A 44240-nucleotide genomic window follows, 5' to 3' on the forward strand; every position below is an offset into this window, starting at 1 on the left:
GTGGGGAGCCTTCGGCCCCACGACCACGGCAAGTTTAGGGATCTTCCTTCACCCCCAAAGAAACCACTCCACCCCATCGAGCACTGGGCGAGCGTAGGTGCGGCCTGGCAGGGCTGGCGGGTTCGCTGCGGCTCGTTCCGCACCATCGAGCACCTGGCAGGGTTGGGTTCGGCTTGGTCGGGGGCGGGGTTCGCTGCTTTACCCATCGAGCACCTGGCAGGGCCGGGTGCGGCTGGCCGGGGGGTGGGTTCGCTGCTTGGTCTACCCCACCGAGCACCTGGCCGGGTTCGTGCGGCCTGGAAGAAGGGCGAGAATGTGCTCCTAGACCCATCAAGCACTTGGCCGGGGCAGGCGAGGTCACCGGCCGGGCGCGTCGAGGGTTATGCCAGGGCGTAGGTGGGGACCAGTTGCTCGAAGAATGTTGGCTCGCCGAAGCGTTGGTACCACTCGTGGCGGTAGGCGTCGGGGAAGGTGGCGTGGGCTACGGCGTCTCCGGTGATTTGGCTGGCGTGGGTGACGATGGCGGCTAGTTTCGCGGCTAGTTCGGCGTAGGTGGCTCGGATCGAGAGGGTGATTTCGGAGGGGAATAGGCCGAAGGGGGAGGAGGTTGACCTTGCGGCCGCGTGGATCAGGTGGGCGTTTTCGCCTAGTCTTGTCAGGTGGGTTCTGTCTACTGTGGACTCGTAGCTGGTGATGCGGGCTAGGCGGGCGGCTTGGCGGCCGATTTTGTGGACGGCGATGTGGTCGGGGTGGCGGTAGATGCCGCGCCAGTCGTAGTGGAGGATCATTTCGGCGTTTTCCTCTGCCGCCAGGTCTGCTACGCGGCGGGCGGTGGCGCCGATGGGGGCTTTGAGCAACGCTTGGGGGTGGCGGTTTTGGGGCCAGCCGGGGAGGCCGGAGTCTCGGTGTCCTAAGAGGACCAGGCGGGACACGCCTAGGATGTCGGCGGCGCGTTCTAGTTCTAGGAGGCGGCGGGCGGCTAGGGTTTCGTGGTGTTGCAAGGGGATTAGGGCTTCGCCTAGGTCGCCGTCTGTGGCGCAGACTAGGACTACCCGGGCACCCGCGTCGGCGAAGCGGCGCATGGTGATGCCGGTGAAGATGGCCTCGTCGTCGGGGTGGGCGTGTAGGACCAGGGCTGTGCGGCCGGTGAGGTCGGGTAGTTGTGCGGGTCTCATGGGGGCCTCCGGGTGCCTTTCAAGTGCGCGGTCACCACTGCACGGGTAGGGACTCTGGGCCGCGCAGCAGCCTGCCTTGCTTCCACGGGACCTCGGACGCGGGAACCGCCAGCGCCAGCCGGGGGAAGCGGTCGAGAAGTGCGTTGAGGGCGACGGCTAGTTCCATCCGCGCGAGTTGGGCGCCCAGGCAGTAGTGCGGGCCGTGGCCGAAAGCCAGGTGTGGGTTGTCCGCTCGGTGGATGTCGATGCGGTCCGGGTCGGTGAAGACGCGGTGGTCGCGGTTCGCGTTCACGCCTGCGGCAAAGACCGCCTCGCCCGCGCGGACGACGCCGCCGCTGAGTTCCACGTCTTCCTTGGCTATGCGCGCGTTGCCGATGCCGTTGCCCATGGGCACGAACCGCAGCAGTTCCTCGATCGCCGAGGGCAGCAGGGTGCGGTCGGCGCGCAGGGCCGTGATGATGTGCGGGTTCGTGAGCAGGACGTACACGAAGTTCCCGATCTGGTTCGCCGTGGTCTCGTGGCCGGAAATCAGCAGGGTCACGCCGAAGGACACCAGTTCCTGCTCGGAAAGCTTCTCGCCCTCGTCGCGGGCGGCCACCAGATGGCCCAAGAGGTCGTCGTAGGTGTTCTCGCGGTGGTCGGTGACCAGGCGTGCCAAGTAACCGCGCAGTGCGGACTCGCACCGCTGCGCCTCGTCCGGGTCGTAAGCGGTGGTCGCCATGACGGCGTCCGTCCAGTGCCGGAACTTGCCCTGGTCGTGGTACGGGACGCCGAGCAGTTCGCAGATCACGGTGATGGTCAGCGGCAGGCTCAGCCCGTCCATCAGGTCCGCGGGCGGGCCGTCGCGCTCGACCCGGTCGAGCAGGACCTCGACTATCCGCTCGATCCTGGGGCGCAGCCTGCCGATGCGGCGCGCGGTGAACGCCTTCGACACCAGCTTGCGCAGTCGGGTGTGCTCGGGCGGGTCCATGCCGAGGATGGAGTCACCGCGCCGTGGAAGCGGTGTGGTGCGCGGAATCCCGGTGCCGACATGGGCCCGGGTGAAGCGGGGATCGGAGTTGACCAGCTTCACGTCCGCGTAGCGGGTGACCAGCCAGCCCTCGCCCTCGTACGGTAACCGCACTCTGGCCAGCGGCTCCGACTCTCTCAGCTGCGCGAAAACCGGATCCACCGCCAGACCGGTGATTTCGCCGAACGGGTACACGAGAACGCGCCTCGTCTCCGCCATGTCTGTTGGACCCCTTTCCCAGACAGCAGCTCCATACCGACGGTAGGCAGCGACCGGCCCGGCCTCTGCGCAGTACTGAGCAGACCGCGGCGCGGCACGGGGAGAAGGTGGCGCACAGCACACGCGGCAGAAGGGGACTGTGGCAATGACCGACATCATCGAGAGGCCCGCGACCGTGGAGCAGGCCGCTCCCACGCCGGAGTCGTTCAACACGTCGAACTCCGGGTTCGTCATCCACCGCTCCGGCCAGCTGCGCTACGAGCACCGGCGCGAAGGCCGCGAGTTCGCCCTGGAACTGGCCTCGTTCCTCAACAAGCCGCTCGCGGGCAAGGCGACCATCGTCGTGTTCGAGGAGCTGTTCGGGCAGCAGGACCGGGTGCACTGGGTGCAGCACTTCAAGAACCCCAACGACTACCGGGTCATCCTGGAGCTGGTCGACCACGACAAGACGTTCAAGGACATCACCGAACGCGACCGCCTCGCCGAGGATGGCGGCGGCAACTGGGAGCGGATGTTCATCGAGGGCACCTTCAGCGAGCGCGTCATCGTGCCGCAGCACGGCGTCGGCGACCACGACGAGGACGACGAGGACCCGTCCTACTTCGCCGACCCGGCGTCCCACCAGACCAGCGTCCCGGCGGCCGAGCTGCTGCACAGCGGAAACGCGGGCGTGACCATCATGCGCACGGCGCACTGCAAGTACGAGTTCCGCGAGGAAGCCCGGCAGTTCGCCTACGAGTGGGCCGCGCACATCAACACCACCCTGCGCGGCTCGGCGTCGGTGTTCCTGTTCGAGGAGACTTTCGGGCGCCAGGACCGTATCCACTGGACCCTGCACCTCAAGACCCTGGACGACTACCGCAAGCTCGTCGCGCTGGGCCGCGAAGACGAGGAATACCGGCGGATTCTCCGCGAGCGACGGGTGGCCCTGGCCAAGGGTGGCGGCTCGTGGGAGAAGACGTTCGTCGACGGCACCATTCACGACCTGGTGCTGACTCCGCTCAAGTCCGGGCGCACCACCGGGTTCTGACGTGACCGCCGCCCTGACCGTCGAGCGGAAGTCCGGCGTCCACCAGGTCACCCTGGGCCGCGCGGGCATCAGCGGCGCGCTGCTCGCCGAGCTGGCCGCCGTCATCGACCACGCCGAAGCCGACCCGGAGTGCCGTGTCGTGCGGCTCCAGGGCGTGGACGGCGTGTTCTGCTCCGGGCTCGACTTCGACGCCGCGACCGGGCACCTCGGCGAAGGCGGCGGACTGGCGGACGCTGGCGGAGAGGCTTTTCTCGGCCTGCTCCGCCGGTTCACGCTCAGCTCCCGGGTCATCGTGTCCACTGTGGATGGCTGGACGTCGGGCGGCGGTGTCGGCCTGGTCGCGGCGAGCGACTTCGTCTTCGCCACCCCGCGCAGCCAGTTCAGCCTGCCGGAAGCGCTGTGGGGACTGCTGCCCTGCTGCGTGCTGCCGTTCCTGATCCGGCGCGTCGGGTTTCAGAAGGCGTACACCATGACCCTGTCGACCCAGTCTGTGACCGCCGAGGCCGCCGAGCGGTTCCACTTGGTCGACCAGCTGACCGAGCGGCCGGACACCGCCGTGCGGGCGCTGCTGGGCAGGCTGCGGCGGCTCGACACCTCGACGGTGGCCGACCTCAAGCGCTACTGCCGCGCCCAATGGTCCACATCGGACGCCACCGAGGACCGGGCGCTGCGCGAGTTCGCGCGCCTGATGGCGGACGAGTCCGTCGCCCGGCGCATCGCCGAGTTCACGACCCACCAGAAGTTCCCCTGGGAGGCGTAGCACCATGGTCGCGTTGGTTTTCCCCGGTCAGGGTTCGCAGCGCAAAGGCATGGGCGCCGGACTCTTCGACCGCTACCCCGAGCTGACCAGGCAGGCCGATGCGATCCTCGGGTACTCGATCGCCCAGTTGTGCCTGGAAGACCCGGACAACCGGCTGCGGCGGACCCAGTACGCCCAGCCCGCCCTGTTCGTGGTCAACGCGCTGACCTACCTCGCCCGCGCCCGCGACCTGCCCGCGCCGAAGTACCTGGCGGGCCACAGTCTCGGCGAGTACGACGCGCTGTTCGCCGCGGGTTGCTTCGACTTCGCCACCGGCGTCGACCTGGTGCGCAGGCGCGGCGAGCTGATGGCCAGGGCCAACGGCGGCGGCATGGCCGCGGTGGTCGGGATCGACGCCGACCGGGTGGCCGAACTGCTCGGTGGCGGGGCGGACACCGGCGTCGACATCGCCAACCTCAACAGCCGCACGCAAGTTGTGCTGTCCGGGCCGCCAGAGGGCATCCGGGCCGCCACGATCCTCATCGAGCGCGACAAGGCGGCGCGGTGCGTGCCGCTGAAGGTCAGCGCCGCGTTCCACTCCCGCTACATGGCCGAAGCCGCCGCCGAGTTCGCAGAAGTGCTGGGGAAGGTCGCCTTCGCCGACCCGAGCGTGCCGGTGATCGCCAACGTCACGGCCCGGCCCTACCGGCCCGGCGAGGTCGGCGCCCTGCTGGCGGAGCAGATCCGCAAACCGGTGCGGTGGGCGGAATCCATGCGGTACCTGATCGACCACGGGGTCGAAGAGGTCGAGGAACTGGGGCCAGGACGGGTGTTGGCAGGCCTGTGGAAGTCGGCGGTCACCGACCCGGTGCCCGCCGCGGCCGAAGCGATCGAGCCGGTCGAGCCGGTCGTGTTGGAACCGGTCGCGCCGCGCACGAGCGGGCTGCGGGCCGAGGACCTGGGGTCGGCGGAGTTCCGGCGGGACTACGGCATCCGCTACGCCTACCTCGCCGGGGCCATGTTCCGCGGGATCGCCTCGACCGACCTGGTGATCCGGATGGGCAAGGCCGGGCTGATGGGGTTCTTCGGCGCTGGCGGGCTGAGCCTCGCCGCGGTCGAGGACGCCATCACCACGATCAAGGCCGCCCTCGGTCCAGACGGCCGGTACGGGATGAACCTGCTGCACTCGCTGGACGATCCCGGGTTCGAGGAATCCGTGGTCGAGCTGTATCTGCGGCACGGGGTCCGGTTCACCGAGGCGGCGGGGTTCACCCAGATCACGCCCGCGATCGTGCGCTTCCGGTACCACGGCTCCCGAATCGACGCCGCGGGCACGTGCCACGCGCCGCACCGGGTGCTGGCGAAGGTGTCCCGGCCCGAGGTGGCCGCGGCGTTCATGGCGCCCGCGCCCGCCGCGATCGTGGAACGGCTGCGGCAGCAGGGAAAGCTGACCGACGAGGAAGCCACGGTCGCCCGGACGCTGCCGGTCAGCGAGGACGTCTGCGTCGAGGCCGACTCCGGTGGGCACACCGATGGCGGTGCCGCCCTCACCCTCCTGCCGTCGATGCTCCGGCTGCGGGACCGGATGATGGCCGAGCACCGCTATCCCCGGCGCATCCGGATCGGGGCCGCGGGCGGGATCGGCTCACCGGAGTCGGTGGCGGCGGTGCTGGTGCTGGGGGCGGACTTCGTGATGACGGGGTCGATCAACCAGTGCTCACCCGAGAGCGGGACGTCGGACGTCGTGAAGGACATTCTGTCCACGTTGGACGTCCAAGACACCGCGTACGCGCCAGCCGGGGACATGTTCGAGATCGGCGCCCAGGTCCAGGTGGTGCGGAAGGGCACGCTGTTCGCCGCCCGAGGGAACAAGCTTTACCAGCTTTACCGGCGATACGACTCGTGGGACGAGATCGACGAGCGCACCCGGGCCAGTATCGAGGAAACGTACTTCAAGCGGTCGTTCGCCGACGTGTGGGCCGAGACCAAGGCGTACCACCTAGGCCGGGGACGGCAGAAGGAGATCGCCAAGGCCGAGCGGAGCGGCAAACAGCGGATGGCGCTGGCGTTCCAGTGGTACTTCGCGCGGTCGGTGCGCTGGGCCATGGAAGGCGTGCCGGACCAGCGGGTCAACTACCAGATTCAGTGCGGGCCCGCGATCGGCGCGTTCAACCGGGTCGTGGAAGGCACCGACCTGCAGGACTGGCGGGCACGGCATGTGGATCTGATCGCGGAACGGTTGATGCGGGGGGCGGCTGAGGTGCTCGCCGGTTTCTGCCAGAACAGGAGCGTGTGATGACAGCGGCGAGGCAGACTTCCCTTGCGGTGGAGGCCCTTCTGCACTCCGCGAACTGCGGCGTGGTGGTGGAGCGGACAGCCCAGTTGCGCAACCAGCACCGGAAAGCGGGGCGACGGGCGGCGCTGGAGCTGGCCGAGCAGATCAACGTGAAGTGCCAGGGCGCGGCGACGGTCCTGGTCTACGAAGAGGCGTTCGGGCGGCGGGACCGACTGCACTGGCTGCTGCACCTGCGGTCGCTGGGCGACTACGCGGCGGTCGAGTCGGCCTTCGATGACGCGGGAACCGACCCGATGTACGTCGACGGCTCGGTTTCCGAGACGCTGCTGATCCCGCAGCACTGGGGCATGTACGGCACGGACGAGGCTCTGCCGGACGGTGCCGGTGTCGACACGGCCAAACCGGACCTGGTGGTGCCCCCCGCGGCCGGGCAGACCGCTGTGCCCGCGGACCAGTTGGTGCACTCGGCCAACGCTGGCGTGATCATCCACCGGTCGGCGGTGACGAAGTACGCGTTTCGGGCCGAGGCCCGGATGTTCGCCCGACAGATCACCGAGGACATCAACACGCACCTGCCCGCCGTGGCCTCGTCGTTCCTGTACGAGGAAGCGTTCGGCGGGGCGGATTACGTGCACTGGCTGATCCACATGGAGTCGCTGTCGGCCTACTACGACCTGATCGACATGCACCAGCGAATGGACGACGCCACCCGAGGCATCTACCTCAACGAGATCATCTCGCCGCAGAAAGGCGGCGGGACTTGGAATCGAATCTTTGTCGAGGGCAGCATGGTGGACGTGGCGTTCTCCCCGTTGTCGCCAGGCTGAACGGCGGAGCGGGAACTACGACGGGTGTACGGTGACGAGCGGGCCTTCCTGAACCCGCTCCACCCCGTCCTTCGAGCACACAATGTAGATGCGGTGCTCGCCCGGGTGTCGCACGGCGGGCGGCCACGGCAGGAACATCAGGCTGCCGCCTTCCCCCTTGACCAGGGGGCGGGCCGTTGTGTCCACCGCGCTGCTCCTGACCTTCGGCCACGCGTCCTTCGCCTCGGGAAACAACCCGCACAGCGCGGACGCGGAGTCCTGGGTGGCGACCTCCAGGGGTTCGCCGACCTTGAGCACCGGGTTGAGGGTCCAGATGTCATTGACCCAGAACCCCGGGGACGCCGCCGACGCCACCGCGCCGCTCCCCGTCATCGCCGCGATCGCCACGGTCGCCGCCGCTATGGCTCGACGCATCTCCACCACTTCCCTGAACCGGACATCTCGCCGATGGCGCCCAGCCTAGGGGCAGTGATCGGAAAGTCACCAACCTTGTGACGCGGCCGACAATCCGCTCTCCCAGGGGAACCGGCTGGGCTGACGATGGTCCGCGCGATCTACTTCAGCGACCGGCGCGACCAGCCCACAAGCTGGTCCTTCGTCGGCGCTCTGGCCGGGGCCGCGCGGGCGGGACAAGATGCTCGTGCGCATGGGCCTGGCCTGTCGACTCGCCGATAGAGCTGTCGTTTCAGGCCCGGAGGATCGCACGCACCTGCTGTTCGTGAGCGCCGACGAGAGCGCTCAGCCTGACCGTGCACGCGGGTGTCCCAGTCACTGCCGGGGCCTGCTCAAAGCTGAGCAGGCAGGGCGGGAGGGCGTCAGTAGCGTCGAGGTGCGGCAGGTGACTTGGGAAAAGCTTGTGTGGCCAAAGCATTTCCGGGTGTGCCGCGTGGGCGACGGACCTTCTCTTGGGGAGTGTGCAATGGCGCCAGGCGACGGCACTAGGGGCAGTCGGGCTGTGGCTCGGGACGGTGGGGTTCGGGAGCGGGTTCGGGCGGCTGTGGTGCGGGTGCTGGCCGAGCTGCTTCCGGCCGGTGTCGCGCCTGACCTCGGGGCCTCGTTGCGGGCCTATGGGTTGGACTCGATGGCGGCGGCGCGGTTGTGGTTGGCGTTGCAGACCGAGTTCTCCGTTGACATCCCTATCGACTGGGTGGGGCGGAGCGCGGACTTCGCCGAGCTGGTGGCGCGGGTGGCGGATCATCTCGGGTCTGGGGCTGTCGGCGGGGTATCGCGGGCTACCGGGGTTGTCGTCCGGGGTGATGGCGCCAGCGCGGGCGAGCCGTTCGGGTTGACGCCCATTCAGCAGGCTTATGTGTTGGGAAAGCAGGCCGAGCTGACCTCGGACGCGGTGGGGTGCCACCTCTACCGGGAGTTCGAGGTCGACGACCTGGACGTCGACCGGCTGCGGGATGGCTGGGCGCGGTTGGTGGCCCACCACGACATGCTGCGGGCGGTGCTCACCGCGGACGGGCGGCAGCGGGTCGCGGCGGAAAGTCCTGAGTGGACGCTGGTGGTCCACGATCTGGCTTCCGCCGCGGCGGCCGAGCAGGAGCGGCATGTCGCCGAGGTGCGGAAACGGCTGTCGCACAAGACTTACCCGGTTGGCGTGTCGCCGCTGTTCGACGTCGAAGTGACGCTCCGGGGGGACGGGGGCGGGCGGGTTCACCTCAGTCTGGACGCGGTGATCACCGATGGGCGCGGGCTGGCGTTGCTGCTCACGCAGTGGGCTGCGCTGTATCGGGACCCGGGACACGTGCTGCCCACGTCCTCGGTCAGCGTGCGCGACTGCCTGGGGGCGTTGACAGCGCAGGAGGACACCGCGGCGTACGCGGCCGATCTGGACTACTGGGTCGAACTGCTGCGTGACCTGCCGGACGGGCCCGCGCTCGGCGACACCCCGGGGCGCGACGATATGACGCGGCGGCCGATTCGGGACTCGCTCAGCGCTCGGGAGTGGGCGGCCATTCGGGAACTGGCGGGAGCCTGGGACGTCTCGCCCACGTCGCTGGTGCTGACGCTGTTCGCGGAAGTGTTGGCGCGGCACGGGGGACAGGCGCCGTTTTCCCTGGTGGTGACGACCAACAACCGCGTCCGGCTGCCGGGTGAGGTGGGGAACCTGGTGGGGCCGTTCACGGCCAGCGCGCTGTTCCTCGCCGACGACACGGCCGGGGTGCGGTTGGACGAGGCGGCGGCGCGGACGCACAAGCAGCTGTGGCAGGCGGTGCAGCACTCGTCGGTCTGCGGGGTGGCGGTGCAGCGCGAGTTGCGGGCGCGGCGGGCCGTGCGGCGGCAGGTGTCGTTGCCGGTGGTGTTCACCAGCATGCTCGACGCCATCCCGGATGGGACGGACGACGGGTTCGCCGCCCAGGTCGACTACGCGGTCAGCCAGACCTCGGGAGTGGCGCTGGACCACCAGATGTGGCAGCAAGACGGGGAACTGCACCTCCAGTGGGACGTCGCCGACGCGATGGTGGGCCCCGGGGTGGCCGACGCGGCGTTCGCGGCCCTGGTGAACAACCTGCGGGAGTTGGCGACCACGCCGCGGTTCGAGGTTCGGCAGCTCAACGAGTTGCAGCAGGCGTACTTCGTCGCCCGTGCGGGCGAGGCCACGGCGTGGGACGGGTGCCAGGTGCACACCAGTTTCCACCTCGACGGCGACCTCGACATCGCCCGGTTGGAAGCCGCCGCGCTGCGGGTGATCGGCGCCTACGATGTGTTGCGCAGCGCGGTGTCCGGCGACGGGCGCATCCGGGTGCGGCGGGACACGGCTTCGCGGTGGCGGGTTCCGGTGACCGAAGTGTCCGATGTGGACGAGCACGGCGCGGTGGACGCCGCCGCCCGGGACGCGATGGTGGGGGCGGCGTTCCCGCTGGCCCGGTGGCACCACTTCGAGGTGCGGGCCACGCGGTCGCGGGCGGGGGCCACGGTGCACGTCGCGGTCGACCTGCTGCTGGCCGACGCGGTGAGCATCCACCTCATCGCCCGCGAGCTGCTGCGGGTTTACCTCGACCCCACGGCCGAGCCGCGGCCGCAGGCGCCCTACGCGGAGCAGCGGGCGGCCCGCGAGCACGCGCGGCTCGCGTCGGATTTCCTGGACTGGCAACGGCATTGGCGCGAGCGGTTGGCCGACTTGCCGCCGGGGCCCGAGATCACCACCCAGCCGCGGGCGTCGGCCGGGCGGCGGCGCACCCGGCTCACCGGTGAGATCCGGGACTGGGCGGGATTCGCGCGGCGGTGCGAGCGGCACGGCGTCACCGCGGACGCGGTGTTGCTCGCGGTGCTGGGCAAGGCGCTGTCGGTCCGATTCAGCGACGAGTTCACCGTGTCGGTGGTGCGGTTCCCGGAGGCGCGGCAGCGGTTCCGGCCCGCGGAGCAGACCAGCCTGAGCTGGGTCCGCCGTGGGCCCGCCGAGCGGTCCGTGGTGGCCGCGGCGCAGGCGTATCAGGCCGAGTTGGACGCCGACGCCCGCGCGGACGCGGTCAGCGGGCTGACGGAGCTGCGCAAGATCGTCAACCGGGAGCGGCGCACCGGCACGTACGCGTTCCCGGTCGTGTACACGAGCCTGTTCCGGCACGAGCCGCTGCCCTCGGGCGCTCGGGCGGGCGAGTGGATGACCTACACCCCCGACGTGTCGCTGGACTGCATCGGCGAACTGGACGCCGACGGGTTCCGCTTCTGTTGGGACGTGGTGGAAGCGGACTTCCCCGACGGCGCGGTCGCGGCGATGTTCGCCGAGTTCACCCGGCTGGTGCGGGCGCTGGAGGACGACGACGCGGCCTGGACCGGGGGCAGCGGCGACGAGCGGCACAAGATCCTGGTGGAGTGGAACGACACGGCCCGCGACTTCCCCTGTGACGGGCCGATTCACCTGGCGTTCGAGCGGCACGCCGCGCGGACCCCGGACGCGGTCGCGCTGCGGTGGTCGGGCGGCGCGATGACCTACGGCGAGCTGAACCGGCAGGCGAACGCGATCGCCTGGCGGCTCAAGCGGCGCGGAGTCGGGCCGGAAACCGTGGTGGGTATCGGAATGCGCCGCGGCCCGGAGATGATCGCCGCCGTCCTGGGCATCCTCAAGGCGGACGGGCTCTACCTGCCCGTCGAACCCGGCCTGCCCGCCGAACGCGCCGCGGTGATGCTGGCCGAGGCGCGCTGCTCGATCGTGCTGACGACGACCGACACCGCGCGCTGGCCGGTGGCCGCGTCGATCGAGGTGATCGAGGTCGACGCGGACACCGAGGAGGACGCGGGATCGGCCGACACCAACCCGGTCCCCACGGCGAGTGTGGACAACCGCGCGTACATCATCTTCACCTCGGGCAGCACCGGGAAGCCCAAGGGCGTCGCGGTCACCCACCGGCCCGTGCACAACCTGCTGAACTGGTGCTACCGCACATTCCATTTTGGACCGACCGATGTGGGTTTGTGCGTGACCTCGCTTGGCTTTGACCTGTCGGTGTTCGACATCTTCGGCATGTTGGGCTGCGGCGCCAGCCTCTATATCGCCGACGCGGCGCAGCAGCGCGACCCGGAGCTGTTGCTGGAGCTGCTGCTCACCGAGCCGATCACGTTCTGGAACTCCGCGCCGACCACGCTCAACCAGCTCGCGCCGCTGCTGGCGGCCAAGCAGGGGCACCCGGGCACCCGCGACCTGCGGTTGGTGTTCCTCTCCGGTGACTACACGCCGCTGTCGCTGCCCGGCGAGCTGCGCCCGGTGTTCCCGAACGCCGAGATGATCAGCCTGGGCGGCGCGACCGAGGCCACGGTGTGGTCGAACTGGTTCCGCATCGGGGACATCGACCCGGCCTGGCGCAGCATCCCCTACGGCAAGCCGATCGACAACGCCCGCTACCACGTGCTGGACGAGAACCTGGAGCCGGTGCCGGTCGGCGTCGAGGGCGACCTCTACATCGGCGGCGTGGTCCTGTCGCTGGGATACGTGAACCGGCCGGACCTGACCGCCGAGCGGTTCATCGACGACCCGTTCCACCCGGGCGAGAAGCTGTACATGACCGGGGACCGAGCGAGCTACTTCCCGGACGGGAACCTGTGTTTCCTTGGCCGGGCGGACAACCAGGTCAAGATCCGCGGGTTCCGGGTGGAGCTGGGCGAGATCGAGCACCGGCTGCGCCAGCACGAGTCGGTGACCGAGGTCGTCGTCCTGGCCCGCGACGACGGCTCCGGGGACCGCAAGCTGGTGGCGTACGTGATCCCGGCTGGGGACACGCCGCCGTCGGTGCGGGAGCTGCGGGTGTACGCCGGGCAGACGCTGCCCGAGTACATGGTGCCCAACTTCGTCGGTTTCGTGGACACCTTTCCCGCGACAGCGAACGGGAAACTGGACCGGGACGCGCTGCCGTGGCCGGTGACCGACCGGCCCACACCGCCGAAGCAGCCGGTCGAGCCGTCGCACCAGCAGTTGGTCACCGAGATCGCCGCGATCTTCGCTGAACGGCTCGGACTGCCCACAGTGGACCCGGCGACCGACCTGTGGGACCAGGGCGCGACCTCGTTCACCATGGTCCAGGTCTCCAACGCCCTGCACGACCGCTATGGCACCCGGGTTCCGGTCTCGGCCCTGCTGAACGAGCCGACGGTCGCCTCGATCGCCCGCCAACTCGGCCCAGTGGAGGTGGTCGCGGCCGAACCGGAGCCCGAACCGGTCGACCTGTTCTCGCCGGAGCAGCAGAAGGCGTTCAAGAGCGCCAAACGCAACCGGCGGCGGGCGGCGCCCGGCGAGCGCGTGGTCCGGCTCGATGACGTCGCGGTGCCGCGCGAGCACTTCGCGTGGCGGGCGAGCCGCCGCGACTTCGGGGCTGGACCGCTGTCGCACGCGGCGTTCAGCCGGTTCCTGGGCCTGCTCAGGGAAACCTCGGTCGACGGCCGCACTCGCCTGCTCTACCCGTCGGCGGGCGACACCTACTCGGTGCAGGTTTATTTGCATGTGCGGCCGAACGCCGTCGAAGGCGTCGGGGAAGGCGTCTACTACTACGACCCCGCCGGACACGAACTGCGGCTCATCACCGCGACCCCGAAACTCGACCGGTCGCACCATTTCTTCTACAACCGGCCCGTCTTCGACGCGTCCGGGTTCGGCGTCTACCTGATCGGCCAGACGCACGGGATCGAGCCGCTGTACCAGGAGGAAAGCCTGCGGTACCTGACCCTGGAGGCCGGGTACCTCGGGCAGCTTCTGCTCATGGGGCAGGCGGCGGCCGGGGTCGGGTTGTGCCCGATCGGCGCGGTGTCGCTGACCGAGGACTTCGCGCTGGACGACGGACACGTGTTCCTGCACGGGTTCCTCGGCGGACCGGCCGAGCACGAGCCGAGCGGCAACGGGGTCCGGCCGCCGTTCGAGGCGCACTCGGGCGACCCGGGCGGCGAGCCGGACGACACCGGCGGGCGCGGCGACCGGCGCGACAGCGGGGAGGTGGCCGTCATCGGCATGGCGGGCCGGTTCCCGGGCGCGGCCAGCCTGGCCGAGTTTTGGCAGAACCTGCGTTCCGGCAAGCGTTCCACCGGCCCGGTGCCCGCCGGTCGCCGCGCCGCGCTGAGCCCCGGTGGCGAGACGGACCTCACCGGGGGATTCCTCGACGCGATCGACACCTTCGACGCGCTGCTGTTCCACACCTCCCCGGACGAGGCGAAAACCCTTGACCCCCAGACAAGGCTGCTGCTGCAAACCGTCTGGGAAGCGCTGGAGAACGCCGGGCACACCGCGGACTCGCTGAGCCGCCAGTCCGGCCGGGTCGGGGTGTTCATCGGCTCGATGTGGCAGGACTACCGACAGGTCGGCGCGGATGCGTGGCAGCGGGGGGCGGCGGCGACGGTGTCGGCGACCGCGTCGGATATCGCGAACCGCATCTCGTACTTCTTCGACTTCCGCGGCCCGAGCATCGCGGTCGACACCTCGTGCTCGTCGTCGCTGGCCGCCCTGCACCTGGCCGTGGAAAGCCTGCGGCGCGGCGAATGCGACGCGGCCGTGGTCGGCGCGGCGAACCTGCTGGCGCACCCGTACCACCTGCGGCTGCTCGATGACCTGGGGCTGGTCACCACCTCCGGCGGCCAGTCCGCCTTCGACAACACGGCGTCCGGGTGGGCGCCCGGCGAGGGCTGCGGGGTGATCGTGCTGCGGCCCGCCGCGGCCGCGGTCGCCGAGCACGACGTGGTGCACGGGATCATCGAGGGCACCTGGGTCGGGCACTCTGGCCGGTCCAGCCGGTTCGGCGCGCCGAACGCCGACGCCCTGGCCGAATCGATGGCGCGGGCGCTGACCGAGGCGGGCCGCGATCCGTCCGAAGTGGACTATGTGGAGTGCGCGGCGGCAGGCGCGAGCGTCGCCGACGCGGCTGAGCTGGAAGCGCTGGGCACGGTGTTCGCCGACGCGCCGCGGCCGGTGCCGGTCGGCACGGTGAAGCCGAACATCGGGCACCTGGAGGCGGCGTCCGGGGTGTCGCAGCTCATCAAGGTGCTGCTGCAACTGGAACACGGGCAGATCGCGCCGACCCTGGCCGCCGACGAGCGCAGCGCGCTCATCGCCTGGCACGACCTGCCGGTCACCCTGGTCGACGCGCCGCAGCCGCTGCGCGCGTCCGCCGAGGACGGCCGGGTCCGCGCGATGGTCAACGCCGTCGGCGCCACCGGCACCTACGGGCACGTCCTCGTGCGCGGCCCGGAACCGCGCGTGCCGCGGCCGGGGCCCGCGGGCCGGAAGTACCCGGTGCTGCTGTCCGCGGCGACCGCGCCCGCGCTGAAAGCGTCCGCCCGCAACCTGTACGAGCACTTGGCCGACCGGCACGCCTCCGGCCTCGCCCCCGCGGTCGCCGAGATCGCGTACACCCTGCAAACCGGCCGCGCGCACCTGCCGCACCGGCTCGCGCTGACCGCGGCGGACATTCCCGAGCTATTGGCCTGCCTGCGCGGCTATCTCGCGGGCCGCCCGGTGGAGGGCATGTTCACCGCCGAGGTCGACGCCGCGCTGGCCGCGGCCCGGGTCGAGCCCGCCGACAAGTACGACGCGGTGGCGAGCTGGATCGAGGGCTACCACGTGGAGTGGCACCGCTACTGGCTGCCGCCGTCGTCGCGGGTTTCCCTGCCCACGTACCCGTTCGCGGTCGAGCGGCACTGGTTGGCCGCGGGTTCGCCGCCCGAGCCGGAGCCGGTGGTCGCCGAACCGGTCGTGGCCGAGGCGCCCGCCGTGGCGCCGCTTCCCCGTGAGGCCAGCGAAGACACCGTGGCGTTCGTCAAGCGCGCCTACTCCGAGGCGTCCGGCATTCCCGTCGCCCGGCTGCACGCCCGGGTGCCGCTGGAGCACTACGGCCTGAACTCGCAGCTCATCGCCAAGGTGAACGCGTTGCTCCAGGCCGAGTTCCCGGACGTGCCGCGCACCCTGTTCTTCGAGCACGCCGACCTCGCCGGCGTCGCGGGCGCGCTGGAACACCTGGTCGAGGACGGCCCGGAGGAGGACGACGACGACCACAAGGGCGGCTCGGAGGGCGACTGGCCGTGGCAGGACGGCCCCGGCGACATCGCGGTGATCGGCATCGCGGGCCGCTACCCGCAGGCCGACGACCTGGACACGTTCTGGCGCAACCTGGTCGACGGCCGCGACTGCGTGACCCCGCTGCCCGCCGACCGCGCCCGACCCGGCTGGCCGACCCACTTGATGTGGGGCGGCTTCCTGTCCGATGTGGACACCTTCGACCCGCTGCTGTTCTCCATCACCCCGCGCGACGCCGAGCTGATGGACCCGCAGGAGCGGCTGTTCCTCCAGATAGCCTGGGAAACCCTCGAAGACGCGGGCTACACCCGCGCGCGGCTCGCCGAGCGGCACGACTCGAAGGTCGGCGTCTTCGCGGGCGTGATGTACAACGAGTACCCGTTCTTCGGCGTCGAGCGCACCCAGGCCGGGACGCCGACCGACGCGGGCTCCGCGGTCGCGGGCATCGCCAACCGGGTGTCGTACTTCCTCGACCTCACCGGCCCCAGCCTCGCCGTGGACACGATGTGCTCCTCGTCGCTGACCGCGCTGCACTTGGCCGTGGAAAGCCTGCGGCGCGGCGAATGCGCGGTCGTGCTGGCGGGCGGCGTGAACCTGTCGTTGCACCCCAACAAGTTCATCCAGCAGGACCGGCTCAAGATGAGTTCTACCGACCACCGGTGCCGCGCGTTCGGCAAGGGCGGCGACGGGTTCGTGCCCGCCGAGGGCGTCGGCGCGGTGCTGCTCAAACCGCTGGCCCAGGCCGTCGCGGACGGCGACCGGGTGCACGCGGTGATCAAGGGCACCGCGATCAACCACGGCGGCAAGACCAACGGCTACATGGTTCCCAACCCGGTCGCCCAGGGCGCGCTGGTGCTCGACGCGCTGCGCCGCGCCGGGGTCGACCCGGCGACCATCGGCTACCTGGAGGCGCACGGCACCGGCACCGAGCTCGGCGACCCGGTGGAGGTCAACGGGCTGACCCGCGCGTTCGCCGGGACGGCGTTGGCGCCCGGGGCGTGCGCGATCGGGTCGGTGAAGTCCAACATCGGCCACCCGGAGGCCGCGGCGGGGATCGCCGCGCTCACCAAGGTCATTCTGCAACTGCGGCACCGCACGTTGGTGCCGTCCCTGCACGCCGACGAGCTGAACCCCAACATCGACTGGGCTTCCTCGCCGTTCCGCGTGCAGACCCGGGCGCAGGCTTGGCCCGCGGCCCGCGGCGCGGACGGCACGCCGATGCCCCGGCGGGCGGGGGTGAGCTCGTTCGGCGCGGGCGGCGCGAACGCCCATGTGGTGGTCGAAGAGTTCATCGCCGCGCCGGAAACGTCCACCGTGGCTGGTCCGCAGCTGATCGTGCTTTCGGCCAGGGACGCCGAGGCGCTGCGGGGGGTGGCGGAGCGGCTGGCCGACTTCCTGCGCGGCTCGGACGCCCCGGCCGCACCGGTCGACTATGACGCGCTGCTGGGGCAGTTGCGGCGGATCGCCAACGGTGAAGTCCCGGCGGCGTTGCCCGGCAACGGTTCCACCTCGCCGCAGGACCTCGGCGCGTACCTGATCGCCACCTACGCGGGCGAGCGAACCGCGTCCGGCCTGCCCGCGCTGGCGGACATCGCGCACACGCTCCAAATCGGCCGGGAACCGCTGCGGGAGCGGCTGGCGGTGGTGGCCCGCGACCACGGGCACCTGCTCGCCGAACTCGACCGACACCTGGCCGGGCAGCCGTCGACCGTGGTGACCGGCCGCACTCCCGGCGCGACCGCGCCGCCCGGCGCGCTCGCCGCCGCTGCGACGACGCCGCCGGACGAGCACGAGCTGCGCGGGCTCGCCGAGCACTGGGTTGGCGGCGGGCGCGTCGACTGGGCCACCTTGCACGCGAGCCCGGCGCGGATCACCGGCCTGCCCTCGTACCCGTTCGACCGCAAGCGCTACTGGCTGCCCGAGCCCGTTGACGTGGCCGTTGACGTGGCCGTGCCGCTGCACGTTCCGGTGTGGACGGTCGCGGACTTCGGCGATCGCACGTTCACCGGGCAGGCCGTCGTCCTGCACACCGCCGCGACCGCTGCGTTGGCCCGCCACGTCGCCGACCTGCTCGGCGCCCGGCTTGTCCCGGAAGGGCAGCCGATTCCGGAGACCGACGGCGTCCTCGACCTGACCGACCTGGACGGGGCGGACCGCCCGTGGGCGCCGCGCTTGGCGGCGCTGCGGTCCCTGGTGAGCCGCGCCCGGGGGCGGGACCTGCGGATTCTCCAGGTGACCCGAGGGCTTCTCGGGCCAGCAGGGCCCGCGCCGAGCCTGGCAGGCGGTGTGGTGGCCGGGTTCGTGCGGATGCTCGGCGCGGAGTACCCACGGGTCGCAGCGGCCGTGCTGGACGTGGACGAGCCGTCCGCCGGGACGATCGCCGCCGAGTTCTCCGCGGAGAGCAAGGGCGACGTCGCGGTGCGGGGCGGGGTTCGGCTGGTGCCGCGTCTCGCGCCGGTGACGTCGGCGCATGCGCCCGGGACCATTGACCCGGCGCGGACGTACCTGGTCACCGGCGGCACGCGGGGAATCGGGGCGCTGGTGGTCCGGCATCTGGTCGCGCGCGGGGCACGCAAGATCGCGCTGACCGGGTTGCGGGACGTCGCCCCCGACATCGCGGACCTGGAGCAGGCGGGCGTCGAAGTGATCGTCCACACTGGACCGCTCAGTGATCGGGCCGCGCTTTCGCGGTTCCTCGACCGAGTCCGCGCGCTCGGCCCGATTGGCGGTGTCGTGCACTGCGCCGGTCGAGGCCCGGCGGGCAGGCCGTCGTTCGTGCACAAGGAGGACGACGACCTCGCCGCCGTCCTGGCCCCCAAGGTCGACGGCCTGCACACCCTGGCCGACCTGTGCGCGGGAGACCGGCCCGACTTCTTCGTGCTGTTCTCGTCGCTGTCCGCGGTGGCTCCCGGCCTGGCGTCCGGCGTGCTCGACTACTCGGCCGCCAACGCCTACCTGGACCTGTTCGCGGACTACCAGGTTCGCACTGGCCGACCGTATTTCCGCTCGGTGAACTGGCCGACCTGGCGCGCGGCGGGCATGGGCGCGGCGCAGCCGGACGGCTGCGCGCTCGTGGGCGTCGACTCCCTCACCGACGCGGAAGGCCTGGCGCTGCTGGACTTGGCGCTCGCGTCACCGCACACCCGGTTGGTGCCAGCCCGTCCGCTCGACGCGGGCGTCGACCTCACCGCGCTGCCCGCCCATGCCGCGCGCGCCACCCAGGCCGAGCCGGTGGTGGAGCGGGCCGCCGAGCCGCCGAGTTGGCTCTACGGGCTGTTCTCTGAGCTGCTGGGCATTCCGGTGGCCGAACTCGACCCGTCGGCGCTGTTCGAGGAACTGGGCGTCGAGTCGGTCATGCTGGCCGAACTCATGCAGCGGATCGAGGCGCACCTCGGCCGCAAGCTGGAGCCCGGCACCCTGCTGAGCCACCCCACCCTCAACGCCCTGTCCTCGGCCCTCGGCGCGGACGCGGCCCCGACCAGGCAGGCGCCGGTCACCCCCCAGCCGGGGCCTGCCATCCCCACCGGCCGCGAGATCGCGGTCATCGGCATGGCCTGCCGGTTCCCCGAAGCCCCGGACACCAATGCCTTCTGGGCGAACCTCACGGCCAAACGCTGCTCGGTGACCGAGGTTCCCGCGTCCCGCTGGGACAAGTCCGCGCTGTACCCGCACGCCTCGATCAGCAAGTGGGGCGGGTTTGTCGAGGGCATCGAGGACTTCGACGCCGACTACTTCGGCATGACCGAGGAAGAGGCGACCTGTCTCGACCCGGCGATCCGCCTGTTCCTGGAATCCACCGCCGCGGCCATGGCGGACGCGGGCTACCCGGAAAAGGAGCTGTGGGGCCGGGATGTGGGCGTGTTCGTCGGCGCCCGCATGTCGAACTACCGGGAGCGCACCGGAGCCCGCGGCGGCGCGGCGGGCATGGGCACGGACCAGAACTTCGTCGCCGCCCGCGTCGCGCACCAGTTCGACTTCCGCGGCCCGAACATGGTGGTGGACAGCGCGTGCTCGTCGTCGCTGGTCGGCATCCAACTCGCGTGTCGCAGCCTGCTCGACGGCGAATCCGAAGTCGCCGTCGCGGGCGGGGTGGACGTGCTCCTGGACGAGCAGCCGTATCTGGAGTTCAGCGCGGCCGGGGCGCTGTCCCCGGACGGCCGCTGCTTCACCTTCGATGAGCGCGCCAACGGGTTCGTCCCCGGCGAGGGTTGCGGCGTGGTGCTGCTCAAGACCCTGGAGCGCGCCATCGCCGACGGCGACCGGATTCACGCGGTGATCCGCGCGGTCGCGGTCAACAACGACGGCCACACCATGGGTTTGACCACGCCGAACCCGGCGGCCCAGGCCAACGTCGTGCGCAGCGCGTTGACGCGGAGCGGTTTGTCCGCCAGGGATATCGGTTTGGTCGAGGCGCACGGCACCGGAACCATGATCGGCGACCCGATCGAGGTGCGCGCGCTCACCGACGTGTATCGGGAGACCACGGCGGACAGCGGCTTCTGCGCGATCGGCAGTGTCAAGTCCAATGTCGGGCACCTGCTGTCCGCGGCGGGCATGGCGGGTCTGCTCAAGGTGGTGCTCGCGCTCAAGCACCGGCAGCTACCGCCGACGCTGTTCTGCGAGTCTCCCAACCCGCGCTTCGATTTCGCCGCGTCGCCGTTCACCCCGAACACGACGTTGCGGCCGTGGGAAACCGATGGCGTTCGCGCGGCCGGGGTGAGCGCGTTCGGGCTGGGCGGCACCAACGCCCACCTGATCGTCACCGAGCACACCGGCGCGCCGGGCCGGGACCCGTTGCCCGCGCCCGTGTTCCGCCGCAAGCGGCACTGGATCGACCGGACCACCGGGGTCGAAGCCGCGGCCGCGGCAATGAAGCCAGCCGCGGTGGAGAAGCCGCCCGTGGCCGTGCCGCCGGTGTTCGGCGCGTCGATTCTCGATCTGAAGTTCGCCCCCGCCCACTCGCGATCCGAGGGATAGCCATGTCGACAGGTTTCGCTCCGGTCGAGTGCCACCTGGTGCTCGCGCACTCCGACTTCGTCATGCAGAACCACCGGGTGCACGGGGTTTCGGTGATGCCGGGGGTCACGTTCCTCGACATCGTGTTCCGCATCCTAGCGGCGCGGGGCGTGGACACCAGCCGCGCGGTGGTGCGGGACGTGCTGTTCCACGAGGCGATGGTCACCACCGACGGCCACGACCGGGACGTGCGGGTGCGGATCGACGCGGCCGGGACGATCACCGCGGCCAGCCGGTGGCTGCGCGACGGGGAGCCGGTGTCGGAGTACCGGGACAACTTCCAGGCCGTGCTCACCTTCGCCGACGAGCCCGAGCCAGCCCCGGTCGACCTCGCCGCGCTGCGGGCGCGGGCGCGGGCGCTGGACATGGACGAGCTGTACGCCCGTGCCCGCGCCGAGGAAATCCGGCACGGCGACGCCATGCGCTGCTTCGGGTCGCTCCACATAGGACCGGACTACCTGGTGGCCGAGCTGAGTCTCGACGCCGCCACCGCGGCCACCGACGCGGCCTTCCACCTGCACCCGGCGAAGCTGGACTCGTCCACCCTGGCCGCCTTCGGACAGGCGCCGCCGAAAGACGACGACCCGTTCATCCCGGTCTACATCGGCGAGTTCCGCGCTCCCCGGCCCATCACCGGGCGCGTTTTCGCTGTGGTGCCGCAGATCGAGACCATCGCCGAGTCCGGCGACGTCATGCACAACGACTACACCATCGTCGACGAGCACGGCCGGTTCCTGGCGAGGTTCGGGAAGCTGACATGCAAGCGCATCCGTTTCCCGGGGCTCATCACCCGACTCTTGGACGATGTGACCGCCACCGGGCCCGCGGGCCTGGACGACGTCATCGCGCACCTACGCGGGATGGTCGCCCGTGCCCTCGGCGTGGAGCCCGGCGCGGTGGACACCAAGGCCGGGTTCTACAACCTGGGTCTGGACTCGACGGCCATGCTCGGCATGAGCCGTGAACTGGAGTCTTACGTCGGCGCCTCGCTGTATCCGACGCTGCTGTTCGAGTTCTCCGACATCGCCGCGCTGGCCAAGCACCTGCACGAGACTTACCAGCCCACCGGGGCAGCCGCCCACGTCGAAGCCCCGGCCGAGCGCCCCGCCGACCTCGCCGCGCGGGTCGTCACCCCGGCGTGGTCGCCCCAGCCGACCTCGCCGGGCGACGTGCCCACCGACGTCGTGCTCGTTGGCGGCACCCCGGCCCTGGCAGCGGAACTGGGCAAGCACGTCACCGTGCTCCCGGAAGGCTCCGCCGCCCGCCATTACGTCCTGATCGCCCCGGAGCCCACATCCGGGGCGATACCGGCGGCTTACTCAGCGTTCACGCGACTAGTAAAGTCCATAGTGGACTCAAGGCCGGAAGAAGAAGTGCGGCTGGTGTTCGCGCATCCCGGCGGCGCGGAGAACGCCGCTGTGGCCGCGTTGGCCCGCACGGTGACCGCGGAGACACCGATCGTGCGTGCCCGCGCGGTCGAGACCACCTCAGCCGACGCCGTTCTCGCTGAACTCGCCGACTCGACCGACGAGTCCGAGGTCCGCTACCGCGCCACCCGTGAGGTTGTCCGCTTCGCCCCGGCGCGCACCGTCCCCGGAAAGCCCAAGGACAAGGGAGTTTACGTCGTCACCGGGGGCGCGGGCGGGCTCGGCGCACTGGTCGCCGACCGGCTCGCCCGGGAGGCTCAGGCCCGGCTGCTGCTGATCGGCCGAAGCTCCCTCAGCGCGGACCTGGCCGCCCGGATCGCGGACTGGGAAGCCCTGGGCGCCCGGGTCCAGTACGTCCGCGCGGATGTGGCGAACGCGGCCGAGGTCAACGGCGCGGTGGCCACGGCCCGCGCCATGTTCGGCCGGATCGACGGCGTTTTCCACTGCGCGGGCGTGGTTCGCGACGGCCTGTACTTCCGCAAGGACGACGCCGACGTCGCCGCCGTGCTGGCCGCCAAGGTCGCGGGCACCCGGAACCTGATGGCGGCCACCGAGGACGCCGACCTGTTTGTCGTCTTCTCGTCGGTGTCGGCGACCCTGCCCAACATCGGCCAGAGCGACTACGCCTACGGCAACGCCTACGCCGAACACCTCGTCGGCGACCGGGGGCTGGTGGTGGGCTGGCCGTTCTGGGCCGAGGGCGGGATGCGGGTGGCTGACGAGGTCATCGCCCGTGCGGGCCGCGACACCGGGACCTGGCCACTGCCCGCCGACACCGGGCTCGACCTGCTGTGGGGAGCGTTCGGCGGCCGCGGCCGAATCGTCGTGTCCTACGGCGAACCCGCCCGCGTCGAAGCTCTGTTCCCGGCCTCGCCCCACCCCGAGGAAAACCCGCCGGTCGATGACATCGCGATCATCGGCATCGCGGGCCAGTACCCGCAGGCGCCGGACCTGACCACGTTCTGGCACAACCTCGCCGATGGCGTCGACAGCGTCACCGAGATCCCCGAGGACCGCTGGGCGCACGCCGAGTTCTTCCACCCCGACAAGGGAACTGAGGGCCGCACCTACGGCCGTTGGGGCGGGTTCCTCGACGGCGTGGACCTGTTCGACCCCGCTTTCTTCGGCATTTCCCGGCGCGAGGCCGAGCGGATGGACCCACAGGAGCGCCTGTTCCTCAAGACCGCTTGGCGGGCCGTGGAAAACGCGGGCTACCGGCCGGACGGGATCGACGGCGAGACGGTCGGCGTGTTCGTCGGCGTCATGTGGAACCACTACCAGCTCCTCGCCGACCCGGCGGACGGCGTGCACCCGACCGCGATGCACTGCACCGTGGCGAACCGCGTGTCGTACTGCCTCGACCTCGGCGGCCCGTCGATGGCCGTGGACACCGCGTGCTCGTCGTCGCTGACCGCCATCCACCTCGCCGTCGAGAGCCTGCGGCGCGGCCAGTCCACTATGGCCATCGCGGGCGGGGTGAACGTCTCGGTCCACCCGCAGAAGTACTTGCAGCTGGCCGCCGGGCAATTCCTCTCGACGGACGGCCGATGCCGTAGCTTTGGCGAGGGCGGCAGCGGCTATGTGCCCGGCGAGGGCGTGGGCGCGGTCGTGCTCAAGCCGCTGGCGAAAGCGCTTGCCGACGGCGACTTCGTGTTCGGCGTCATCAAGGGCACCGAGCTCAACCACACCGGCAAGGGCAGCGGCTACACCGTGCCCAACCCGGCCGCGCAGGCGGGCGTGATCCGCGCGGCCGTGGAGCGTTCGGGTGTTTCCCCGCACACAATCGGCTACCTTGAGGCACACGGCACCGGGACCTCGCTGGGCGATCCGATCGAGATCGAGGGCATCCGCCAGGCGTTCGGCGACCTGCCGCCGGGCAGCCGCGCCATCGGCTCGGTGAAGTCCAACATCGGCCATCTGGAGAGCGCGGCCGGAATCGCGGGCCTGACCAAGGTCGTCATGCAGATGCTGCACCGCGAACTCGTGCCGTCGCTGCACTCGGACACCCTCAACCCGCACATCGACTTCGCGTCGTCGCCGTTCGCCGTGCAGCGGACGCGGGCGCCGTGGCACCCGGTCCCGGGCGAGTCCGCGCTGCGAGCGGGCGTCAGCGCGTTCGGCGCGGGCGGCGCGAACGCCCATGTGGTGCTGGAAAGCGCGCCGCCGCCCGCGCCGCCCCAGCACACGCCGGGCCCGCACCTGTTCGTTCTCTCCGCGCGCGACAGCGCCGTGCTGCACACCTATGTCGAGTCCTTTGTGGACCTGTTCACCGTGATCGAGAAGCGCGACAGCGTGGGCGACCCGGCGCTGGTCGCCGCGCTGGTCACGCTGGTCGCCGACGTGCTCGGCGTGCCGGAGGACGCGGTCGCGGTCACCGAGTCCCTGGCCGATCTTGGCGTGGACACGGTCGGCCTGAACCGGGTCCACGCCCTGCTTGACGAGCGCGCGCCCGCCACCGCGGCCGAGCTGGCCCTGAACAGCACCATCGCCGAGCTGACCGCGCACGCCGGGGTGGCCACTCCCTCGGTGAGCCTCGCGGACATCGCCTACACCGTGCAGACCGGCCGCCCGATGCTCGCCGAGCGGGTCGCCGTGCTGGCCCGCGACAGCCGGGAGTTGCGGACCAAGCTGGAGACGTACCTGGCGGGCGAGCGCGCGCCCGGCCTGTGGACCGACCGGGCCGCGGGCGACGGGCCTGCGCGGGCGCGGCTGGTCGAGCTGTTCCGGGCGGGCGAGCTCGCGGAGTTGGCGCGGCTGTGGGTGACGGGCGCGGATGTGCCGTGGACCGACTGCTACCAGGGCGTTTCTCGGCGCAGGCTGCCGCTGCCGACGTACCCGTTCCGCGAGGAGCGCTACTGGATCGGCGAGTGGCAGCGGGCCACGGCGGCGCCGACGACGGGGACGGATCTGGCCGGAATCGCCGACGCCATCGAAGAAGCCGTGTGCGCTCGCCTCTACCTGCGCCGCGACGAACTGGACCGCGGGCAGAGCTTCAACGAGATGGGCCTGGAGTCGGTCGGCGCGGTCGAGATCGTGCGCGGGCTCGGCGAGCGGTTCGGGGTCGAGATCGACTCGGTGGCCGTGTACGACCACCCGACGATAGATGCGTTGGCCACCCACATTCTCGCCCTGGGCCCGACTTCCAAGCCCGCGCCCAAGGCCGAGGTGCGGGAGGCGGCCACGCGGGACGCGCCGATCGCGGTGATCGGCATGTCCGGGCGCTTCCCCGACGCGGAGAACCTGGACGAGTTCTGGGCCAACCTCGCCGAGGGCAGACACAGCTTCCGGGACGTGCCCAAGGACCGGTGGGACGTCGACGCCGTGTTCGACCCCAACCGGCTCGCCGAAGGCCGCACCTACAGCAGGACCGGCGCGATGCTGTCCGATGTGGACAAGTTCGACGCCGCGTTCTTCAACCTGTCGCCACTGGAAGCCGAGGCGATGGACCCGCAGCAGCGGCTGTTCCTGCAACAAGCGTGGGCGGGTCTGGAAGACGCGGGCTACGCGGTGGGCCGTGCCGAGAAGACCAGCTGCGGGGTGTTCGTCGGCTGCGCGCCCGGCGACTACAGCCTGCTTCTCGCCGAGGCGGGCCGCGCGGACAGCGGGCACGCCTTCCTGGGCACCACGAGTTCCATTCTGCCCGCCCGCATCGGCTACTTCCTCAACCTCGACGGCCCGACCATGGCCATCGACACCGCCTGCTCGTCGTCGCTGGTCGCGGTGCACTTGGCCGCGGACGCCATCCGGCGCGGCGAATGCGCGATGGCCGTCGCGGGCGGGGTCGCGCTCATGGTCACACCGCAGCTGCACGTGCGCGGCAGCAAAGTCGGGATGCTCTCGCCCAACGGCCGGTGCGTGCCGTTCGACGCCTCGGCCGACGGCACGGTCCTCGGCGAGGGCGTCGGTGTCGTCGTCCTCAAACGCCTTGACGCCGCGCTCGCCGACGGCGACCGGGTGCACGGCGTGCTGCTGGCCAGCGGGGTCAACGGCGACGGCAAGACCAACGGCATCACCGCGCCGAGCGCAGCGTCGCAGGCCGCGCTGGTCGCCGACGTCTACCGCCGCGCGGGCGTGAACCCGCGCGAGATCAGCTATGTCGAGGCGCACGGCACCGGAACCGCCCTGGGCGACCCGATCGAGGTCAAGGCGCTCACCGAGGTCCACCGTAGGCACACCGACGACGTGGGCTACTGCGCCATCGGCTCGGTGAAGGCCAACATCGGCCACACCACCATGGCCGCCGGGATCGCGGGCCTGCTCAAGGTGCTGCTGGCTCTGCGGCACGGCGAGCTGCCGCCCGCGCCCGTGTTCGACGCGCCCAACCCGAAGACCGACCTGGACAATAGCCCGTTCGCCGTGGTCCGTGAGCGTCGCGAATGGACTTCCCCGGGTCGGCTCCTCGCCACGGTCTCCAGCTTCGGGTTCAGCGGCACGAACGCGCACCTGCTGGTCGCCGAGCCGCCCCGGCCGCACCGGTCGCCGGAGGAGGGGGAGTACCTGATTCCGGTGTCCGCCCGCACGGAGTCCGCTCTGGCGGAGTTGCTGGCGCGGCTGCGGGACTCGCTGACCGACGACCTGTCCATCGCCGATGTGGCGTTCACCCTCGGCACGGGCCGCACGCACTTCCGGGTCCGCACGGCATTCGTCGCGACGAGTGTGGCCGACCTGCGCGCACAACTGGCGGGCGGCGCACGCGAACTGCCCGGTTGGGCTCAGTCCTATGTGGATGGAGAAGACCCGGTGTGGCCCGAGCGAGGCCACCGGGTTCCGTTGCCCACCTATCCGTTCGCCCGTGAGCGCCACTGGGTTGAGCGGCCGGAACGGGACCACCCATTCCTGGGCGAGCCGGTCGACGGCGTCTTCACCGCCACGCTCAGTCCCGCCGACTGGGTGGTCGGCGAGCACCGCATCGGCGGCCACAACGTGCTTCCCGGCGCGGCCGGGCTCGACCTGGCGACCGCCGCCGCGCTGCGCGGCGGAATCGACCGCGTGCGGCTCTCGGATGTGCGCTGGCTGCGCCTGTTCGAGGCCGACACCACCCGCACCCTGCGGCTGCGCCTCGACGGCGCGTCCTTCACCCTTTTTGGCGACGACCCCGCGGCGCCCAGCGCGCGGGGCACGATCAGCAGGCTCGACGCCGACGACGAAACCGTTGACATCGCGGCGATCCGGGCGCGGTGCGCGGGCAGCATTCCGGCGCACCGGCACTACGAGGACTTCACCGCGTCCGGGATCGACTACGGTCCGGCGTTCCGGGTGCTCACCGAGATCACGTTCGGCGCCGACGAGGCGCTGGGGACGCTGACCCTGCCGCCGGGCACCGATCTCGGCTTCGCGCTGCACCCGAACCTGCTCGACGGCGCGCAGCAGACCGTCGCCGCGTTGGAGGCGCAGAGCGACGCGCCGCTGATCCCGTTCTCGATCGACTCCGTGGAGGTGTCGCACCCGCGTGTGATTCCCGCGTACTCGCACGTGGTTCGCGCGGGCGGCGAGCACACGTACATGGTGCGGCTGATTTCCGCTGACGGTCGGGTGTGCGTCCGGTACCAAGGTTTCGCGTTGCGGGAGCAGCGAAACCCGGTGGAAGACGCCATCTACGTGCCCGTCTTCCGCGACGCGGACCCGGTCGCCGCTGCGCCGGAAGGCCGGGTCGCCGTGGTGCACACCGCGGAAGCAGGCGCGTTCGCGGCCCAACTGGGCGGCGCGGTCACCGTCGTCGTCCCGGACACCGGCGACCCCGACTTCAGCCCGCTCGACGGGCCACTGGACACGGTTTACTTCGTCGCCCGCGTCGGGCAGCCGGGCGTCGCCCCCGAGCGCGACCGCAGCACGCTCGCGTTGTTCCGGCTGGTGAAGCGGTTCCTGGACAACGGCCGGGGCAAGGACAGGCTCACCATCAAGATCGTCCTCGGTGGCGCGCTCTGCGCCACCCCGGACGAGCCGATCCGCCCGCACGCCGCCGGTCTGCTCGGCCTGGTCCGCGCTGTCGCCGCCGAATGCCCCAAGTGGATAGTTGGATGCGTCGACGTGGGGATGGTCCCGGTCGCGGGGAGCCGGGTGCTGGCCGAGCCGGGGACGCCGGACGTCGTGCTGCTGCGCGGCGACCGCAGGCTGACCCGGGTGTTCGAGCCGACCCGGCTCGCGCCACCGGTTGGCGCCACACCGTTTGTCGACGGCGGGGTGTACCTGCTGGTCGGCGGCGCGGGCGGGATCGGGTTCGCGCTGAGCAGGCTGCTCGCCCGGATCGCCCGCGCGAAGCTGGTGTGGGTCGGCCGGAGCCCGCTCGGCCCAGACCACCAGCGCAAGATCGATGAGATCGCGGCGTTGGGCGGCGAGGCGATGTACGTCTCCGCCGACGTCGCGGACGACTCGGCCCTGCGCGGCGCGGTCGCCCTGGCCCGCGCGCGGTTCGGCCCGATCAAGGGCGCCGTGCACGCCGCGCTCGACCTGCGTGACCGGACGATCGCGAACATGGACGTCGAGACGTTCGAGGCCGGGCTGGCGCCCAAGGTCGCGGGCTGCGCCACCTTGGCGTCGGTGCTGGAGGCCGAGCCGCTGGACTTCCTGCTGGTGTTCTCGTCCGCGGTGTCCTTTGTGGAGGCCGGTGGCCAGGCGAACTACGCGGCGGCCAGCGCGTTCGAGGACTCGTACGCGCGCTGGCTGGGACAGCGCGTGCCATACCCGGTGTCGGTGGTGAACTGGGGTTTCTGGGGCAGTGTCGGCGCGGTCGCGACCGACAAGATGCGCGCGGTGTTCGCCGGGCTCGGCGTCGAGTCGATCGAGCCCGCGGACGGCATGGCCGCGCTGCGCCGGGTGGTCAACGCCCGGCTGCCGCAGGCCCTGGTGATGAAGGGCGATCGGGACCGGTTGCCGAGGATGGGCATCGAGGTCGTGGGCGTGACCGCGCTGAAGGCGGCGCCGGTCGCCGTTTCCCCGCCGGTGAGCACGGGACCCGCTGGCGCCGCCGAGGTCCGCGCCTATCTGCGGCGGGTGTTCGGCGAGGTCCTGAAGTCCGATCCGGCCGGGCTGGACGAGTACGCGACGTTCGAGAACTTCGGCGTCGACTCCCTGGTGAGCCTGAACATCATCAACCGGTTCGAGCAGGACTTGGGCGACCTGCCGTCCACACTGCTGTTCGAGCACCTGACCATCGAGCAGCTGGCCGACCACCTGATGGAGACGCACGCGGACGCTTTATCCGCTGTGGTGGGGAATCCGGCGGTTCCCGCCGAGATTTCCTTGCCGTCCGTGACCGTTTCGCTACCCGCCGACGACCTGGGGCATTCTCGGGCCGGTTACACCCGACTGGAAGGGTTGTCCCGCGCGTTGTTCCGGCAGGCGTTCGCGCAGTGGTCCGGGCGGCCCGAGGTCGGCAGGCCGGTCGCGGTGACCGAAATGATCCGCACGCTCGGCGTCCGAGCCGACTACCACCGGCTGTTCCGCGCCGTGCTGGCCATGCTCGTCCAGGACGGCCACGCCACGCAGGACGGCGACACGTTCACCCTGCTTGACGGCACGCCCGGGTCGGTCGACGTGGACGGCTTCCTCGCCGAGTTCCCCGAGCTGGCCGGGCACATCCGGCTGCTGCGCACCTGCGTCGACGCGCTCGCCGAGGTGCTCGACGGCAGGCGCAACGCCATGGACGTGCTGTTCCCCAAGGGTTCCGCTGAGCTGGTCGAGGCGATTTACCGCGGCCAAGCGGTGTCCGACTACTACAACGGCCTGCTCGCCGCCGGGGTTGTCGCGCACGCGACCCGGACGCCCGGCACGACCCGGGTGGTCGAGATCGGGGCGGGAACCGGGGCCAGTTCGGTGTTCGTGCTGCCTGCCCTGCGCGAGAGCGGCGCGGACGTCGAGTACCACTACACCGACATCTCGCCGTCGTTCCTGCGGCTCGGTGAGCGCACCTACGGCCGGGACAATCCGTTCATGCGGTTCCGGCTGCTCGACGTCGAGGATGACCCGGCAACGCACGGTTTCGAGGCGGGCGGCTACGACGTGGCGTTCGGCACGCACGTCCTGCACGCCACCAAGGACATCCGAGCGACGCTGCGCAACATCGCGAAGCTGCTGCGCCCCGGTGGAATCGTGCTGATCAACGAGGTCACCCGCCGCTCGGACTTCCTCACCCTGACCTTCGGGCAGACCGGCGGCTGGTGGCGCTACACCGACGACACCCGCGTCGAGCACGCCCCGCTGCTCAGCCCCGCGCGGTGGCGGGAAGTGCTGGCGGACGCCGGGTTCCGGGTTGTGCGCACCGACGGCTACCCCGGCACCGCCTCGGACGAGCTGGAGCAGTGCCTGCTGGTGGCCGAGAAGCTGCCGGAAGCCGACGCCCCCACGGCGGTCGGGCGGTCCACTGAGGACATCGCGATCATCGGCGTGACCGGCCGCTACCCCGGCTCGCCGGACCTGGACACGTTCTGGCGCAACCTGTCCGAGGGGCGCAGCGGCATCACCGAGATCCCCGTCTCGCGCTGGGACTGGCGCGAGCACTTCGACCCCGACCGCACCCGCGCCAACACCGCCTACAACCGCTGGGGCGGCTTCCTCGACGGCATCGAGGACTTCGACGCCGGACTGTTCGGCATCCTCCCGCGCGACGCCGCGCACATCGACCCGCAGGAGCGGCTGTTCCTGGAGACCTGCTGGGAACTGCTGGAGGGGACCGGCTATCTCGGCGACGCGTCGCGGGAGCAGTCCACGGGTGTGTTCGCGGGCCTGATGTACGGCGGATACGGGCTGCTGGCCGCGGCCGAGGACTGGCCACGCGGCGAGTTCGCCACCGGCCACTCCGCCTACTGGTCCGTGGCGAACCGGGTGTCCTACGTCTTCGACTTCACCGGCCCCAGTTTCGCGGTCGACTCGGCGTGCTCGTCGTCGCTGACCGCGCTGCACCTCGCCGCGGAAAGCCTGCGGCGCGGGGAATGCCGGATGGCTATCGCGGGCGGAGTGAACCTGATCACGCATCCCGCGCACTTCGCCGCCCTGTGCGCCCGGAACATGCTGGCCTCCGGGGACGGCTGCCGGGTGTTCGACGCGGGCGCCGACGGTTTCGTGCCCGGCGAAGGAGTCGGCGCGGTGCTGCTCAAGCCGCTGGCCGACGCGATCGCCGACGGGGACACCGTGTGGGCCGTGCTCAAGGGCAGTTCCCTCAACGCGGGCGGCAAGACCAGCGGCTACACCGTGCCCAACCCCAACGCCCAAGCCGCGCTCATCGCCGACGCGCTCGACCGGTCGGGCGTCGACCCCGCGACGGTCACCTATGTGGAAGCGCACGGAACCGGCACGGCCCTGGGCGACCCGATCGAGCTGACCGCGCTGTCCAAGGCTTACGGGAGCGGCGGGCCGATCGCGGTCGGCTCGGTGAAGTCGAACATCGGGCATCTGGAAGGCGCGGCCGGGATCGCCGGGCTCACCAAGCTGCTGCTCCAGTTCCGGCACCGAGCCCTGGCGCCGACCATCAATCTGGACTCCCTCAACCCGAAGATCGACCTCGGCGGATCGCGGTTCCAGCCGCAGACCACCGCGGCGGCCTGGGTGTCCGACGGCCCGCGGCGGGCGGGCATGAGCTCGTTCGGCGCGGGGGGCGCGAACGCGCACGTCATTCTGGAAGAGCACGTGAGCACGCCGTTCGAGCCCGACCAGCCGGGAGCGGCGCGGACGTTCGTGTTGTCGGCGCGCACCGAGGCCGCGCTCCGGGAGCACGCCGCGCGCGTGGCCGAGTTCCTGCCGACGACGTCGGCGACGCTGCGGGATCTGGCTTTCACCAGCCAGGTCGGCAGGCGCGCGCAGCCGCGCCGGGTGGCGTTCGTCGTGGTGTCCAAAGAGGAGCTTGTGGACCGGCTTGCCGAGTTCGCCCGGACTGGCATCGCCGCGCCCGCTGAGGAAGCCTGGGTGGGCGGGGCCCGGATCGACTGGCGGGAGCGCTGGACCGAGCAGTCGCCGCGCCGGGTGTACTTTCCGACATCGGTGTTCGAGCGGCGCAGGCACTGGATCACCGATGATCCGCGGCGCCTGGCGCCCGCCCCGGCCACCGTGACCGCGATCGCTTCCGAGTTCGACGGGACGCATCCGCTGCTGGCGATCGCGGGCGACCATGTGCTCGCGGGTGAGCGGTGGGTGCCCGGGGTGGCGCTGCTGGAAATCGCCCGGCTCGCCGGTGGGGTGTCGGCGCCGCTGCGCGTCGAGGATGTGCGGTGGGTCGCGCCGGTCAACCTCGACTCCGGTTCTTCGCGGGTCGAGGTGTCGTTCGACGGCACGGCGTTCACGGTGCGCGACGGCGCGACCACGTTCGCCCGGGGCGTGATCGGCTCGGGCGCCCCGGATCAGTCCGATGTGGACATCTCGGCGGCCGTCGCGCGCTGCGACCGGGAGGTGTCGGTCGGCTCGTTCTACGAGGCGTTCAGCCGGACCGGGCTCGACTACGGCCCGGCGCTGCGGGTGGTGCGGTCGCTGCGGGTCGGGCGCGGCGAGGCGGTGGCCGAGTTGGAGACCACGTTGTCCGGGCACGTGCTTGACCCGTCGCTGCTTGACGGCGCGCTGCAAACCGTGTCGTCGCTGTGTTCCGGGTCGACCGGATACCTGCCGGTCGGGCTGAGCGCGTTGACCGTGACGGGCGCGCTGCCGCGCCGGTGCTGGGCGCGCGTGCGGGAGACCACCCCGCCGGGGCGGATCAACGGCCACCGGCGGTTCAACGTGGCGCTCACGGACGAGACCGGCCGGGTCGCGCAAGGGCTGACGGGCTTGGAGATCGCGCCGCGCCGGACAGAGCCGACCGAAGTCCGATACTTACGTCCATTGTGGACTGTATCGCCGCTGGTCGCGGAGGCCGCCGCCGAGCCGCGCACCCTCCTTGTCGCGGGCGACCCGGGATTGCGGGCCGAGCTGGTCGACCGGTATCCGGAGACCGAAGTCGTGGTGGTGGAACCCGGGGACCGGGCGCGCTACCGCGAACAGGTCGCGGCGCTGGTGGCCAGGGGACGGGTGCCGGACGCCATAGTCGCCGTGGGCGACTGCCTGGAACCGGTGCTGTGGTTGAGCACGGCCGTGCTGGAACGGGACCGGGGTGCCGCCCTGCGCGTGGTGGCGGTGTCCGTCGCCGATGACCCCGAGCAGGTCGCGGTCGCGGGGACGCTGCGCACATTGGCTTTGGAGCACAGCTGGTTCGCGGGGGTTCACGTGCGGACGGCCGACCGGCTCGCCGACCGGGTGATGGACGAGTTGCGCGCGGTGCGGGCGGGCGCGGTTGAGGTGCGCTATGTGGACGGGGTGCGCGAAGTCAAGTCCCTGGCCAGGTTCGAGCCGCCGGAGGTGGCCGCGCCTGCCGTGCGCGTGGACGGCACGTACCTGATCACCGGCGGCGCGGGGGCGCTCGGCCTGCATTTCGCGGCCTTCCTCGCCGAGCGCGGAGCGGGCGCCGTGGTGCTGGCTGGGCGGTCCGAGTTGGACCCGGTCACGGCTGATCGGGTCGCCGGGCTGGGAGAGCGGGTGTCGTATCGCCGGGTCGACCTGGCTGACCCGGGCCAGGTCGCGGAGTTGGTGCGCGCGGCCGGGCCGCTGCACGGGGTGATCCACGCGGCCGGGGTGACCCGGGACGCGCGGGCGGTCGTGAAGACCGAGGAGCAGGTGGCGGCCGTGCTGGCGCCCAAGGTCGCGGGCACCCGCGCCCTGGATGAGGCCACCCGCGGCGAGCCGCTGGACTTCTTCGTCGTGTTTTCCTCCGTGTCGGGGGAGGCTGGGAACCCCGGACAGGCCGATTACGCCTACGCCAACGCTTTTCTCAACGCCTTCGCCGCGCGCCGCACCGGCCCCGGTCGCACCCTGTCGATCGGCTGGCCGCTGTGGGCCGAGGGCGGCATGACCGTGGACGAGGCGACGGTGACGCTGTTCGCCCGGGTGTGGGACATGGTGCCGCTGAGCACCCGCGCGGGCTTCGAGGCGTTCGTGCGCGGCCTGGCCTCGGACGAGCCGTCCCTGGTCGTGGTGGAGGGGCCGGTGCGCGCGCCCGCACCGGCTCCGGTGACCGCGGCCCCTGCGGTTCGGGCGGATCGGGCGGCGCTGGAACGGGAGCTCCGTGGATTCGCGTCCGCGTTCCTGCTGGTCGATGAGTCCGATGTGGACGTGCACGCCGAGCTGCTCGAATTGGGGTTCGACTCGATCACGTTGACCGAGCTGGTGAACCGGGTCAACGAGCGGTTCGGGCTGGACCTGTTGCCCACGGTGCTGTTCGAGTGCCCGGACCTGGTGTCGTTCGCGGACTACCTGTGGGAGCACCACGCCGCCGAGCTGGCAGGTTCGGCCGAGGCGGTCGACCAGCGCGAACCCGCCGAACTGGCCGCAGGGGCTGGACCGGCGAAGCTGGTAGGCCGGGACGAGGTGACCGGGCTGGTTGGGGCGGTCGAGGTTGCCAAGGCAGGCCAGGCGGCTGGCTCGGCGGAACGGGCCAGGCCGACCGGGTTGGTGGAGCGGGCCGACCGGGGCGAGGTAGCCGGGCTGGTTGGGGCGATCGAGGTCGCCAAGGCGGACCAGGCGGCGGACTCTGCGGAACGGGCCAGGCCGACCGGGTCGGTGGGGCAGGCCGACCGGGTCGTGGTGCGCGAGTCGGCTGGGGCGGTTGAGGTCGCCACAGTCGCGACGGGAGAGAGCGCGGCCGAGCCGGTGCGGGTGGCCATCGTGGGCATCGCGGGGGTGCTGCCGGGAGCGGCGGACGTGCACGAGTTCTGGGAGCGGATCGCGGCGGGGGAGGATCTGGTTCGGGGTGTGCCCGAGGATCGCGCGGACCTGCTGGCCGATCCGGAAAGCCGGGACGCGCGGGGCGGGTTTCTGGACGGCATCGACCGGTTCGACGCCAAGCTGTTCGGGATCTCGCCCAAGGAAGCGGCGGTGATGGACCCACAACAGCGGCTGTTCCTGCACACCGCGTGGCGGGCCGTCGAGGACGCGGGGTACCGGCCATCGGACCTCGCGGGCAGTGAGACCGGTGTGTTCGCGGGCGTCGCCACCACCGACTACGACGAACTGCTCAAGGAGCACGGCGTCGAGGTGCAGGCGCACACCGCCACCGGCATCGCGCACTCGGTGCTGGCGAACCGGGTGTCGTACCTGCTCGATCTCCGCGGCCCCAGTGAGACCGCGGACACCGCGTGCTCGTCGTCGCTGGTCGCCATTCACCGGGCTGTGCGGTCGATTCAGGCCGGGGAATGCGCGCAGGCCATCGCGGGCGGGGTGAATGTGATCCTCAGCCCCGGGCTGCTGGTCGCGTTCACCAAGTCCGGAATGCTTTCGCCGGACGGCAAATGCAAGACGTTCGACGCGGGCGCCGACGGCTACGTGCGCGGCGAGGGCGCGGGGGCGGTGCTGCTCAAACCGCTGGCCGCGGCCCTGGCGGACGGGGACCACGTGTACGCGGTCGTGCGCGGCAGCGCGGTCAACCACGGCGGTCGCAGCACGTCGCTGACCGCGCCCAATCCCGAGGCGCAGGCCCGGGTCCTGGTCCGCGCCCACCGGGACGCAGGCGTCGACCCGGACACTGTGACCTACATCGAGGCCCACGGCACCGGCACCCGGCTCGGCGACCCGATCGAGGCCGAGGGCCTGAAAAAGGCTTTCACCACCCTGTACGCGGACCGGGAACGGCCGCTGCCGGACCGCCCGCACATCGCGCTCGGCACGGTGAAGACCAACATCGGGCACCTGGAGGCGGCGGCGGGCATCGCGGGGGTGCTCAAGGTCGTGCTGGCCATGCGCCACCGCGAGCTTCCCGCCACCCTGCACTACCGCGAGCCGAACCCGTTCCTGCGGCTGGATTCCACCCCGTTCGCGGTCAACGACCGCCGACGCCCGTGGACTCCGGTGCTGGACGCGGGCGTGCCGGTGCTGCGGGCGGGAGTGAGCTCGTTCGGCTTCGGCGGGACAAACGCCCACCTGGTGCTGGAAAACGCTGTGACCACTCGGTCCTTTGCGGACACTGAGCCGCACCTGTTCCCGTTGTCAGCTCCCGACCCGGAATCCCTGGCCGCTTACGCCGCGGCTCTCGCCCGGCACCTGGAGAACAACCCGGACGACTCCCTCGCGGCCGTCGCCCACACCCTGCAAACCGGCCGTTCACCGCGCCCGGAGCGCCTGGTCATCCGGACAGCCGACCGAACCGACCTGATCACCCGCCTGCGCGCCTTGGACGGCATCCGCGGCACGGCGAACCGCGGCGTGAACCCCGCGACCGGCCAGGAGAGCCAGGAAGACCTGGCGCGCCAGTGGGTCGCGGGAGCGGAGGTCCCTTGGCGCGAGCAGTGGACCGACCACAACCCCGGCCGGGTCCCGTTGCCCCCGGTGCCCTTCGCCCCGACCCGGCACTGGTTCGAGACCCCGCCCCCACCAGCGGAAAGCACACCCCAACAGCCCACCGGAGGACGCGCGATGCCCAGCCCCCGCCCCCGAGGACCCAAGATCGTGCTGAGCACCCCGGCAGGCAAGACCACCCAGCCCCCGGCCGAGCAGGCGCCGCGGCCGGTCGCGCCACCACCGGCTCAGACGGCGGTTCCGCAGTCGCCGATCCCGGAGCCCCCCGCGCCCCCGGCCGGGGGAAGCCCGGCGGTGCGGGAACTCCTGCGGGACAAGCTCGCCGAGATCCTGGCCCTGCCCGCCGACGAGATCGCCGACGACTCCTCGTTCGTCGAACTCGGTCTGGACTCCATCTTCCGGATGGACTTCGCCCGCCTGCTCAACACCGCGCTGGGCACCGACCTCAAGGCATCGGAGCTGTACGAGTACGACACCATCGACCAGCTCGCCGCGTTTGTCGCCACAGTCGCCCCAGGCAACTCGGTTGACGCGGGCAACTCGGTTGAAGCAGTGGACACCAGGGCGGTGGTGCCGAACGGGAATCCGGCGGAGCTGGTTCACCGGTTCATCGCCGACGAACTGGGACGCGAGTTCGACCCCGCGATCTCGTTCACCGACAACGGTTTCAGCTCCTTCGACATGCTCCGCGTCGTGGACGCGCTGGAGAAGCGGTTCGGGGCGCTGCGGAAGACGCTGCTGTTCGACCACCCGACCGTCGCCGAACTCGCCGCGCAGCTTCACGGCGACGTCGCCGCCAAGCTGGTCGCACCCGCCGGGACCACCAATTCCGGCGCCGTCCTCCCCGCCCGCGACGGCGGCTGGACCATTCTGGAGAAGGACCGGCTCCCCGAGCAGCCGGAGTTCGCGCGGATCGTCGCGGACCTCGAACGCGACCACGGCCGGGAAGGCGGCCTGCCGGGCCGCGACATCGCACCCCTGGTTTTCCTTGGCAGCGAACGGAAGGGCTACTTCAACTTCTCGCGACGCGACGAGGTCATCTTCTCCTGGAGCTACGTCGGCCCGGAGGACCACTTCCCCCGCCTCGCCCGGGAGTACGTCGACTATGCCCAGGCCAACGGTTTGCAGCCCAACCTGCTCGGCCTCGACCGCATCGAAGACGCCGACGGCATCCCGTTCACCGCGACCCCGTTCGGCGCGCTGCAGCGGCTGGACGACCTGAGCACCTTCACCACCCAGGGCAGCAAGATGCAACGCCTGCGGTATGTGCTCAACAAGTTCGAGCGCTCCGGCCGCTGCTCGATCAGCGAGTACCAGGTCGGCTCCGACCCGGCGACCGACCACCGCATCACCGAGATCATCGACGCGTGGGCGGCCAACAAGCCGATGGTCAACCCCTACGTCCACACCGTCCACGACGAGATCGCCCGCGGCGTCCTGGCGCCCCGGCACCGGATGTTCCTCACCCGCGTCGGCGACCGCATCGTCAGCGCGGTGATCGTCACCAAGATTCCCTCCCAGCCGGGTTACCTGCTGGACCTGGAGTTCTACGTCGAGGACATGCCCCTGGGCGGTCTGGAGTGGACAGTCGTCCGGATCATCGAGCAGACCCGCGCCGAAGGCTGCACGGTGTTCAGCTTCGGCGGCAGCTTCGGCGCCAAGGTCGCCAACTCCCCGAACGCCGACCCGGACCTGGAAGCGGGCCTGGCCGAACTGCACTCCCAGGGCATCTTCACCGGCGACGGCAACTTCCGCTTCAAGAACAAGTTCCGCACCACCAACCAGCCGGTCTACCTCTGCCGCCCCGCGAACCTCCCCAACGCCGACGTCGCCACGATCATTTTGATGATCGCCAACCCCGCCAACCGCGCGGCTCGCCAGCCCACGACCTCACTCACCCCGACACCCCGGCCCCCACACTCAGCCACCCAGCCCACTCCAGCCGCCCAGTCGACCTCAGTTGCCCAGCCGATTCCGATCGCGCAGCCCACCCCGGCCGGGCCGTCTGCCCCAACTGCCCAGTCCACCCCAGTTGGCCAACCTATTCCGGTTGCGCAGCCCACCCCAGCCGCGCAGCCCACCCCAGCCGCGCAGCACGGCCCGGTCGCGCCGCCCGCGCCGCCCACCCTGGTGACGCCGACCGCGCGGGTGGCCTCGGCCACCGATCCTGCCCCGGGGCCCCAGCCAACGCCGAGCACTCAAGCCGCCGCCGAGGTCGTCTCGGCACGGCCCGCGACGCCGTCCCAGCACCAGCAGCCGGTCAGGGTGGTCGCCGATCTCCCGCTCGGCGTCCGGGAGCGGCTGCTCGCCGAGCACGGGCACAACCCGCTGCGGATTCCCGCCGAGCACATCGAGTTCGACCTGCTCACCGACTCCTGGGCCGAACTCGCCCACCCCGCCGTCGCCGCCCGCCGCGCCGATCTTCAAGCGCGGCAGGCGCCGCCGATCGAGACCACGTTGCCGTTCGACTGCGTTGTCCCCACGATGTCCGGCAAGAGCGCCGAGGCCGCGCTGTGCCGCGCGTGGCCGCGTCGCGGTGTCGTGCCGCACAACAACCTGTTCCCCTCCTGGTACTTCAACCAGCTCGACAACGGCCTGCGCCCGCGCCTTCTCGACCTCGCCGACCAGGACGGCCCGTTCACCGGCGACCTCGACATCGAAAGCCTCGACGCCGCGCTCGACGCCGAGACCGCGTTCGTGTGCGTGGAGACCGGCAACAACGCCCAAGGCGGCGCCCCCATCTCGCTGGGCAACCTCACCCGGGTCGCCCATGTGGCGCGGCAGCACGGGGTGCCGCTGGTCCTCGACGCGACGCGGGTGGTGGAGAACGCCATCGCCATCGCCGCGCACGAGCCGGGCCAGCAGGGGCGCGACCTCTGGGATGTGGTCACCGACGTGCTCACGACCGCCGACGCGGTGACCATGAGCCTGTCCAAGGACTTCGGCGTCGACTTCGGCGGTGTCGTGGCCACCAACGACCCCGAGGTCGCCCACCATCTCCGTGAGCGAATCTCCCTGCGGGGACACGAAGTCGGGCTGCACGGCCGGACCCTGTTGGCCGCCGCGCTGGCCGACCGGGCGTGGGTGGCCGAGCAGACGACCCGCCGGGTGACGCAAGTGCGGGCGCTGCGCACCGCCTTAGCGGCGGCGGGCGCTCCCGTCCACGGGACCGCGGACGGGCACTGCGTCCTGCTTGACGTCGGCGATCTGGAGTCCGTCGCCGGACACGCCCACCCCGTCCCGGCGTTCCTCACCGCCCTCTACCGGGCCACCGGAATCCGTGCGGCGGCCCATCTATCCATAGAGGACACGCTGGTCCGCCTCGCGGTTCCCCTCGGCACGCCGGAAATCGACACCGTCACCGACCGCCTCCTGAGGTTCCTCGCCGACCCGGCCCCCATCGCCGACCTCCTTCCCGCGACCGGCGACACCGGCCCGCTCGCCGCGTACCACCCGGCCGAGCAGGTGCCTGCCGACATCCGGGAAGCCATGGCCGAGGGACACCGGGCACGCAGCGAGAACCTGGAAGTGCTGCGCGAGTACAACCCCGACGTGCGGCGGCAGGTGCTCACCCTGGCCGATGGCGACGTCGAGGTGTTCACCGCGGGCACGGGCCGCACGCTGCTGCTCATGCTGCCGTTCAACATCGGCGCGGGCGTGTTCGGGCCGCAGTTCGCCACCCTCGCCCAGCGGTACCGGGTCACCGTCGTGCACCACCCCGGCGTCGGCGCGACCACGGCCGCCGGCGACCTGACCTACGACGGCATCGCCGAGCTGACCCGCCAGGCGCTCGACGCGCTCGGCGTGACCGGCCCGATCCACGTCGCCGGGGCGTCGTTCGGCGGGCTGACCGCACAGGTGTTCGCGTTGCGCTACCCTGAGTACACCGCGTCGCTGACCCTGCTGTGCAGCTCCTACAAGCTGGGCAACCGCGCCGGTGAGGTCAACCGGCTCGCCGTGGTGGCCAAGGAAGACCTCGACCACGTGGTGCGCCAGACCGGGTCCGCTCGCCTGCGGGCCGACCGCGCCCGGCTGGAAGAACTGTTGCTGCGCAGCGAAAGCATGGACCCCAGGACCGGCCTGCGCTATCTCGACGTGTTCGCCGCGCAGCCGAACCTGCTCGCCAGGCTGCCCGAGATCGCGGCGCCGACGCTCATCGTGCAGGGCCGCCACGACACCGTGATCCCGCTCAAGACCGCGCACCTGCTGCACGGGTCCATTGAGGACAGTCGGTACCACGAGGTCGCCGACGCCGGGCACTGGCCGAACCTGACCAGCCCGGACGAGACCAACCGGGTGATCGGCGACTTCCTCGCCGAACGCGACGCCCTGTCCACCAACGGCTCGTCCCCCAACGGCCCTGTGACGATCGGAGCATCATGACCACCTCGGCGACCCGGGCGCAGCACCCGGAGTTCGAGATCGTCGACGACCACACCGTGTGGCGGCGGCTGACCATCCGACCCGGCATGTGCGGCCACAACTCGCTGTTCGTCGGCCAGGTCGGCGACTGGACGTGGGAGACGGTCAGCACCTTGTGCGACACCAACGTCTTCGCCGCCCGCGACGCCTCCGGGGCGCCCACCTACCTGGCGTTCTACTACTTCCACATCCGTGGCAACCCCACCTTCCACCACGGCGGCCTCACTTTCGGCGACCGGATCGAGGTGACGTCGAGCTCGTTCGACTACGGCAGCGAGTCCGTGCTGACCCTGCACCGGATCAGCCGCACACCCGGCGACCGGGCCGCCATCGACCCGGTGGAGTTCTTCGAGGACCAGCGCCCGGATTGCCTGTATGTGCAGAACTTCAACCGCTGGGTCACCCGCAGCGACGCCAAGAGCAACCTGGGCCTGGTGAAAAGCTCGCCGCCGGACTTCCGGCACGGCCATCTGCCGACCCTGCCCGCGAAATACTCTCCGCGCCTGGCCTACAAGCAGGCCCGCACCGCGCACACCTTCCACGACGTGGCCTCGCCGGACTACCGCCAGGTGGGCACGGCCAGCTTCGACTACGGCATCGACATCACCCGCGACATCAACGGCGTCGGGCTGATCTACTTCGCGTCGTACTTTTCCATTGTGGACAAGGCCGTGCTCAAGCTGTGGCGCCAACTTGGCCGCGATGACGAGTCGTTCCTCAATCGTGCGGTGCTCGACCACAAGCTGTGCTATCTCGGCAACGCGAACCTCGACTCGGTTCTGCGCGTGTCGGTGCAGGCGTTCCGGTCGGTCGCCGACCCCGGGCACGAGGTGTTCAACGTCGTCGCCACCGACCGGGGAACTGGGAAAGCCATTGCCGTCAGCACGATCCACCTGACCTCGGAGGTGCCCCAGTGACCGCGTCAACCAGTCGGCGTCAGGAGGTCGAGGCCGCGTTCCACGAGATCGTGACCGACATCCTGCCCGAGTTGTCGCCCGGTGAGATCACCGGCGACAAGCACCTCAAGGCGCTCGGCGCCGACTCGGTCGACCGAGTGGAGATCATCCTCGCGCTCATGGACCGGTTCGGCGTGACCGAGCCGATGGCGAGCTTCAGCGAGATCCCGGACATCGACCGCCTGCTGGCGTTCCTGACCGAGAAGAGGACCCGATGACCGGCATCGAGGCGCTAAACGTCCACTGTGGATTCGCCTACCTGACCGTGCCGGAGCTGTTCCGCGGTCGCGGCCTTGACGAGTCCCGCATCGACAACCTGATGATGACCCGGCGCTCCATCGGCCTGCCGTGCGAGGACCCGGTCACCAACGCGGTCAACGCGGCCATGCCGATTGTCGCCGCTCTCAGCGATGAGGACCGGGCCAGTATCGAGATCCTGGTGACGTCCACCGAGTCGGGTGTCGACTACAGCAAGTCGATCGCCTCCTATGTGCACGAGTTTTTGGGGCTGTCGCGCAACTGCCGGTTCTTTGAGGTCAAGCAGGCGTGCTACGGGGCCACTGGGGCTGTTCAGCTCGCGGCGGGCTACCTGGCGTCGAATGTCTCGCCCGGGGCGAAGGCGCTGGTGATCGCGACGGACGTGGCGCTGGTCGACGAGCGCGCGGAGTACTCCGAGCCCGCTGCGGGCCATGGCGCCGCCGCGGTCCTGCTGGGTGCGGACGGCACGATTCTTGAGTTGGACCTTGGCGCGTTCGGCAACTACAGCTACGAGACGCTGGACTCCGCCCGGCCTGAGCCGACGTTCGATATCGCTGACGTGGACCGGTCGTTGTTCGCGTACCTGGACTGCTTTAGCAACAGCGTGGCCGATTATCAGTCCCGGGTCGACGGCGCGGACTTTCTGACGACGTTCGATTACCTGGCGATGCACACGCCGTTCGCTGGGCTTGTCAAAGCGGGGCATCGAAAGTTGATGCGGGAGCAGGGAGTCCGGGCCGCAGCGGAGGTCGAGGCCGACTTCGCTCGGCGGCTCGCGCCTTCGCTGGAGTATCCGAGCGTGGTGGGAAATCTGTGTTCTGGTTCGATCTATCTCGCGTTGGCCAGCCTGATCGATTCGGCGCCGCTCGCGGGTCCGGCTCGGGTCGGGCTGTTTTCCTACGGCTCGGGCTGTTCCAGTGAGTTCTTCAGTGGGGTCACCGGTCCGGGGGCGAAGGAAGCGTTGGGGCGGTTGCGGATCGCCGATCACCTCGCCGCTCGGGTGGAGATCGATTTTCCCGAGTATTTGGCTTTGCTGGCTGTCAACAGGCAGTGCTTGGTGCCGGTCGCGGATCGCGACATTGACCCGTCTACTTACGCCGATGTGTTGGCGTGTGTGCCTGATCGCAAGGAGCAGTTGCTGTTCACCGGGGTTCGCGGCTACCACCGCCAGTACGAGTGGGGGTGAGGGCGGTGGCGGGATGGATCGCGGGGACGGTGCCGGACGCGCCGGTGCGGCTGTTCTGCTTCGCGCACGCTGGGGGCGGAGGCGCGTTCTTTCGGCCGTGGCGGGCGGCGATGGAGCCGGAGATCGGGGTGTGTCCGGTGGTGCTGCCTGGGCGGGAGAGTCGGGTCAAGGAGGCGCCGTACACGCGGATGCGGCCGTTAGTGGACGCGCTGGTTGAAGGACTGGAGCCGTATCTGGATCGGCCTTATGCGTTTTTCGGGCACAGTCTTGGGGCTCTTGTGGCGTATGAGGTGGCGAAAGTGGTGCGGGGGCCGCTCTGCCTGTTTCTTTCGGGTCGGCGGGCGCCGCACCTGCCCAATCGTCGGCGTGATGCTTACGACTTGCCTCGGGGGGAGTTTGTTCGGGAGATGGTTGAGCTTGGTGGCACGCCGCCGGAGTTGGTTCGGCAGCCTGAGTTGCTGGAGTTCTTCATGCCGGTGCTGCGGGCTGATTTTGAGTTGAACGAGACTTATCGGGGGGTGGGTGCTGAGGCTTTGTCTTGTCCGGTGTTTGGGTTTGTGGGGGATGGGGATCCGTTGGCTGGGGTTGAGGAGGTGGCTGCTTGGCGGTCTGTCACTTCGGGGGGGTTTGGGTTGCGGGTGTTTCGGGGGGATCATTTTTATCTTAAGGAGTCTGCTGCTGGGGTTCAGGCGGCTGTGCGGGCTGATCTTCGGCGGGTGATGGTGGCTGTTGCTGGGTGAGTGGGGCTCGCTTGGTGTTCTCTGGGTTCCCTGGGTGGCGTGGGTTGTGTGGGGTTGCTCGATGGGGTGGAGTGGTTTCTTTGGGGCCTTGGTCTCAGGTGGTGGGTGCGACACCGTGGTTGATCAGGAGTTCGTTGAGTTTTTC

13 protein-coding genes are annotated in these 44240 nt (G+C 70.8%); 10 read left to right on the forward strand and 3 right to left on the reverse strand.

Annotated features, from left to right (window positions below; translation table 11 throughout):
• Window positions 1-380: 380 nt before the first annotated feature.
• Entirely contained in the window at window positions 381-1175 is a 795-nt protein-coding gene (locus tag ACZ6SD_RS26610; RefSeq protein WP_465319727.1) for a PIG-L deacetylase family protein, read from the reverse strand.
• Between the two features lie 31 nt (window positions 1176-1206).
• Window positions 1207-2403, reverse strand: coding sequence for a cytochrome P450 (locus ACZ6SD_RS26615; protein ID WP_465319728.1), 1197 nt, complete (start codon window positions 2401-2403; stop codon window positions 1207-1209).
• 145 nt (window positions 2404-2548) lie between these two features.
• Between ACZ6SD_RS26615 and ACZ6SD_RS26620 the strand changes: the two genes are divergently transcribed.
• From ACZ6SD_RS26620 to ACZ6SD_RS26635, 4 genes are read left to right on the forward strand one after another with little or no spacing between them, the layout of a single operon-like run.
• Window positions 2549-3433, forward strand: coding sequence for a DUF6039 family protein (locus tag ACZ6SD_RS26620; protein WP_465319729.1), 885 nt, complete (start codon window positions 2549-2551; stop codon window positions 3431-3433).
• Window position 3434: 1 nt separating this feature from the next.
• Window positions 3435-4193 (forward strand): enoyl-CoA hydratase-related protein, encoded by a 759-nt coding sequence (locus ACZ6SD_RS26625; RefSeq protein WP_465319730.1) that lies wholly within the window; start codon window positions 3435-3437, stop codon window positions 4191-4193.
• 4 nt (window positions 4194-4197) lie between these two features.
• Window positions 4198-6468, forward strand: a complete 2271-nt coding sequence (fabD, locus tag ACZ6SD_RS26630) for an ACP S-malonyltransferase (RefSeq protein ID WP_465319731.1) — start codon at window positions 4198-4200, stop codon at window positions 6466-6468.
• The gene (locus ACZ6SD_RS26635; RefSeq protein ID WP_465319732.1) at window positions 6468-7295 is read left to right on the forward strand and encodes a DUF6039 family protein; all 828 of its coding nucleotides are present in this window, start codon (window positions 6468-6470) and stop codon (window positions 7293-7295) included. Before fabD ends, ACZ6SD_RS26635 begins: the two co-directional genes overlap by 1 nt.
• A 15-nt stretch (window positions 7296-7310) precedes the next feature.
• Here ACZ6SD_RS26635 and ACZ6SD_RS26640 read toward each other — a convergent pair whose 3' ends face one another.
• Window positions 7311-7709 carry a hypothetical protein gene (locus ACZ6SD_RS26640; RefSeq protein ID WP_465319733.1) on the reverse strand — a complete coding sequence of 133 codons (399 nt, stop codon included), beginning with the start codon at window positions 7707-7709 and terminating at the stop codon, window positions 7311-7313.
• A gap of 541 nt (window positions 7710-8250) precedes the next feature.
• Here ACZ6SD_RS26640 and ACZ6SD_RS26645 point away from each other — a divergent pair.
• From ACZ6SD_RS26645 to ACZ6SD_RS26670, 6 genes are read left to right on the forward strand one after another with little or no spacing between them, the layout of a single operon-like run.
• Window positions 8251-20766 (forward strand): amino acid adenylation domain-containing protein, encoded by a 12516-nt coding sequence (locus tag ACZ6SD_RS26645; protein WP_465319734.1) that lies wholly within the window; start codon window positions 8251-8253, stop codon window positions 20764-20766.
• 2 nt (window positions 20767-20768) lie between these two features.
• The gene (locus ACZ6SD_RS26650) at window positions 20769-40916 is read left to right on the forward strand and encodes an SDR family NAD(P)-dependent oxidoreductase (protein WP_465319735.1); all 20148 of its coding nucleotides are present in this window, start codon (window positions 20769-20771) and stop codon (window positions 40914-40916) included.
• A complete protein-coding gene (locus tag ACZ6SD_RS26655) occupies window positions 40913-41872 on the forward strand; it encodes an LnmK family bifunctional acyltransferase/decarboxylase (protein ID WP_465319736.1) in 960 nt (319 codons plus the stop codon). Before ACZ6SD_RS26650 ends, ACZ6SD_RS26655 begins: the two co-directional genes overlap by 4 nt.
• Entirely contained in the window at window positions 41869-42129 is a 261-nt protein-coding gene (locus ACZ6SD_RS26660; RefSeq protein ID WP_465319737.1) for an acyl carrier protein, read from the forward strand. The genes ACZ6SD_RS26655 and ACZ6SD_RS26660 overlap by 4 nt, the downstream gene beginning before the upstream one ends.
• Entirely contained in the window at window positions 42126-43355 is a 1230-nt protein-coding gene (locus tag ACZ6SD_RS26665; RefSeq protein WP_465319738.1) for a hydroxymethylglutaryl-CoA synthase family protein, read from the forward strand. The genes ACZ6SD_RS26660 and ACZ6SD_RS26665 overlap by 4 nt, the downstream gene beginning before the upstream one ends.
• A gap of 5 nt (window positions 43356-43360) precedes the next feature.
• Window positions 43361-44095, forward strand: a complete 735-nt coding sequence (locus tag ACZ6SD_RS26670) for a thioesterase II family protein (RefSeq protein WP_465319739.1) — start codon at window positions 43361-43363, stop codon at window positions 44093-44095.
• Window positions 44096-44240 lie beyond the last annotated feature (145 nt).

This window comes from Actinokineospora sp. NPDC051303, assembly GCF_055586285.1.

Bases quoted from the DNA above. Each gene is read 5' to 3' on its own strand.
- ACZ6SD_RS26610 (WP_465319727.1), bottom strand. From the start codon at position 1,175: ATGAGACCCGCACAACTACCCGACCTCACCGGCCGCACAGCCCTGGTC.
- ACZ6SD_RS26615 (WP_465319728.1), bottom strand. From the start codon at position 2,403: ATGGCGGAGACGAGGCGCGTTCTCGTGTACCCGTTCGGCGAAATCACC.
- ACZ6SD_RS26620 (WP_465319729.1), top strand. From the start codon at position 2,549: ATGACCGACATCATCGAGAGGCCCGCGACCGTGGAGCAGGCCGCTCCC.
- fabD (WP_465319731.1), top strand. From the start codon at position 4,198: ATGGTCGCGTTGGTTTTCCCCGGTCAGGGTTCGCAGCGCAAAGGCATG.
- ACZ6SD_RS26635 (WP_465319732.1), top strand. From the start codon at position 6,468: ATGACAGCGGCGAGGCAGACTTCCCTTGCGGTGGAGGCCCTTCTGCAC.
- ACZ6SD_RS26640 (WP_465319733.1), bottom strand. From the start codon at position 7,709: ATGCGTCGAGCCATAGCGGCGGCGACCGTGGCGATCGCGGCGATGACG.
- ACZ6SD_RS26650 (WP_465319735.1), top strand. From the start codon at position 20,769: ATGTCGACAGGTTTCGCTCCGGTCGAGTGCCACCTGGTGCTCGCGCAC.
- ACZ6SD_RS26655 (WP_465319736.1), top strand. From the start codon at position 40,913: ATGACCACCTCGGCGACCCGGGCGCAGCACCCGGAGTTCGAGATCGTC.
- ACZ6SD_RS26665 (WP_465319738.1), top strand. From the start codon at position 42,126: ATGACCGGCATCGAGGCGCTAAACGTCCACTGTGGATTCGCCTACCTG.